Origin of the sequence: Bradyrhizobium sp. CCBAU 11434, assembly GCF_028128895.1 — a bacterium.
GTDB lineage: Bacteria > Pseudomonadota > Alphaproteobacteria > Rhizobiales > Xanthobacteraceae > Bradyrhizobium > Bradyrhizobium zhengyangense.
Genome location: NZ_LBJX01000073.1, coordinates 1 through 43395, shown reverse-complemented (window position 1 = coordinate 43395; position 43395 = coordinate 1). Strand labels below are relative to the sequence as shown.

General features: G+C 63.6%; 57 protein-coding genes. 47 read left to right on the top strand and 10 right to left on the bottom strand.

What is annotated here, in order from left to right; all coding sequences use genetic code 11:
* Positions 1-1563: 1563 nt before the first annotated feature.
* Positions 1564-1860, bottom strand: a complete 297-nt coding sequence (locus XI06_RS15770; RefSeq protein ID WP_237861328.1) for a helix-turn-helix domain-containing protein — start codon at positions 1858-1860, stop codon at positions 1564-1566.
* 53 nt (positions 1861-1913) lie between these two features.
* Here XI06_RS15770 and XI06_RS15765 point away from each other — a divergent pair, with 53 nt between their 5' ends.
* Both XI06_RS15765 and XI06_RS15760 read left to right on the top strand, forming a co-directional pair.
* Positions 1914-2105 (top strand): hypothetical protein, encoded by a 192-nt coding sequence (locus tag XI06_RS15765; protein WP_237861330.1) that lies wholly within the window; start codon positions 1914-1916, stop codon positions 2103-2105.
* On the top strand, positions 2086-3891 hold the full coding sequence (locus tag XI06_RS15760) for a recombinase family protein (RefSeq protein WP_271605826.1): 1806 nt from the start codon (positions 2086-2088) through the stop codon (positions 3889-3891). Before XI06_RS15765 ends, XI06_RS15760 begins: the two co-directional genes overlap by 20 nt.
* On the opposite strand, the gene XI06_RS15755 is transcribed toward XI06_RS15760, so the two are convergent.
* The 8 genes from XI06_RS15755 to XI06_RS15720 form a co-directional block, all read right to left on the bottom strand.
* A complete protein-coding gene (locus XI06_RS15755; RefSeq protein WP_271605825.1) occupies positions 3827-5011 on the bottom strand; it encodes a tyrosine-type recombinase/integrase in 1185 nt (394 codons plus the stop codon). The two genes, XI06_RS15760 and XI06_RS15755, sit on opposite strands and share 65 nt — an antisense overlap.
* 184 nt (positions 5012-5195) lie before the next feature.
* On the bottom strand, positions 5196-5399 hold the full coding sequence (locus tag XI06_RS15750; RefSeq protein WP_271605824.1) for a hypothetical protein: 204 nt from the start codon (positions 5397-5399) through the stop codon (positions 5196-5198).
* Positions 5396-5695, bottom strand: a complete 300-nt coding sequence (locus XI06_RS15745) for a hypothetical protein (RefSeq protein ID WP_271605823.1) — start codon at positions 5693-5695, stop codon at positions 5396-5398. The genes XI06_RS15750 and XI06_RS15745 overlap by 4 nt, the downstream gene beginning before the upstream one ends.
* Positions 5682-5897, bottom strand: a complete 216-nt coding sequence (locus XI06_RS15740) for a hypothetical protein (RefSeq protein ID WP_271605822.1) — start codon at positions 5895-5897, stop codon at positions 5682-5684. The genes XI06_RS15745 and XI06_RS15740 overlap by 14 nt, the downstream gene beginning before the upstream one ends.
* Entirely contained in the window at positions 5894-6160 is a 267-nt protein-coding gene (locus tag XI06_RS15735) for a hypothetical protein (RefSeq protein WP_271605821.1), read from the bottom strand. The genes XI06_RS15740 and XI06_RS15735 overlap by 4 nt, the downstream gene beginning before the upstream one ends.
* Positions 6157-6660 (bottom strand): phospholipase, encoded by a 504-nt coding sequence (locus tag XI06_RS15730; RefSeq protein ID WP_271605820.1) that lies wholly within the window; start codon positions 6658-6660, stop codon positions 6157-6159. Before XI06_RS15730 ends, XI06_RS15735 begins: the two co-directional genes overlap by 4 nt.
* A gap of 64 nt (positions 6661-6724) precedes the next feature.
* Complete coding sequence (locus XI06_RS15725) at positions 6725-6943, bottom strand: hypothetical protein (protein WP_271605819.1); 219 nt, start codon at positions 6941-6943, stop codon at positions 6725-6727.
* On the bottom strand, positions 6943-7614 hold the full coding sequence (locus XI06_RS15720; protein ID WP_271605818.1) for an XRE family transcriptional regulator: 672 nt from the start codon (positions 7612-7614) through the stop codon (positions 6943-6945). The genes XI06_RS15725 and XI06_RS15720 overlap by 1 nt, the downstream gene beginning before the upstream one ends.
* Before the next feature lie 73 nt (positions 7615-7687).
* Between XI06_RS15720 and XI06_RS15715 the strand changes: the two genes are divergently transcribed.
* The 39 genes from XI06_RS15715 (at position 7688) to XI06_RS15525 (ending at position 36673) form a co-directional block, all read left to right on the top strand.
* Complete coding sequence (locus XI06_RS15715; protein ID WP_271605817.1) at positions 7688-7972, top strand: hypothetical protein; 285 nt, start codon at positions 7688-7690, stop codon at positions 7970-7972.
* Positions 7969-8190: a hypothetical protein gene (locus XI06_RS15710; protein ID WP_271605816.1), complete on the top strand. Its 222-nt coding sequence runs from the start codon at positions 7969-7971 to the stop codon at positions 8188-8190. Before XI06_RS15715 ends, XI06_RS15710 begins: the two co-directional genes overlap by 4 nt.
* 82 nt (positions 8191-8272) lie before the next feature.
* Positions 8273-8593, top strand: a complete 321-nt coding sequence (locus XI06_RS15705) for a hypothetical protein (RefSeq protein ID WP_271605815.1) — start codon at positions 8273-8275, stop codon at positions 8591-8593.
* Complete coding sequence (locus XI06_RS15700; protein WP_271605814.1) at positions 8586-8936, top strand: hypothetical protein; 351 nt, start codon at positions 8586-8588, stop codon at positions 8934-8936. Before XI06_RS15705 ends, XI06_RS15700 begins: the two co-directional genes overlap by 8 nt.
* On the top strand, positions 8933-9271 hold the full coding sequence (locus tag XI06_RS15695) for a hypothetical protein (protein ID WP_271605813.1): 339 nt from the start codon (positions 8933-8935) through the stop codon (positions 9269-9271). Before XI06_RS15700 ends, XI06_RS15695 begins: the two co-directional genes overlap by 4 nt.
* Positions 9268-9696, top strand: coding sequence for a hypothetical protein (locus XI06_RS15690; RefSeq protein ID WP_271605812.1), 429 nt, complete (start codon positions 9268-9270; stop codon positions 9694-9696). Before XI06_RS15695 ends, XI06_RS15690 begins: the two co-directional genes overlap by 4 nt.
* Positions 9693-9884, top strand: a complete 192-nt coding sequence (locus XI06_RS15685) for a hypothetical protein (RefSeq protein WP_271605811.1) — start codon at positions 9693-9695, stop codon at positions 9882-9884. The genes XI06_RS15690 and XI06_RS15685 overlap by 4 nt, the downstream gene beginning before the upstream one ends.
* Positions 9881-10063, top strand: coding sequence for a hypothetical protein (locus XI06_RS15680; RefSeq protein WP_271605810.1), 183 nt, complete (start codon positions 9881-9883; stop codon positions 10061-10063). The genes XI06_RS15685 and XI06_RS15680 overlap by 4 nt, the downstream gene beginning before the upstream one ends.
* Positions 10064-10158: 95 nt before the next feature.
* Positions 10159-10887 (top strand): hypothetical protein, encoded by a 729-nt coding sequence (locus XI06_RS15675; RefSeq protein ID WP_271605809.1) that lies wholly within the window; start codon positions 10159-10161, stop codon positions 10885-10887.
* On the top strand, positions 10884-11270 hold the full coding sequence (locus XI06_RS15670; RefSeq protein WP_271605808.1) for a helix-turn-helix domain-containing protein: 387 nt from the start codon (positions 10884-10886) through the stop codon (positions 11268-11270). Before XI06_RS15675 ends, XI06_RS15670 begins: the two co-directional genes overlap by 4 nt.
* Positions 11267-12346, top strand: a complete 1080-nt coding sequence (locus XI06_RS15665; RefSeq protein WP_271605807.1) for a hypothetical protein — start codon at positions 11267-11269, stop codon at positions 12344-12346. The genes XI06_RS15670 and XI06_RS15665 overlap by 4 nt, the downstream gene beginning before the upstream one ends.
* Complete coding sequence (locus XI06_RS15660; RefSeq protein ID WP_271605806.1) at positions 12343-12867, top strand: hypothetical protein; 525 nt, start codon at positions 12343-12345, stop codon at positions 12865-12867. The genes XI06_RS15665 and XI06_RS15660 overlap by 4 nt, the downstream gene beginning before the upstream one ends.
* A complete protein-coding gene (locus XI06_RS15655; RefSeq protein WP_271605805.1) occupies positions 12864-13241 on the top strand; it encodes a hypothetical protein in 378 nt (125 codons plus the stop codon). Before XI06_RS15660 ends, XI06_RS15655 begins: the two co-directional genes overlap by 4 nt.
* Before the next feature lie 2 nt (positions 13242-13243).
* The gene (locus XI06_RS15650) at positions 13244-15049 is read left to right on the top strand and encodes a ParB/RepB/Spo0J family partition protein (protein ID WP_271605804.1); all 1806 of its coding nucleotides are present in this window, start codon (positions 13244-13246) and stop codon (positions 15047-15049) included.
* A gap of 4 nt (positions 15050-15053) precedes the next feature.
* A complete protein-coding gene (locus XI06_RS15645; RefSeq protein ID WP_271605803.1) occupies positions 15054-15323 on the top strand; it encodes a hypothetical protein in 270 nt (89 codons plus the stop codon).
* Positions 15323-15697: a hypothetical protein gene (locus XI06_RS15640; protein WP_271605802.1), complete on the top strand. Its 375-nt coding sequence runs from the start codon at positions 15323-15325 to the stop codon at positions 15695-15697. The genes XI06_RS15645 and XI06_RS15640 overlap by 1 nt, the downstream gene beginning before the upstream one ends.
* Before the next feature lie 3 nt (positions 15698-15700).
* Entirely contained in the window at positions 15701-16009 is a 309-nt protein-coding gene (locus tag XI06_RS15635) for a hypothetical protein (RefSeq protein WP_271605801.1), read from the top strand.
* Positions 16006-17181 (top strand): DUF7146 domain-containing protein, encoded by a 1176-nt coding sequence (locus XI06_RS15630; RefSeq protein ID WP_271605800.1) that lies wholly within the window; start codon positions 16006-16008, stop codon positions 17179-17181. Before XI06_RS15635 ends, XI06_RS15630 begins: the two co-directional genes overlap by 4 nt.
* A complete protein-coding gene (locus tag XI06_RS15625; RefSeq protein ID WP_271605799.1) occupies positions 17178-17582 on the top strand; it encodes a hypothetical protein in 405 nt (134 codons plus the stop codon). The genes XI06_RS15630 and XI06_RS15625 overlap by 4 nt, the downstream gene beginning before the upstream one ends.
* The gene (locus XI06_RS15620) at positions 17579-19855 is read left to right on the top strand and encodes a DNA primase family protein (RefSeq protein WP_271605798.1); all 2277 of its coding nucleotides are present in this window, start codon (positions 17579-17581) and stop codon (positions 19853-19855) included. Before XI06_RS15625 ends, XI06_RS15620 begins: the two co-directional genes overlap by 4 nt.
* Positions 19856-20360: 505 nt before the next feature.
* Positions 20361-21044, top strand: coding sequence for a transcription termination/antitermination NusG family protein (locus tag XI06_RS15615; protein WP_271605797.1), 684 nt, complete (start codon positions 20361-20363; stop codon positions 21042-21044).
* Between the two features lie 136 nt (positions 21045-21180).
* Positions 21181-21372 carry a hypothetical protein gene (locus tag XI06_RS15610; protein WP_271605796.1) on the top strand — a complete coding sequence of 64 codons (192 nt, stop codon included), beginning with the start codon at positions 21181-21183 and terminating at the stop codon, positions 21370-21372.
* The gene (locus XI06_RS15605; protein WP_271605795.1) at positions 21372-21926 is read left to right on the top strand and encodes a hypothetical protein; all 555 of its coding nucleotides are present in this window, start codon (positions 21372-21374) and stop codon (positions 21924-21926) included. The genes XI06_RS15610 and XI06_RS15605 overlap by 1 nt, the downstream gene beginning before the upstream one ends.
* Before the next feature lie 105 nt (positions 21927-22031).
* Positions 22032-22715, top strand: a complete 684-nt coding sequence (locus XI06_RS15600) for a hypothetical protein (protein ID WP_271605794.1) — start codon at positions 22032-22034, stop codon at positions 22713-22715.
* Positions 22684-24723, top strand: coding sequence for a terminase gpA endonuclease subunit (locus XI06_RS15595; protein WP_271605793.1), 2040 nt, complete (start codon positions 22684-22686; stop codon positions 24721-24723). Before XI06_RS15600 ends, XI06_RS15595 begins: the two co-directional genes overlap by 32 nt.
* Positions 24724-24924, top strand: a complete 201-nt coding sequence (locus XI06_RS15590) for a hypothetical protein (protein WP_271605792.1) — start codon at positions 24724-24726, stop codon at positions 24922-24924.
* A complete protein-coding gene (locus XI06_RS15585; protein WP_271605791.1) occupies positions 24924-25115 on the top strand; it encodes a hypothetical protein in 192 nt (63 codons plus the stop codon). Before XI06_RS15590 ends, XI06_RS15585 begins: the two co-directional genes overlap by 1 nt.
* The gene (gpW, locus tag XI06_RS15580) at positions 25112-25315 is read left to right on the top strand and encodes a gpW family head-tail joining protein (RefSeq protein ID WP_271605790.1); all 204 of its coding nucleotides are present in this window, start codon (positions 25112-25114) and stop codon (positions 25313-25315) included. Before XI06_RS15585 ends, gpW begins: the two co-directional genes overlap by 4 nt.
* A 1-nt stretch (position 25316) precedes the next feature.
* Positions 25317-26966: a phage portal protein gene (locus tag XI06_RS15575; protein WP_271605789.1), complete on the top strand. Its 1650-nt coding sequence runs from the start codon at positions 25317-25319 to the stop codon at positions 26964-26966.
* On the top strand, positions 26963-27880 hold the full coding sequence (locus tag XI06_RS15570; RefSeq protein ID WP_271605788.1) for a S49 family peptidase: 918 nt from the start codon (positions 26963-26965) through the stop codon (positions 27878-27880). The genes XI06_RS15575 and XI06_RS15570 overlap by 4 nt, the downstream gene beginning before the upstream one ends.
* 51 nt (positions 27881-27931) lie before the next feature.
* Positions 27932-28396: a hypothetical protein gene (locus XI06_RS15565; protein ID WP_271605787.1), complete on the top strand. Its 465-nt coding sequence runs from the start codon at positions 27932-27934 to the stop codon at positions 28394-28396.
* Between the two features lie 50 nt (positions 28397-28446).
* Complete coding sequence (locus XI06_RS15560) at positions 28447-29133, top strand: head decoration protein (RefSeq protein WP_271605786.1); 687 nt, start codon at positions 28447-28449, stop codon at positions 29131-29133.
* Between the two features lie 85 nt (positions 29134-29218).
* Positions 29219-30259: a major capsid protein gene (locus XI06_RS15555; protein WP_271605785.1), complete on the top strand. Its 1041-nt coding sequence runs from the start codon at positions 29219-29221 to the stop codon at positions 30257-30259.
* A gap of 103 nt (positions 30260-30362) precedes the next feature.
* On the top strand, positions 30363-30761 hold the full coding sequence (locus XI06_RS15550; RefSeq protein WP_271605784.1) for a hypothetical protein: 399 nt from the start codon (positions 30363-30365) through the stop codon (positions 30759-30761).
* A 10-nt stretch (positions 30762-30771) separates the two neighbouring features.
* On the top strand, positions 30772-31050 hold the full coding sequence (locus XI06_RS15545) for a hypothetical protein (protein WP_271605783.1): 279 nt from the start codon (positions 30772-30774) through the stop codon (positions 31048-31050).
* Positions 31043-32407, top strand: a complete 1365-nt coding sequence (locus XI06_RS15540; RefSeq protein WP_271605782.1) for a hypothetical protein — start codon at positions 31043-31045, stop codon at positions 32405-32407. Before XI06_RS15545 ends, XI06_RS15540 begins: the two co-directional genes overlap by 8 nt.
* A 12-nt stretch (positions 32408-32419) precedes the next feature.
* Complete coding sequence (locus XI06_RS15535; RefSeq protein WP_271605781.1) at positions 32420-33736, top strand: hypothetical protein; 1317 nt, start codon at positions 32420-32422, stop codon at positions 33734-33736.
* An 11-nt stretch (positions 33737-33747) separates the two neighbouring features.
* Positions 33748-34167, top strand: a complete 420-nt coding sequence (locus XI06_RS15530; RefSeq protein ID WP_271605780.1) for a hypothetical protein — start codon at positions 33748-33750, stop codon at positions 34165-34167.
* A gap of 19 nt (positions 34168-34186) precedes the next feature.
* Entirely contained in the window at positions 34187-36673 is a 2487-nt protein-coding gene (locus XI06_RS15525) for a hypothetical protein (RefSeq protein WP_271605779.1), read from the top strand.
* 161 nt (positions 36674-36834) lie between these two features.
* Here the strand turns inward: XI06_RS15525 and XI06_RS15520 are convergent, their stop codons facing one another.
* Positions 36835-37512: an FkbM family methyltransferase gene (locus XI06_RS15520; protein WP_271605778.1), complete on the bottom strand. Its 678-nt coding sequence runs from the start codon at positions 37510-37512 to the stop codon at positions 36835-36837.
* A 400-nt stretch (positions 37513-37912) separates the two neighbouring features.
* Between XI06_RS15520 and XI06_RS15515 the strand changes: the two genes are divergently transcribed.
* The 6 genes from XI06_RS15515 to XI06_RS15490 form a co-directional block, all read left to right on the top strand.
* Entirely contained in the window at positions 37913-38689 is a 777-nt protein-coding gene (locus XI06_RS15515; RefSeq protein ID WP_271605777.1) for a hypothetical protein, read from the top strand.
* 36 nt (positions 38690-38725) lie between these two features.
* A complete protein-coding gene (locus XI06_RS15510; protein ID WP_271605776.1) occupies positions 38726-39001 on the top strand; it encodes a hypothetical protein in 276 nt (91 codons plus the stop codon).
* Positions 39002-39004: 3 nt separating this feature from the next.
* On the top strand, positions 39005-40513 hold the full coding sequence (locus tag XI06_RS15505; RefSeq protein WP_271605775.1) for a phage tail sheath C-terminal domain-containing protein: 1509 nt from the start codon (positions 39005-39007) through the stop codon (positions 40511-40513).
* Between the two features lie 92 nt (positions 40514-40605).
* Entirely contained in the window at positions 40606-40995 is a 390-nt protein-coding gene (locus XI06_RS15500; protein WP_271605774.1) for a phage tail tube protein, read from the top strand.
* 10 nt (positions 40996-41005) lie between these two features.
* A complete protein-coding gene (locus tag XI06_RS15495; RefSeq protein WP_271605773.1) occupies positions 41006-41332 on the top strand; it encodes a hypothetical protein in 327 nt (108 codons plus the stop codon).
* 158 nt (positions 41333-41490) lie between these two features.
* On the top strand, positions 41491-43395 hold a 1905-nt coding region (locus XI06_RS15490), incomplete at its 3' end, for a hypothetical protein (RefSeq protein WP_442869447.1).

The window sequence follows — 43395 nt, the reverse complement described above, 5'->3', positions numbered from 1 at the left end:
TTGGCCCAAACGGTCGTTCGGTGAATAAGCCACTCTGAACCGTCTAAGGCAGTCCCGTAGATTTCGACCGTGAACGTCATTGACGTGAACGGGCCCATGCTGAACTGGTTCCCGGGCCAAGTCAGGAGCGCGCGATCTGTCTCGGCAGGGATGGCAATCGTGTCGACCCTCCGACAGGGCAAGCAGCGATACGCGTAGGGCTGCAACTCTATTTGACCCTTCGTCGAAATTGACAAGTTCATTCGGCTTCGTGCAAGCCGAGAGGGCTGGGGGTGCAGATGGGATGGATTGCGAATTGGCTTCGCCTGCCGGATGTCGGAGTGAGGCCACGGAAAGGCGCGCAGGTAGACCTGCTACGCTCTCCAAGCGCGGCGGCCGATGGCTAAAGCACAATCTTTTTCGTTTCCCAGGTGCGGTGTGGTCTCGCAAGCGCGGCTGCTTAGAATTGGCAGAGGGCGACGTGATCGCGCTTCATCTTGTCGTCGAGCGGCTGCGGGAAGCTGGGGTACGAGTGCGGTTCGACGGACGCCTGCGACGCTGGGACGGTGCGTCACCTGTTTGGACGTTGCTTGTGCGGGGAAAGCGCTAACGAAGAAGAAAGGGCCGCCTGATCGGACGACCCTTTCCGCTGGTCAAAATGATCGGTCTTAAATCCAGCCCCGGGTGAAATACGTTTAAGGATGAAATCTCGCTCCCGGACGTACGGATTGAAGCGGCAGATTGTTTCAGGATGATTTCGTCGCACATTAAATCGTTGTTCCGTCAGAGGAACACACGTCGGTGTGGCGATTTTAGCACGCCGCTGAATTACTAGCTGTACGGCATTGCTCTCGATTCCAGACTCAGACTTCTTTTGGTTGGGGTCGGAATTGGGGGGACTCGCGTGCACGGCGAAGCCGGATGCATCGTTTGCTGCCGAGCCAGAGCGCTGATTGCGCTTTTTCCGATGGCTGAAGGATGCGAGCTAAAGCTCTATGAATGTGCTGGCTGTGCTAGCAGCATGTGGCTAATCACTAGAGCATCGACGCCGAAGCGCGCGAGAGCAGAAGTGCAGTTCACGACAATCGACGCTGCGTTCGAGGCAGCGGCCTTCCAAGTACGCAGAAATCCTACCGCGCTGGTATAGGGATCGTGTCGACCCTCAGGCAGGGCAAGCAGCGGTAGGCATACACAGCCGGCAAACCTGCAATCTTTGGGAGTGTCGCAAGGTACTCCATGGGCCGCCTGCATTTGCCTGCAAATGAGAATAGGAGGATCGGCCCGCCTCATTCAAATGCCCTTAAAAAGCGGGCACCTTAAGGTTTTGGAATTCCGAGCGCACCTCCGGTCGAATACTGCCGATTATCGAAAATTGGCAGCATCTGCGGGGTCCGGGCTTTGCGCTCTGCGCATAGTAACGATGAGTTAGCTTGAACGTGGAACGTGAGAGAGTGCAGGCGCGTTCTGCTGGCCCCATCCTGCTGAACGCACCTTCTGGAAATGAAGCCCTAGCTCTGGCCGGAGCTAGGGTTTTTCCGTTTTCGGTTTGGCGTGGTGTCTCGGGACAGGCCGTCCTGCAGGCGATCACTTCTTCTTCGGGTTCTTGATACCGGCTGGCACATAAGCCTTCGGCGGCCACTTCCGAAACTCAACGCCTGTCTCTGTGAAGACGACACCCGCTGCGGCTAGCTCGCTCATTAGAACCAACAGCGTCGCTTCATGCGGCTCGCGCTTGCCAGTTTCAAGATCGGCTAGCGTGCTGCGATGTATCTTGCAGCCTTTGGATAGGTAATCCTGCGACCAACCAAGCAACCCGCGCGCGGCCCTAATCTGCGCTGCCAACAGGGAGAAATCTCGCTCAACCATTATTTCTGCGGACACATTGAAATCCGACCAATCGTCGGATAATGAATCGGACGATTATTGGAGAAAATATGCAGCCAAATCAATTGCCGACACCGGCCAATAACAATGTTTCTCCGGCCTTTTTGTTTGCCGGGAGCGCCGTCTTAGATGCTCACCTGGAAACCGCGTTGGATCAGTTCGTAATTGCGCTCGCCCGCAACCAAGCCCGTATCGACCACCTTCAGGCAATGAGCGCAGCCGATGACAACACGATCCACTAAGCGGGCCGCGATCTACTCGCGTTATTCGTCTGACTTGCAAAACGATAGGTCTATCGAAGACCAAATTGCTGTCTGCGAAAAGTTTGCAGCGAAGCAGGGCTGGAAGGTCGTAGGAAACTTCTATGATCGCGCCGCGTCGGGTGCTTCGATTTTTGGTCGGCCCCAGTTCGCAAAGATGGTCAGTGAAGCGCACGCAGGATCGTTCGATATTATCCTATCGGAAGACCTAGACAGACTGTCGCGTAGCCAGTCGGATATTGCACAGCTATTCGAAGATATGAATTTCGCGGAAGTGGAGATTCATACGATGGCTGACGGTCTGATCAATGAAATGCACATTGGTGTCAAAGGCACCATGAGCGCCTTGTTCTTGAAGGGGCTTGCTCAGAAGGTTAGGCGCGGACTCGGTGGCGTAGTTCGTCAGGGGCGTAGTGCGGGCGGCGATCTATACGGCTACACACCACGAAAGGGCGAAGCCGGCGTTCTCGATATCAATCCGGAGACCTCCGCAATCGTGCAGCGCATCTTCGAAGAATACGCTGCCGGTTCGTCGCCGCGCGCCATAGCTGCAGGGCTGAATGCGGACAACATTCCCGCGCCTCGTGGCGGTAAGTGGAACGCTTCCACGATCAACGGCAACACCGCGCGCGGGCAGGGCTTACTTCTAAACGAGCGGTACGTGGGTCGTGTGGTTTGGAACAAGAGGCGGTCGATTAAAGACCCAAAAACCGCGCGACGCGTGACCCGAACCAATCCTGAAAGCGAGTGGGTTGTTCAGGAGGTGCATGCGTTGCGCATCCTTGACGACGAACTGTTCGACGCGGTCCGAGCACGACGCCTTGAGGCTGGAACGCCTGCCTCTCGCAGGCGGCCTAAGTCTACCCGCCTTCTGTCTGGTTTGCTCTGCTGCGGTGCCTGCGGTTCCGGCATGTCGTTGATGGGCCATGACCGCTCCGGCCCGCGCGTCCAATGCACGCGCCATCGGGAAAGCGGTTCCTGCGACAACGGCACGCGGTACTATGTCGAGAAAATCGAGGGGCTTGTTCTTACCCGGCTGAAAGCGCAGATCGACAACCCCAAGCAAATGGGCAAGTTTGTCGAAGCCTATCTCGCCGAGAGGAGGGCGCTATCCGCGAGCGCGCGCCGCGATAGGACAAAGATCACGGCGCAGATTGTGGGCTGTCAGAAGGCAATCGACAACTTGATTGCCGCCGTCGAGAAGGGGCTCCTCGGAATGGAGGAAATTGCTTCTCGGCTGGAGCCTCAACGCGCTGAGAAGGCGCGGTTAGAGCGGGAGTTGGCAACGGCAGACGAGAAGATCGTTTCGGTAGACCTGCATCCCACTGCCGTGGCTCGCTTTAGGCAGAATTTGGAGCAAATCGCCGGTGCTGGGGATCGCGCAGACCCTCAAATCGCGGCCAGCTTTCGGGAGCTAGTTGAAAGCGTCGTGGTGCTGCCCAGAAAGCCCGGTGAGCCTTACACAGTGGAAACCCGTGGCCGGCTGGCAGCATTGATTGGGGCGCCCGTTGGGCGCCCTGAGGCCGTGCAGGCGGCCTTAACTATGGGGGGCAGATCGGCCCGCATAGGTAAGTCCGTTGTGTCGGCTAAACCAATGGTGCCGGCTGAGGGGATTGAACCCCCGACCTTCGGTTTACAAAACCCATCAGGCCCGTCGATCTGCAAACACAAAAGCCCCTGCAGCGCAGGGGCTTTTTGCGTTTTCAGGCCTTCGAAACCGCAGCCTCAGATCCTGAATTTGATCCTGTTTGGGTTCGGCCGAGCATGACGCGCTGCTTCTCCTCGGGCGTCAGATAGGCCAGATACATCTCGGTGGTCTTGACCGAGGTGTGGCCTAGCCGCTGCTGCAAAATGTAGATGGAGCGGCCGCTTTTCAGCCAAAGAACGGCGTGCAGGTGCCGCAGATCGTGGAAGCGGAAGGGGCGAAAATCCTGATCCTGTTTTTGGGCCTGGGCGGCGACGCGTTTGACCAGGCGATCGAAGTTCAGGTTTGAATAGCGCTCCGCCGGCCGCTGGCCGAGCCTGGAGCGTGTCTTCGCCTCGCGCCGGTGCCAGAACAGGGCCTTGGTCTCGATCGACGCCGGCAGCGTCGACAGCGTCGCCCAGCCATAGTCCTCGCCGTCGTCGACCAGGTCGATGACGCGCAGCTTGCTGCGCTTGCCGACGATCGTGAGCTGCCTGCGGTCGCGATCGAGGTGGCGCCGATCGGCTTTGACCAGCTCGTCATAGCGCGCGCCGGTCTTCATGGCGGACACGATCAGCGCGGCCTTCAGGCCCGGCGCCGCATCGATCACCATCTGCACATGCGCGAGCTCCGGCAGCACGATGGGATCGCGGCGCTCCTTCAGGCGTGACTTGCGCCGGCCGGCCGGCTTCAGCCAGGCCATCACCGGATTGTCGTTGCGCCAGCCTTCGTCGACGCACCAATCCATCACCGAGGACAGCGCGGTGAGATCCCGCTTGATGGTGGCGATCGAGGCGGTGACCGGATGCTTCCGGTTGGTCGGCACGCGCGCGACAGTCTGGCGATCGCGGACGATGTCGCCGATCAGCCTGGTGTCGATCTCGTCGACATAGAGGCCTTCCAGATGCCCCTGCAGCGTCGCCAGCGAGCTCGCATAGCGCGTCAGCGTCTTGGGGCTGATCTGGGAGGCGATGAAGGTGGCCCAGCCGTCCATGGCCTCGGCAAAGGTCCGCCGCGCGTCGCCGTAGCGGAACAGCGCTACCTGGCGGTCGCGCTCCGTGCGGCGGCGAGCTGCCGCAATTTTTGGATCGTCTGTCCGTAGTGACCATTTGAGGTCCTGGCCGCCGACCTGGACGCGGCCATAGAGGACGTCACCACGCCAGAAACAGCCCTTCGGGGCTTTAGGTCTCGTGCTCTTTGGCATGCGGCCTCCTCGCAAGCTCGCTGGTAATCCTGCAGCAGTGCGAGGTCAAACGTCCAGATGCCCCGGGGCTTGGCCGCCCCCGGGATTTCGCCGCGCTGGGCCATGTCCCGTACCGTGCGCGCCTCGAGGCCGAGCAGGGCGACGGCATAGGCGACCTTGACGCGCTCGGCGGGGGGCGGGGGCATCAGACCTCCGCCCGGGGCGTCTGGCCGAGCGGCGCCTCGATCACCTGCACGGCGATGCGGCGGCACAGCTCGCCGGTGTCGTCCATCACCCGCGCCATCACATCTTCGCACCGGCCGAGCGGCAGAGCGAGGCCTGCGCGGGCAAGCTCGACCTGGAGGATCATCGCCATGGCGGTGGTGGCGCGCGCGGGGGTGATGCTCATGCGGCGCTCCTCTGCATCGGCCGCCAGGAGCGGCGGACGCCGCCTTGCGGCCTGGCCCTCACGATCATCTCGCCCGTGTCGGATCGAACATGAGCGAATTTGTGCGTCATCAGATGGCCGCCTTCCGCGATCGACCACAGCAGCCCTTCGGCCTCGAGCAGCTGCAGCTGGGCACGCACCGCGTCGACCGACCAGCGCTCCAGCAAGCCGGCGATCTCGCGCGCCGACAGAAAACCTTCCCAGCGCAGATAGACCAGCGCCGTGCGCAGCAGCGGATAGCTGTCAGGCTGCCGCATCGGAGCCTCCTGCCATGGCCTCGGTGACCGCGGCCTGCCGGGCCGCGACCAGCGCATCGTCGGCAAGCGCGAGCACGTCGCCATAGCGAAAGCCGTGCGCCGTGAGGATGCGGATGGCCTCACGCTCGGTTTCGGGAATGCCGGCCTTGCGCAGCTGCTCGGCCATGGCGGCGACGATGTCCTTGGCGTTGGCTGGCTTCATGGCAGGCTCGAGGTAATGATTGTGTCGTCTGGGAGCTCGGCGAGACGTTCGATCAGGTTGCGAAGACGTTGGCTGAATGCTGCGCCCTCCCTGAACCATTCCTCGATCTCGGCCGCATCGAGCGTGTCCGGCATGGCAACCGTCGGCACCTCGCAACCCGCAGCTCGAATGGTGCGGATGTTGTGCTGGAAGCGCCGCACGCGTTCGTCCATTGGCAATTCGGGGCCGTGTCGCAGCAATTGGTCCTTTGGCCAGCTCGTCATGCCACCACCTCCGCCATCTGCTTGTCCTGCCGCCGCTGCGCGACGATGCGGGCGGCATCGGTGTGGGCTTTCAGCTGCGCACCGGTCCAGCCCATCCGGATCAGGTCGCCGAAGACGACGCCGTCGTTGCGGGTGGTCTGCACGATGAAATCGTCGGCGAGCTGGCTGACAGCCGCCGGCCCGTCGAGGTCGGCGCGACAGGGCGGCAGTGCGCTGGGGGCGAGGCGCTCCGCCAAATCAAGCTTCTGCCGCTCCGCCTCGGCCTGCTCGGCGAGCTCGGCTTCATAGGCGCTGCGGGCGGCGAGGCAGGAGTGAAGCGAGGCGCCGCGCAGCATGCGCCGGCCGGTTTCATCCATCACCGGCAGGACGTGGCGGCCGGCTTTCGGGTGCGCAAGATCGAGGAATCGGCGGATGTTCGGCAGCCAGGCGAGGCTGTGCAGCTTCAGCTGATACTTGAAATCGCTTTCTGAAATGTCGGTGGTGGTGGCCTGGCGCGGCATGTCCGTCTCCCGTTGGCGAAGCGGGAGGGAATGTCGATCTCTACATGAAAGATGTCAACATGAATTATGTTGAATGCCACCAAGCGCCGACCATCGCCGCGATCAGAAGCCCGGCCAGCGCCAGGATCCAGAGCTTGACGATGATGCCGCCGCCGGCCCGGACGGCACGGTCGAAGCGCTGGCCAGCGGTGGCCGGCATCGTCCAGCCGATGATGATTCGCACGGCCGCCATGATCAGCGCCAGCATGATCGAGCCGACGGCGATGACGACCAGCGCGCCCATCAGCTGGTGCCTTTCAGCGCCCGCTGCAGCAGCCGGCGCTTGCCGGCGGCATCCAGGCTCTTCCACTTGCCGCGGCGCACGACCGAATGCACCTCGGTGGCGCTCGCGATCTTGACGTTGCGCATCACCGGCGCGTTGAAGCTCTCGAGGTCGAACTGGCCCTTGCGCGCGCCATGCACGATGCGCTTCAGGAACCGGTTTCCCTCCGACGTGGTCACCAGGCTTTCGAAGTTGAGCAGCTCGAACGGCGGCTGCTCGCGCTTCAGCACGATGATGACGTCGCCGTCATCATAGCGCGGGAACATGGAATCGCCGGAAACGCGATAGGCGGCGGCGTTGTCCGGCAGCGGGAAGGGGACCTCGATCTCCTCGAGACCGTCCGGGCCGACATTCTCGGCGCTGGTGTCGATGACGCCGCCGGCGCCGACCAGGCCCTCGACGATGACGACGTTGCGCCGGGCCTGCGAACCCTCCTCGGTCAGCAGCCAGCTGGCCGTGACCTTGAAGGCGCGGGCATACTTCTCGGCGACATCCACAGAAAATTCGTTCTGCCCGTTTTCGTGCGCGGCATAGGTCGACGCCGGCCAGCCGAACTTCTTCGCCGCAGCCATCGCCGAGCTAAATCCAGCCTTTTTTCGCGCCGCGCGCAGTCGCTCGCCCATGGTGTCCATGGGGCCATAATCACAAATCGTGTTGACACAAGTCATGTTGACCGCATCAACACGAATCATGTAGGCCGTTGACATGGCACAAGCTGATTCGCGCATCATCGGTTCGGGCACCGCCGCTTCAGACAAGACGGTCGCCGACGTGTTCGCCGTGTTCGGCGGTCCGGCGGCATTCGCCCGCACCTTCGGTCTGAAGAATCCTTCGACGGCTTCCGAGATGAAGCGGCGCGAGAGCATCTCGGTTGGCCTTTGGCCGGCGATCGTGGCCGAGGGCGCGGCCCTCAACGTCGAGTGGCTGACCTATGAATGCCTCACGCTGATGCACGCCAAGACCTCGCTGCTGGCTGGAGAAATCCGATGAGCCGCACCCTATGTTCCCGCTTCGGAACCCGCGAGGCGGCAAGCGCCCCAATTCGCGGCAAATTTAGCCCTGTGGATATCTCGCTTTCCCGAATTAGACGGGCGTTGAGGGCCACTGTGGACGGCTGTGGAAAACACGTTCCCGGCCTGCATTTCAAGGGGTTTTCGAACATCGGCGCGCCGCGCCTGACCGACATTCGCGAGGGGCCGACGATCTAGCCCTTCGCCCGCCTCAGTAACCACCACGCGTTTCGCATCCACCAGCGCCGGACCTCATCCGGCGAACGAGGAGACGTGTCTCATGATCATGGCGAAGCTCCTGATCTCGCTCGCATTGGTTTTCATCGCGCTCAGTTTGGCATCCGCGATGACGCTTGGCCGACGGTCGCGACAGCCGTCGGCCAAGCACCCTTCGTTCGGCTACGCGCGCGCCGAGCTCGAGGCGCTGACATCGCGCGCCGATGCGCGGGCCGCGGCCGATCCGCTTGGTTTAAGGCGCCCTCTCTTTTTCAGCTCCGCGCGGTCGCCCTCCGCCGGTGAGGCGGACGGCGGGGGCCTGGTGCAGCCGGGGTACTCCGCCGTCCGCAGTTTCTCGGTGGTCAGGGGAGGGCGCGATGGCTGAGATCGCGTTTGCCACCCATCGTATCGCCAACATGCTGGCCGTGCGCGCCATGCGTCACGCCGCGGACTTCCGGGCGAGTAAGGACGATGCGGCCGCGCTCGCCGCCCATGCCGACAGGCTGCAGCTGGATCTGATGATCGCCGATCCCGCATCGAGCAGCCTGCTCGATCCCGTGCGGCTGCTCAACGTCGCCATGATGCGGACGGCCCGCGCCTATCTCGCCGACCCGCAGTCCGCGCTGGACAGCCGGGCGTGGCGCTGGCTGCAGGTGATGAACTCGCTGGTCGAGCTCGTCGACGATGAGCGCAGGCGTTTCGCGCGCGAGCACGAGGTCTCGGCATGAGGACCCTCTCGCGCACGCTCAATGATCTGATCCTTGTCGTCGAGGACACGCTGACCAGGCCGGCGCGGTACCAGACCATCGTGGCCGACCGGAAGTTTCCCGATCTCGCCGCCGAGATCCGCGTGTTCGACGCCAAGCCCGCCGAGCACGCCCGCTGCACCAACGCCGCGATGGCGATCGTGCATCTGCTGGAGGCCTTCTACGCCAGCGATTGCGAAGCAACCTCGCCCTGGCTCTCGGCCGTCGGCGCGGCGCTCCCTCTGCTGCGGACGGAAGCCTGGCAGGCCCTGCGCAACGAGAAGGCGCAATCGGCGCCGGAGGAGTACCGGCGATGAGGCGGATCTATGTGGCGTCGTCCTGGCGCAACTCCTATCAGCCCGATCTGGTTGCGCACCTGCGTATGGTCGGCCATCAGGTCTACGACTTTCGCAACCCCTTCAACGGTATTCCCGGCTTTGCCTGGTCGGAAATAGATCCGCAATGGCAGGCTTGGTCGGCGGAAGAATATCGCCGGCTTCTGACGACGTCGCCAATCGCCGCGCGCGGATTCGTGAACGACAAGCGCGCGATGGAATGGGCCGACACGTGCGTGCTGGTGCTTCCGTGCGGCCGCTCGGCCCACCTTGAGGCCGGCTGGTTCTGCGGCCAAGGCAAACGCTGCATCATTCTTACCCGCGACGGTGAAGAGCCCGAGCTGATGGCCCTGCTCGCGACCGACATCTGTGTCTCCGTCCAGGAAGTGCTGGAGGCGCTGAAATGAACGCGCCAGCTCCGATGTCCCAGGCCGAGTTCGACCAGTGCTGCGGCCAGTGCCTCGCTGGCGTTGCGCTCGATCATTACGGCGCGATGGAGAGCGTTGCGCTCGATCGCGTCTGTGAAAATTGCCCGTTGATCTCGGCGTCGGCGGAGTCGATCGAGAAGGCGCTGAGCGAGGCGAGGGCGCAATGACACACGACCCCGATCACCCCGACACCGTCAGGCTCGTCGAGGCGCGGCTTGAAGTCGCGCTGCATGCGGCGCGATCGAATGCACTCGGCATGCCGTCATCGGTCGAAACGCTGCGCGCCATGCTCGACCGCGCCGGCCTCGCGCTGGTGCCGAAGGACAAGACCGGAGGAGGGCGGTGATGGCGCAAGCGTCTAAACTTCGCGCTATAAAGGCAATGAGCGTGCCGGATCTGAAACCTGCGACCGAGTTTGGGCCGAAGCCCCGAGCAAAATGGGTGGCACCAACCAGCTTGATGGTCGATGGCACCTATCAGCGTGATCTCTCCGAGCGATCGATCAGGTTGATCCGCCGCACCATCGAGACTTTCCGCTGGAACCGCTACAAGCCGCCGATCGCGGTGCAGACCGGGCCTGCGACGCTGCATGTGATCGATGGACAGCACACCGCGATCATCGCAGCGACCCTGAAGATTCCGGAGATCTTGATCCTCATCGTCGGCGCCGAGAGCGTCGACGAGCGGGCGCGGGCCTTCGTCGGCCACAATCTCGACCGCATCAAGGTTACGCCATTCGACATCTATCGGGCACTCCTGGCCTCCGGTGATGAAGATGCCGTCGATGTCGACAATGTCTGCAAACGAGCCGGAGTCCGCATTCGGGTGATCTCACCGTCGTCGGCGATCGCCGAAGGCGATACGGCCGCGCTCGGCCTGGTGCGCCGGCTCGTCAAAAAGCGCGGCGTCGTTCCGGCGCGCAAGGTGCTGCAGTGCTTGGTCAAGGCCAAGCGAGCGCCGATCACTGGGGCCGAGATCCTCGCCTCCGAATACATCCTTTGCGAGGAGCGGAAGAACATTGATCTCGATGCTCTGACGGCAGCGATGCGGATTGAGGGGACTGACGGACTTCTAAGGGCGCACGCCAAGGCCAAGACCGAGGGGCAGCCGATCTTCCGTGAAGTTGCAAACCGCTGGCTCCGCAGGATCGATCGGAGCCATGACGCATGAGTACGCTGCGCGACGACCTTGTCGAAAGGCTGGAGCAGGAGAACGACGAGCTCCGCGAGCGCATCCGCGTGCTCGAGGAGATGGTCGGGATTCGGATCGAGGTGCCGCTCGTTTTCGGCCTCACCAGCCACGAGGCCATGCTATTCGGGCTGCTGTTGAAGCGCGATCTCGTCACCAAGGAAATGGCGATGGTTGGTCTCTACGGCGACCGACCGAACCTCGATCCCGAGATCAAGATCGTCGACGTCTATGTCTGCAAGGCCCGGAAGAAGCTGAAGCGTTTCGGTGTCGAGATCGAGACGGTATGGGGGCGCGGTTATCGCCTATCGGCCGAATGCAAGTCGATTGCGCAAGGCCTCCTCGACCAGGCGAGGCCAGCATGACCCTGCTTGCCGCCTACGATCGCGCCCGAGCCGCGCTGGTTGAGGCCAGAGAGGTCAGGGACGTCCTGGAGATCCGGCTGCAGCTCGAGCACGTCAAGCTGCATGCGAAGAGTGTGCAGAACCGCGAGGTGCTGATTGAGGCGACGGTGCTGCAGATGGAGGCCGAGCGCACGCTGGGCGGCATGCTGCGTCAGCTGCTCGCATCCGGCCAGATCGCGGAGGGCCGGCGGCCGAAGGGCGACACAGCGCGCGTCACGCTCGAGGAGATCGGCATCGCGCGCAAACTGTCGGCGCGGTCGCAACAGGCCGCCGCGATGCCGGCGGCGGAGTTCGCCGCGCTGTGCCAGGCGACGCGCGAAAAACTGTTCGCCGGCCGCGCCATCCTGGTCGATCCGATCGACAATGCCGGCATCATCCATGGCGCCCGGTCGATCATGTCCAGCCGGATTGAGCCCGACGACAGCCTGGACTATTTCCCGACGCCGCCATGCGCCACGCGGGCGCTGATCGAGATCGTGCTGCCGCACCTGAAGGTGACCGTGTCCGATGCCAGGGCGCGCGAGCCGGCCTGCGGCGAGGGGCACATTGCCGAGGTGCTGCGCGAGTATTTTGCCGAGGTGTTCGCCTCCGACATCTTCGACTACGGCTACGGCGACGTCGCAAACTTCCTCGACGAGCACACCAGCCAGACGGCCGACTGGTTCATCACCAACCCGCCGTTCGACGACAAGGCAGAAAGCTTCCTGACCCGCATGCTCGCGCTCGCCCGCGTCGGGGTCGCCATGTTCGTCCGGCTGCAATGGCTGGAAGGCGAGGGGCGCTATGAGCGCATCTTCGATCCCGCCATGACGCCGCCGACCTGCATCGCCTTCTTCTCGGAGCGCATCGCGCTGTGCAAGGGCCGCTGGGATCCCGAAGGCGGCACCGCCACGGCCTACATCTGGCTCGTCTGGATCAAGGGCCGCAAGCCGCAGGCGCCGTTCTGGATCCCGCCTGTCGTCGTCGCAGAGCTGACCAGGGCCGACGATGCGGAGCGGTTCACCACAAACCCAGTGACGCGGAGGGTGGCGGCATGACGGCGGCTACGATTGAGCCCCATCGCTTCCGGCCGCGGCTCTGGCGCGATCGCGATGCCTGGAGCGAGCACGAGGTGCGGCCCTGCGGCGTGCGCGGCGAGCTCGGCTGGCTCGGTGTGCCGCCGGCGCCGGATCTCAGCGACTGCCTGGTCGCACGTCCCCGGCCCCATCTTCTCGCGATCTGGGAGCCGATCCTGACCAAGGCGCCGGGCCCGCATTTGGCGCAGGCATGGTGCTGCTACATCAACACCGTGATCTTCTATCACAGGCCCTACATCGTGCGGCCATGGCGCAGGATCTACGAAAGCCACGGCCGTCTCACGCATTGCTCGCCCGGCGGCGGCTTCGAGGAGTGGGATCAACTCGAGACCCGCTTCCGATGGGACGAATGCGTGTCGTTCAAGGGCGACGTCTTCCAGGTCAGTGGCGGCCGCGTGCTCTGGGCCAACGCCCCGGGCGAGCCCCGACGCTGGTGGATGCGCCGCGGTGCACGCCGGATCCGGCAGGAGCGGGCGGCATGACCCATCGCCAGCGCCCTGCCGATCGCCGCGCCCATGAAACCATCGCCATCGAGCACGGCAACCAGCGCTACAAGATCGGCCTCGGCCGCGAGCTGCAGCCAGGACAGACGCTTGGCCCGATCGTCGAGGTGTTCCTCAACGCGCAGAAGGTGAACTCGTCGCTCGACGTGCTGGCCTCCGACGGCGCGATCCTGATGTCGCTGCTGCTGCAGCACGGCTGCCCGCCCGACGTCATTTGCCATGCCATGAAGCGCAACCCCAATGGCACGCCGGCGTCACCGCTCGGTGTGGCGGCCAGTTACCTCATTGAACAGTCCGAGCAGGCTTCGCGCAGCGATGCCGTCGCCAACGGCAATCAACCCAAGGGAGACTGACAGTGCGATCGATTTACCTGAAGGTGCCCATCAAGAACCTCCGTCCAGGTCACGAAGCGCCGAACCATCCTGGCAATGCGCGCGTCACCGGCCGCGAGGACGGCATAGCGGAGCTCGCTGCGCACATTCACGCCCGCGGCAAGATCGATGATCTCCTGGTCTATGACGACGGCGTGCCCGACATCTATTTCGTCGCCAACGGCAACCGTTCGCTGGCTGCGCTGCGGATGATCTATGGCGAGGAGTCCTCTGAGCTGGTCGATTGCAAGTTGACCACGGCCGAGCGGGCTTTCGAGGACTCGCTGGCCGTCTCGGTGACGGCGAAGAAATTCCATCCGGTCGACGAATTCGAGGCCTATGCCCGACTCAAGACCGAGCACGGCAAGAGCGAGGAGGAAATCGCCCGGCAGTACGGCATGACCACCCGCGAGGTGCAGCAAGCGCTCGCGCTCGGCGGCAGCCTTTCGCCGCATGTGCGCGATCTCTGGCGGCAAGGCAAGATCGATGCCGAGGTGGCGCATGCCCTGCCGATGGTCGGTGACCATAAGGCCCAGGACGCCTTGCTCAAGAAGCTGGAACCCGAGGGCGATTACGAGGATCTGTCGGCCTGGCGCATCAAGAACGAACTGAAGATCGATGACGCCGGCAAGCTTGTCGAATTCGTCGGCGTCGAGCAGTATGTCAAGGCCGGCGGCAAGGTCACGCTGGATCTGTTCGGCGTCGACCACAAGGTGTCCAACGCCAAGCTGGCCAAACGTCTCGCTGACGAAAAGCTGCAGGAGGAATGCAAGGCACTCATGGCGGCCGGCTGGAGCTGGGCGCTGCCGCAGGATGCGGTGAAGAATTTCCGGCAGAATCATTCACCGCTCAATATCGCGGACGCCGAACCGACCGCCCAGGAGAGGGTTGAGCTCGATCAGCTCGAGGCGATCCTGCCTGAAGATCCGCTTTACGATGATCCCATCCCTTACGGGGCGATGACTGGCAGGCAGCGCGCGGCGTACCTGCGCAAGCGCCAGATCGAGCAGGATATTCAGCAGCGGCCGTTCACTCCAGCGCTGCGGGAAAAGGCCGGGTGCTTCGTCTCGATCGACGATGACGGGTTGCTGGAGATTTCCTACGGCTGGGTCAAGGCCGCAGAGAAGGCAGCGGCCGCGCGCGCGGTCAAGCGAGCCGACGCCGACGCCGCGGCCGATCATGGAGAGGGTGTCGGCACGGCCGCGAGCCGGAAGCCGGCGCCGGAGCCGACCGATATCTCAAATGCCCTGCGCGATCGCCTCGAGGCGGTGCTGATCGACGCGACCAAGGATGCGCTGCTGGCCGCGATCGACACCGAACTGCTCAAGTCGCCGCTGTCACACATCCTGGCGCGGCTTGTGTCGAGCCAGATCAATGTCAACGGGATGTCGGTTCATATCTATAGCCACGGCACCAAGGACAAGCTGCCTGCGATCCGTGAGGCTCTGCCGGCGATCCTTGTCAATGGAGCGATCGCCAAGCGCTTCGATGCCGAGGATTACTTCAAGAACGCGCCGAAGAAGCTCGTCACCAAGGCGATCGCGGAGACCATCAATGCCGACGAGGCGCGCAAGGCCGGCGCCGGCAGCAAGGCCGACCTGGTCAAGTTCGCCATGACAAACGTCGCCAAGGCCGGCTGGCTGCCGAAGGAGCTGCGCACGGTGCACTACGTCGCGCCGGCGGCGAAGAAGGCGGCTGGTAAGGCCAAGGCACCGGCGAAGACCGCGGTGGCCAAGGTCGCGAAGAGGGTGGCTAAGAAGCCCGCCAAAAAGCCGGCGAAGAAGAAGTAGCGCCATGGCGGGCGAGGCGCATGACGGCGTGGTGGAGTTTCGGCCCGAGACGATCGGGCGCGAGGTGATCCTGCTCGGGCGCGTCCAGGTCGGCGAGATCATGCGCAACGATGGCGCGCGCCACCAGGCCTGCTTTCGCCTGATGCTGCCTGAGGCCTCGGCGTCGACGACCTGGCGCCCGGCGCGCGACGTCGTCGAGGCGCGGCGCCTGGCGCTGATCAAGATCAACGATTGGCTCAACGCGGCCGGGCTGGTGCCGGCGGGAGGGGCGTGATGGCGGAAGATAGGTTAGTCGCTCACTCATCTGCCGAAACCGTGCAGGCGCGAGGCTTGGAACCTATCCTCAGCAGCTTAATGCTTGCCACCCTTGACCGCGCCACGACATCCCGTCCAGCGCTTCGCGCGAAGTTCGCTGAAATCCTTCGGGGCCAGTTACGCGGTGAACCGCAGTCACCGCGCGTGTCGCTTCTCGACGACGAGTTGCTGATTGAATGGGGCCGTCCGGACGTCGCCATCTCCATTGACGACGACGGTTTCGGCTACGCGGTCCGACGCGGCGATCAGTTTGAACCCGGCGTTTCCGATAAATGGTCAGGTGCCGTCAGCGAAATCCGCGCGGCACTCGCGCTCTCGCGCCCAAATGGGTGATCGATGAAGCCGCCAGGCCCCGCCACGCTGTTCAAGATGCAGTATCACGCCCAGCTCGAGGTCGAGCGGATCGAGATCGGCCAGGACGCGCTGGTCGCGGAAGGCCTGCTGAAGGAGCCAGACGCCAGCATCGTCGAGCGCCGCGATGCCTTTGCCGGCATCGTGCGGCTGCTCGACATGATCCAGAGCGATCCGGTCATCCTGGAGCAGCTCGACTACCGCAAGAAGTTTGCCGCGAAGTTCAGTGCAGAGAAGGCGGCCGCTGCGATCGAGGCCGGCGCCGGCGCGATCGAAATCGAGGCCGACGAATGAGCCGCCTCACCACCGCCGAGCTCGACGACATCAAGGCGCGCAACCCGATCGCCGAGATCGCGGCCGGCTACACAAAACTGCGGCGCATGGCGGGGCGGCTGGTCGGGCCGTGCCCGATCTGCGGCGGCCGAGTCACGTCCAGTCGCTTCGAGGTGTTCGAGAAGGATGCGAGCTGGGCCTGCGCGGTGTGTCCTGACGGCGGCGACGTCATCCGCCTGGTCGAAAAGGTCGAGGGTTGCGACTTCAGGGGCGCGATCGAGCGGTTAGGCGGCCGGCGCGAGATCGATGCCGCGCAGGCCAGGCGCCTATTCGAGGCGCGCGAGAAGAAACGCATGGCGCGCGATGCGGCGAGCGAGAAGTATCGCGAGGCCGAGCGCAAGCGGCTGTGGCAGGCATGGTCGAAGGCGGAGCCGATTCACGGCAGCGTGGCCGAAGTTTATCTCGCCGCGCGCGGCCTGCAGCTGCCGATCGCCTGCTCGGGGCTGCGCTTCAATCCGCATGCGCCCTATTTCCACGGCGAGGAGGTCGACGGACACGGCCGCAAATCGCCCGTTGTGCTGCACAAAGGTCCGGCGATGCTGGCCGCCTTCATCCGGCCGGACGGCAAGTTCGGCGGGCTGCATACCACCTATCTCTCCTCCGAGGATTCGCCGAGGAAGATCGAGCTCAATGATCCTGAGACGGGCGAGCTGCTCAACGCCAAGAAGATGCGCGGCTCCAAGGCCGGCGCCCATATCGCGATCGTAATGCGCGATGCGCCGGCGCGATTGATCGTCGGCGAGGGGATCGAGACGGTGCTGGCGGTCTATACCGCATGGGCGGAAGCGGGCCGCTCGATCGAGGACACCGCCTTTTGGGCCGCCGGCGACCTCGGCAACATGGCCGGCCGCGCGATCAAGTCGGTGCCGCATCCGACCCTGACGCACCCCAACGGCCGCACCATGAGCGTGCCGAACGACATGCCGGATCCCGATGATCCGGGCCTGTCGATTCCGGACAGCGTCACCGAGCTGATCCTGCTCGGTGATGGCGACAGCGAGCCGGTGCTGACCAGGTTCGCCATGCTGCGCGCGGCCAGGCGGTACAGCCGGCCGGGCCGGGTCATCCGGATTGCGATGGCGCCGGCGGAGATGGATTTCAACAACGTGCTTCAGGCGCGGGAGGTTGCGTGACCAAGCGTGCGCTTTACTTCGGCTGCCGCAATGAGTGCGGTCACTACCTTCACGAAGGCACCCGCGTCATCTGGGATCCTCCGCGGGAGTGCGATTGGTGGACGTTGGCGTTGATGGATGGCGGGCTTCTCAAGAACGGCAAGCATCGCGACGTCTATGACGGCAGGGTGTTCTGGACCTGCGGCGGCCGCGACGATCTCTGGTATGCGTTCTTTTGGTGGGACAATAGCGTCGATTGCCGTGGCGCCTCCAACTCCGGCTTTTACGTCGGCGGATTCGGTCCGGAGGTGCTGACGCCTGAGACGGCGCGCGAGAACGCGAAACTGGCGTTTGCCTATGCCTGCGAGCAATACCCATGGGTGGTCAAGCGCCAGCATCATCCCTTGGTGCTGCAAGCATGACCACAGAAGCCGTCCTCGAACTGATCGACGCTGCGCCTGAATTCGCCGAGCCAGAACCATTGTCGGCCGAAGATCTGCGCCGCGCCGGCCTGGCCGAACTCACCAGCGCGCTGGCACAGCTGCGCGCGGCCGAGAGCGAGGCGCGCGAGCCGACCCTGCGCGCGATCGCCGAGCAGCTCGGCCAGCTGGTCGGCGCCGGCGCGATCGTCGAGGCCTTCGCCAAGGCTTCGCTCGAGGAGGCGGCCGCCGGCGCCGGCCTGATCCGCGATCTCGGCGCCAGGCCCGTCAAGGCGGCGATCGCGGCCGGGCTGAAGGTCGGCAAGAGGGCGCCGCGAGATCTCATCGCACTCGCTGCCGCGGCCGCGGGGGATTCTTTTCAAAGCCAGCTGCGCCCGGGCGAAGCCCGGAATAGCGCAGCTGACCGCCTGTCTTCCTTCTCCGGCGACGAGGCGCCGCCAGGCACAACCCTCGCATCTTCCTTTTCGTCCTCTTCGTCCCCCCGGTCCCCCCTTGGGGGCGAGAGCGAAGAAAGCAAAACCCTCGCAAACGAGGATGATGACGGCGAGGATCTGCCGCCGGCGGACGAGATCAGCGCGGAGACGTTCCGGGAGTGTGCGGCGCTGGATCAGTCCGATGTCGATAACGGCAAGCGGCTGATCGCCTATTTCGGGCGCGACCTCCTGGTGCGGCAGGAAGACGATGTCGCCGCCGGGCAAATGCTGGCCTGGACCGGCACGCATTGGGATCTCGCCGGCGGCGAGGCGCTGGCGCATCTGATCGGCCAGCGCGTCGGCGACATGATCAAGCTCGAGGCCGATTATCTCGAGCTCACGCCATCGGAAGCGCGCGCCGTGGCCGCGGCCGATGCGGCGGCCAAGGAGCTGAAGCAGCTCGGGCCGCCCGATGCGCCGGAAGCGTTTGCACGCATCGAGCAGCTCGAGGACATCATCGCCGCCGGCAAGAAGGCCCGCACGGCGCTGTCGACGCGCAAGACCAACCGCCGCAAATGGGGTGTCTCCACCAAGAACGCGGGGCGGATCGCAGCGATGTTGAAATGCGCCGCGCCGCATCTGCGCCGGCATCCCGACGCCTTCAACGCCGATCCCTTGAAAGTGGCGACGCTGTCGCACACGCTGACCTTCGTGCCCGTCATCGATGAGGAGGATCCGGAGGAGGGCGGCGGCCGTCTCCTGGTTGACCGCGAGAATGGCCGGGTGCAATACCGCCTGCGCGCCACGCGCGGCCACGATCGCGCCGACATGCTGACCGCCGTCGTTCCCTACAAATACGATCCGAAGGCCAAGCGGCCGCACTTCGATGCGTTCCTGGATCTGTTCCAGCCGGAGCCGCAGAAGCGGCGCACCGTGCAGCAATATTCGGGGATGAGCCTGACGGCGCAGCCTGTGCAGCGCGTGATGTACCACACCGGCACCGGCGGCAACGGCAAGAGCGTCTATCTCGAGGTGCTCAGCCGCGTGCTCGGCGACGGGCTGTCGGTCGGCGTGCCGGCGGAAACCGTCTCCGGCCAGGCGCAGAACAATCCGAGCGCGCCGACGCCCGACATCGCGCGCTGCTACGCCAAGCGATATCTGCGCATCGCCGAGCTGCCGAAGGATGCGCCGCTGAAGATGGAGACCATCAAGAAGCTGACCGGCGGCGAGCGATGGCCGGTGCGCACCATGTACAAGGGTTATTTCGAGTTCAAGCCGACCGCCAAGCCGCATATGAGCGGCAATGGCGAGCCGAAGTTCGACGGCTCGGACGGCGGCATGCAGCGGCGCCTGATCATCGTGCCCTGGAGCGTGACGCTGCCGACCGAGAAGCACCGCGACTTCGAAGATGTGGTGGCGGAGATCGCCGCGGAAGGATCCGGCATTCTCAACTGGCTGATCCAGGGCGCCGAGGATTTCCTCAACAGCGGGCTGATCATCTCCGAGGATGTGCTTCAGACCACGGCCGAGCATTTCGCCGAGATGGATCCGGTCGGGCAATTCGCCGAGGCGCATGTGCGCGCCGATCCCGGCGGGCTAGGGGTGCCGGCGCGCGCGATGTTCCACGCCTACAAGGCCTGGTGCGAGGTCAACGGCAAGGCGCACATGCACGAGACCCGCTTCGGCCGCACCATGAAGAAGAAGATCCGGCGCGACGACAGCAAGCGCGTGCACGTCTATGTCGACGTGATGCTGCACGACGTGCCGGAAAGCAGCAGCGGACCGCCGGCGCACGACCAGGTGCCGCCGCATCGCGATGACCCCGGAGAGCAGGAGTTTTGAGGTGAGTGTTGCAGAACGGACACCGAGGGTTCGCGTGTGCGCGAGGGTTTGGCGAGGGTTGGTCAAAAACCCTCGCGCGCCGAATTGTTGTTGGCGTTCAACGGCATGCGTTTGTGTTGCGAGGGTTGCGAGGGTCTCGCGCGCGCATACACGTGCGAGGAGGGAGCGGACGCGCAGCATGCAGGGCGGAGGGGCGCTGAAAACAGCCAGACAAAATTCAGGCTTCATACGAGGCAAACCCTCGCAACCCTCGCATCTTCCTTCCAACCATCGGAGATCATTTCAGAAACTCAAATATTAAACCCTCTCCAGACTCTCGCAAAACCCTCGCAAACCCTCGCAAGAGATAACTGGATAGGTTTTGGGATCGTTATTGAGGCCTTAGGCAAGCTTTCGATATCGGTCCTGAGAAACTGTTCCCGCCGGGTACAGTTTTTCGAAGCCCCGCTGACCAGCGGGGGACGGCCAACAAATCGGCTGCAAAACGAGATGTTGGAGCATCACGATGAACGAACCGAAAGAGCCAGTGCTGCTCGCCATCGGCGATTTTGCGGGCTTTGTGGAGTATGTCGGCAAGCGTCGGACCAAGGATCAGAAACAGCGCTGGCGCCTGATGCAGGTACCGGATCGGCTCTACAAGAGCGACATGCGGCTGCTCGAAAAGATGCAGGTCGAGATCTATCAGCCGTTGGTGCGCAGCCTCGTTTTCGTGCCGCGCAACAAGCTGTCGCATTCGCAGCGCCGCAACGCGCTGCGGCCGACGCGCGAAAAGGTCGAGCCGTTCTTCCCCGGCTACATCTTCCTGACGTTTCCGGAGGATGACGATCGCTGGCGCGAAGTGTTCAAGATGGTGCGCATCACCGGGCTCGTCTGCGCCGGCGGCCGTCCGGTCGAGGTGAAGACGGAGATGATCGAAAGCATTCGCGCGCGTGAAATCGATGGCGCCGTGCCGTCGACCGAGAAGCTCGCCGACTTCGCCTTCGAGATCGGGGAGACCGTGCGCATCGCGGACGGGCCGTTTGCAGGGTTTAGCGCGGTCGTCGAGGATCTGTCGGGCCTGTCCGAAGCGAAGCTTGGTGATCTTACGCTCGACCAGCTTGACGAATCGGTGAGGGTGGGACTTCTAATGAGCCTGTTCGGTCGGTCGTCGCGGATCAATCTTCCGGCGGCCCAGATCGAAAAGGTATAGGCCTCGGAGCCAAGGCTAAGCCGGCGGAACCGGTAAGCAGCCCCGATCAAGCCCCGGCATCAGCCACGCTCTCAGCCACGGCGGCGTGCTACTGCATAGGAAAAGCCCTTCGCGTCCTCGCGGAGGGCTTTCGCATTTGCAGGGTATGGGCTGCCGCTGCAACGAACGACGGATCGCCATCGTGCACGGCGTGCGCGCTGTCGTGCGCGGCGATGCCGAGCAGGCTGCTGAGCAGGCGCGCTTCGTGGTGACGTCGACGGTCGAGGATGCCTCGAGCCTGTTTCGGGCCAAGGTGGCCGCGGCTGCGGCGCGGATGACGAGGCGCTGATGCTGTCGATCAACTACGATCTGTCGAGCCTGAAGAACATCAGCAACGCGCTGCATGCCGCCGGCGACAAGATGCCGTTTGTGCTCAACCGCGCCATCAACCACACCGGCGACAAGGCGTTGACGCAGATGCGGAGCGTCCTGGTCGGTCAGACCGGGCTGAAGCGCCGCACGCTGGTGCGCGCGCTCAAGAGCACGAGGGCCTTCGGCGCCGGCGCCTATGTGATCCGCAGCAAGGGCGGCGATATCAGGCTGAAGTTCTTCGCGGCGCGCGAGACACGCAAGGGTGTGTCGGCTGCGCCCTGGAACAGCCGCCGTATCTATCCGGGGACGTTCATGAAGGGCGGCCGTTTCCCCAATCGCAAGCCGCTCAATCTCGGCGGCGCCGTGCTCAAGCGCGTCGGCAAGAGCCGCCATCCGCTCGAGACCATCCGCTCCGGCCTGTTCATCCCCGAGGAGATGGTGAAGGGGCAGTCCGAAGCCGCCTTCTTCGCGGTCATCGACCGGGATCTCCCGGGACGTATTGCCCATGAGCTCTATCGCGTCCTCGGCTAGCGGGTCCTTCCCAGCCACCCCTCCACCGCGGCCCGAAATGGGCCCGGGGGTTCGCCAGTTGGACGGGGTTTGAAACTGACCTGACACGCCTGACACGGCTGACACATGACCCCTGACACACGCCCTGACGCGCCGGACACGGGGCTCTGGGTCAGCATCTCGGAGCTGGCGGGGCTGAAGGGCGTCAAGAAGCAGTCGATTTCCGAGAAAGTTAGCCGGCTGGTTGATGCTGGGCGGCTGACGGTGAGGGCGGGGAAGGGCAGGACCAAGCTCGTTAACCTGGCGCAGTACGATCTTGCGGTCGGGGAGGTTGGGGACGGCGCGCGGGAGCTCGGCGCTGCGACCAAAGCCGCCATTGCGGGGCGCTCTCCGGCCGCAACGACTGCGCCGAACGCAGATAGCGGCCGGTACCGCGACGAGCAGGCCCGCGACAAGGCCTATTCGGCCGACCTGAAGTTCATCGAGCTGGAACGCGCCCGCGGCAATCTGCTGCCGGTCGCCGAATTCGATGCGGTCGCCGAGGATGCCGCCGGTCGCATCGCCGACGTCGTCGACGGCCTGATGGCGCGGGACTCGGAATTGACCGCGATCGCGGTGAAGGAGGGCGAGAACGGCATGCGCGCGGCGCTGAAGCGCATCTGCCGCGCCAATCGGGAAGCGATCGTGCGCGCGATGAAGGACATGGCGATGACCGCCCGGGCCCGCGCGCAAGCCGCCGCCGGCGCCGTCCCGATCCAGGCCGAGATGATACTGGCCGATGACGATCCAGTTCCTGCAGACGGCGTATGATCGGCTGGCGTCGGTGTTTGACGGGGCGTTGTCGCCCCGCGAAGAGATCTCCTTCGCCGACTGGCTGCCGAAGAACGTCAAGCTGGTCGACGGGCCCAATGCCGGCGAGCTGTGGAGTGCCGCCGGCGCGCCGTACCTGGTCGAGATTGCGCGTTGCCTGAGCGATGATCACCCCTGCACGGAGGTGAGCATCCGCAAGAGCGAGCAGTCGGGTGCCTCGATCCTCGGTTTGGCCTGGTGCCTCTACATCGCCGACTGCGAGCCGGCCAACACGCTCTACGCCACGCCCGGCATCGAGTTTTTGCGTGACCTGAACAACGCAAAACTGCAGCCGATGATCGAGGCCTGGCAGAAGCACACCAGGCGCGATGGCATCGGCAGCAACAAGCCGCCGGTGATTTATCCCTTGGCGCGCAACGTCGCGGGCTCGACGACCTTCGAGAAGGTGTTTGCCGGCGGCCGGCTGTGGCTCGCCAACGCGCATTCCGTGATGGACATGAGCGGCAAGACCGCGAAGAAGGGCGTGCGCGACGAGTTTTCGAAGTGGCAGAACATTCCGGGCTTCGGCGATCCGGACACGCTGTTCAAGGGGCGCTTCACCGCGTTCCGCCGGCGCAAGAACTTCAAGATCCTGAACATCTCGACGCCCGAGGTCGACACCGGCGATTCCTCAGGCGATACCGAGGGCCATTGCCGCATCACGCTGAAATTCGAGCGCGGCGACCAGCGCTACTGGAATTGCCTCTGTCCGGAGTGCCGAAAATTCTTCGTGCACCGGTTCGAGCGCTTCCAGATCGACGAAAAGCACCCGCAACGCTCGGTCTATCTGTGCGATTGCGGCCACAGCGTCAGCGAGAGCGAGCGCCTTGATGCGGTTCGGTCCGGCCTCTGGGTGCCGGAGATCGCCGACGAGTTCGCGCGGCAGCCGAGCTTCCACATCGACGCCTTCATCTCGCTGATGATGAGCTACGAGGCGATCGCGGAAGACTATCTCGGCTCGCGCAAAAGCGAGACCGCGAAAAAGGATTTCTCGACCCTGAAGATGGGCCGGGCCTACCGCTTCCGCGGCGACGCGCCGGACCACATGCGGCTGTTCGAGCGCCGCGAGGATTACCGCCGCGGCCACGTGCCGCCGCCGGCGCTGCTGCTGGCGATCGCGGCCGACGTGCAGAAGACCGGGATCTATTACGAGGTGCTCGCGGTCGCGCCGAACCGCGAAAGCTGGGTGATCGACGCGGACTTCCTGCCGGGAACGACGACCGATCACGATGATGGCGCGTTCCTGGAGCTGACCAAGCTCTATCATCGCTCCTGGCCGGACGCGTACGACAACATGCGCCGCCCCGACACCTTCGTGATCGACGCCAACTACAACACCGGCGCGGTCAAGACCTGGACGCGGATGCATCCGGGCACGCAAGCCGTGATCGGCCGCGACGGCTGGGGGCGCCCGCCGCTGTCGGCGGCGACGCCGCAGGACATCGACTACCGCGGCAAGACCATCAAGGGCGGCGCCACCGTGCGCTTCGTCGGCACCTGGCCGCTGAAGAGCACGTTCTATGCCTATGTGAGCCTGACCGCGAAGGCCGACGGCTCGGCGCTGGTTTATCCGGTCGGCTATTGCCATTTCGGCCAGTTCCAGGACGAGGCCTACTTCAAGCAGATCACCAGCGAGCACCTGGTCGAGCAGAAGAAGGGCGGCAAGTCGGCGAAGATCCGCAAGCAACAGGTGTGGGACGTGCGGGCCAAAGGCCTCGACAACCACTACCTCGATTGCCGGATCTACAACATGGCGGCGCTGGACGCGTATTTCGCCAGCTTCACTGCCGACGATTGGGCGCTGCTCGCCTCTGAGCGTGGCATCCCGGAAGATCTGCGCAAGCCGGATCTGTTCTCACCACGCGCCTTCCAGCGCGGCGCCGACATGGTGACGGGCGAGATGCCGATCGAGACGCCGAAGGCCGATGATCCGTGGGCGCGGCTCGCCGAGATGAACCGAGGCATTTGAATGTCGATCGACGCAATCAGGACCAGGTTGGATCTCCTTCAAGAATATCGGGAGGTCGAACTGTACGGCGACGCTCTTATGCGACAGCTCGCTCGGGCCGGAGGGATGACGTTTGGGAAGGTCGTCGATGATCTCGACGCAGCGTTGCTGTCGCGTGATCGCCAGACGATCCGCGATTTCTTTGCGAGCAGATCCAACTGATGACCGACCTCGAGTTCATGCTTGCCATGTTGGAACGCGCCAAGATTGCGTTCGAACGGAGCATTGTCGACGCCGATTTGCAGCACGCGGGCTGCACCGAGCTCGTGATCGAACGTGGTTATGTCGGCTTCGTGTCCTGCCTGTACTTTGACGCCGCCGGCGCACTTGTCTCGATCGAGGCCTATGAATGACCGACCAGGAGATGCTCGACCAGGCCAAGGCGGCGCTGCATCAGCTGATGATGGGCGTCGCTGTCGTCGAGTGCGAATGGCAAGGCCAGCGCACCAAGTTCTCGGTCGCCAATGCCGACCGGCTGCGCGCCTACATCGCCGAGCTCGAGGCGCGCATCGCCGGCCAGCCGTTCCGCGGCGCCATGGGATTTGTGTTCTGAGATGACCCTCGCCATCTACGACGATGCCGGTCGGCCAGTCTCGGCGGAGCGCATTGCTGCGATCCGGTCGGGCTCTGGCGACGTGCCCGAGCCGGCCTATCGCGCCGGCAGTTACCGCGGGCAGGAGTTCGCGGCCTGGGCGCCGCCGCCGACCTCGGCCGATTCCGCGGTGCTGCCCTATCGCAACCTGTCGGTGGCGCGCACCCGCGACGTGGTGCGGAACGATCCGACCGCGGCCTCGGGCGTCGCGCGCCTGGTCGAGATGCTGGTCGGCGCCAAGCTGACGCTGTCGAGCAAGCCGGATGCCCGCGCGCTCGGCCTGGACGCCACCGACAAGGGCCATCGCAAGATCCTGCGCGATCTCTCCGGCGCGATCGAGTCCGAATGGTACCAGTTCGGCAACGATCCGCAGCGGCGCTGCGACGCGCAGCAGCGGCTGTCGATCAACGGCATCTTCCGCCTTTTGGCGCGCACCTTCGCGACGCTGAACGAGACCACGGCGGTGATGAAGTGGAAGCCGGCGCGCGGTGGCCGCTATGCCACCTGCGTTCGCGCCGTCGATCCCGACCGGCTGTCGAACCCCTACAGCCAGCCGACCACGCAACATTTGCGCGGCGGCATCGAGTTCGACGACGACGGCGTGCCGCTCGGTTATCATTTGCGCAACGGTCATCCCGCCGACTGGTACATCGTGCCGCCGCCGCTGACCTGGACCCGGATTCCGGCGCGCACGGCAAGCGGCCGGCCCGTGTTCGTCCACGGCTTCGAGCCCGAGCGCGAGGATCAGGCCCGCGCCATGACGCCGTTCGCGGCGCTGGTGAAGCGGCTGCACATGGTCGGCAAGTTCTCCGACACCGAGCTCGCATCGGCGACTGTGAACGCCCTGTTCGCCGCCTTCGTGAAGTCGTCGCTTCCGGTCGGCGAGGCCACCGCCGCGTTCACGCCGCAGACGGTGTCGACGCTGGAGGGCAAGCGGCTGAACTACTGGGCCGAGAATCCGGCTCGGATTGGCGGCGTGCGCATCCCGGTGATGCCGATCGGCGACGAGATCCAGATCAATTCCTCGCCGCGGCAGACCACGGCGTTCCCCGACTTCCAGAAGGCGTTCCTGCAGTCGATCGCGGCGGCGCTCGGCATCTCCTACCAGCAGCTCTCCGGCGATTGGGAGAGCATCAACTATTCCAGCGCGCGCGCCGCGCTCAACGAGGTGTGGCGGCACATCCAGATGCTGTTTGCCGCCTTCGTCGACCAGGTCGTGCTGCCGATTCACTATTGCCAGCTCGAGGAGGCGTTCGACCGCGGCTATATCAAGCCGCCGGCGGGCTGCCCCGATTTCTGGGACGTGCCGGGCGCCTATTTGCGCGCGCGCTGGATTGGCCCTGGCCGCGGCTATGTCGACCCGGTCAAGGAAGCGCAAGGCGCGAGCCTGCGCATGGGCGCGATGATCTCGACGCTGGAAGACGAATGCGCCGACCTCGGCCGCGATCTTGAGGACACCCTCGACCAGATCGCGAACGAGGAGGAGATGCTGAAGGAGCGCAGCCTGACGCGCACCATCTCCGCCGGCAGCGGCATCCAGCCGGATCCGTCCGACGTGGGCAATGACGAAGATCCCAACGAGCAGAAGCAGGACAGGAAGGCGAACGCATGACCTTGCTGATGCCGCATATCGCCTCGCGCATGTTCAACACGCCGCTGATGATCGACGCCGGCAAGCTGGCGGCGATTCTGGCCGGCCTCGGCGGCCGCATCGTCGAGGGCGGTGTCGAGCTCGGCGACATCGCGGCAATCGAGCACAGCGCGTTCGCGGCGGGCCGGCCCTCCGAGCAGCTCGGCCGGCTCGGCGATCGCCTGGGCCGGGCGCGGGCGCGCGACGGTGGCCGCATGTTTGATCAGGTCGGCGGCACCGCGATCATCCCGATCGAAGGCACGCTGATTCACAAGGGCGCCTTCCTCGGGCAGTCCTCGGGCGAGACCTCATATGAGGGACTGCAGGCCCAGATCAGTGCGGCGCGCCGCGATGCCTCGGTGCGCGGCGCTTTGTTTGAGGTCGACACCTTCGGCGGCGAGGGCGCCGGCCTGTTCGACACAGCGCACATGATCGCCGAACTCAGCCGCGAGAAGCCGACGCTCGCGATCGTCAATGACTTCGCCTATTCGGCCGGCTACGCGCTGGCCTCGGCTGCGCGCCAAATCGTGCTTGGCAGTGCCGGTGGCGTCGGCTCGATCGGCGTCGTCACCATGCACCTCGATCATTCCAAGCGGCTCGAACGCGCCGGCACCAAGGTGACGGTGATCCATTCCGGCAAGCACAAGGCCGATGGTCATCCCTTCGGCGAGCTTCCGCCTGACGTCGCGGCGAAGATTCAGAACCGTGTCGATGCCATGCGTGACGAGTTCGCGGCCATGGTCGGCCAGTTCCGCGGGCCGCGCCTGTCCAAGGCCGCCGCGCTCGCGACCGAGGCGGACGTTTTCTACGGCGAGGCCGCGGTCAAGGCGGGTCTCGCCGATGGCGTCGCGCGGCCTTCGGAAGCCTTCAGCCAGTTCGTCTCGCTGATCGGCTGATCGTCATCACCAACGGTCTCGCGACGGCGAGCCACAACAAGGAGCCTGAAGATGTCAGGACTTTCTGGAATTGCCGCCGTGCTTGCGGCGATCGGTCTGAGTGCGGAATCGAAGGATGCAGTGCCGCGGGCCGCCCTCGACAGCGCGATCAATGCGGCGCTCGCCGAGGGCGAGAAGGCCGGCGTGATCAAGGCCGGCAATGATGCCGGCAAGATTGCGCTGGACGCGATCGGCAAGGAGCGCAGCCGCGCCAAGTTGATCCTCGGCCATGCCGACGCCAAGGGCCGCGAGGACCTCGCGCACCATCTCGCCTTCGAGACCGACATGAGCGCGGAGGCCGCGACCGCGATGCTGGCCAAGGCGCCGAAAGCGGCCGAGGTCAAGACATCGCGCCTCGACGGCCAGGTGCCGGATCCGAAGGTCGAGTCCGCCAGCGCGGAAACCCAGAAGCCTGGCGAGGGGCTCGCCAGCGCGGTCGACCGGCTGATCGCCGATCGCGCCAAGCGCGTCGCCTGAAGATTTCTGCCGGCTTCACCTCAACCCTCTGATCCACAAGGAATCCATCCATGGTCCTCAAGACCCTCTCGCTGACCGAGCCGCGCATTGAAACCAATGTGCTCAAGTACGTCGTCGACGATTTCATCTCCAAGGCGCAGGAGATCCTGCAGGCCGGCTCCGGCTCAGACAACGTCGCCGATGTCGGCACGGTGCTCGGCGCCATCACGGTCGGCGCGCTCAGCGCGGCCTATGCCGCGCGCGCCGGCAACACCGGCAACTTCACCAACGCCTTCGCCAACCCGGCGGTGGCGCCTGGCTCACCGACCGGCGTCTACACCGTCACCTTCCTGACCGCGACCCGGTTCCGGGTCGAGGATCCCAACGGCACCGAGCTCGGCGAAGGCACGACGGGCGTCGCCTTCACCAACCAGCTCAAGTTCACCATCACCGCCGGCGGCACGGCCGCCGTGGCCGGCGACGCCGCCGACATCACGGTGACGGCTGCGGCCGTCTCGACCGTCAAGGTGGTGCCGATCAACTTCGCCGCGACCGATGGCAGCCAGAACTTCTTCGGCATCGCGCTGCAGAAGAAGATCGCTGCGAACGGCGGTTCCGACCAGAATATCCTCGTGCTCCGCCGCCTGGCCTGCATCGATCCGAACTACCTGATCTGGCCAGCCGGCGCGACCGCGGGCCAGCAGGCCGCAGCGCTCGCCCAGGCGCTCACCAACATGATCGTGCAGCGACCGAGCTGACGCTCGGTTTCGCGGAAATTCGCTTCTTCCCGTCAACCTAAGCCCCGGCATTGCCGGCGGCATTCTCTCATGAGGATCACCGGCAATGTCCGAACTTGACACCGTCAATTTTCCGTTCACCGCGATTCAGCTCTCGAACGCGGTGAACCGCATTCCCAACAATTACGGACTGCTCAACGCGCTCGGCCTGTTCCCGACCTCGGGCTCGATCTCGACTATTGTCGAGGTCACGATTGAGGACGGCACCATCCGCGTGCTCGCCGCCAAGGAGCGGGGCGCGCCCGGCACCTCGAACGATCGCCTGCCGCGCAAGTCGTTCTGGGTCGAGGTGCCTCACTTCCCGATGGAGGACCTGATCACGCCGCGCGACCTGCAGAACATGCTGACCATCGTCGCGCAGTCGAAGACGCCGCGCACGCTTGACGATGAGATGGCCAAGCGCCTCTTCACCATCCGCAACAAGCATTCCATCACCCTGGAATGGATCCGGATGGGCGCGCTGAAGGGCCTGATCACCGACGGCAACGGCGACACGCTGCTCGATCTCTACGCTTTCTTCGGCATCACCAAGAACACCATCGACTTCACGCTCGGCACAACCACCACGGACATCATCTCGCTGTGCCAGCAGCTGCGCCAGTCGATCGCCACCAACCTGAAGGGCGAGACCATGACCCGGCCGGAGGTCATCGTCGACACCAACTTCTTCAACAAGTTCGTGCAGCATCCCAAGGTCGAGAAATTCTGGCTCAACTGGAACGCGGCGAGCGAGCTCGCACGCGCCAAATATGACCTGGCGGGCGGACAGCTCGGCCGCGTGTTCGAGTTTCAGCAGATCCTCTGGCGCGAATATTACGGCGTCGCACCGGTCGGCAAGCCGCCGGTTTCGACGCCGTTCGTGCCGGCCAACTACGGCTATGCCTATCCGGCCGGCACCCAGAACATGTTCGAGACCTGGAACGCGCCGGCCGACGATATCCGCGTCGTCAACCAGCCCGGCCAGGACATCTGGGTGAGCCCGAAGATCCTCGACCACGGCGAGGGCGTCGAGCTGAAGTCGCAGTCGAACTGCCTTGCGCTGTGCAAGCGGCCCGAGGCGCTGGTCGAGGTCAAGACGAGCAACTGAGCTGTCACCCTCTCGCTGACCCGGACAGGAGAGGGGATTCGGCCGGTACTCGCGCGGCGCCGGTGGCATGAAGGCCGCGCATGTCTTTTGAGGCTCCCGATCGATGTCTACTCCCTTCGAGCTTGCCGCCGCGCAGACCTCCGCGGCGGTCGACAGCGTGTTCGGCGAGCCATTCACCTTCGTCGGCATGAAGACCGGCGACGACGTCGACGCCGCGCGCATCGCGGATCCCGATCGGCCGGCGTTCGATGCGATCGGAGCCTATGTCGCCGTGACGTCGGCGCTCTATCCGCATGCCCGCGGGTCGATCGCCGACGACCACGTGCAGAAGACAGTGGCCTCGCAGCCGCTGGTCTCGATCGACAACGCCAATCTGCAATGGGCTGTTGTCACCGGCGACCGCTGCACGCGCCAGAAGACCGGCGAAGTGTTCGAAATCTCGCGCCCGATGCCCGACGGCGTCAAGCGCACGATCTTTCATCTGACCGCGCGCAAGCGCTGAGGAGCTCGAGATGCCGAGTGAAATCCTTGCGATCGGGACTGGCGCGGCCAATTCTGCGGACCAGGTCGTTGCGGCGGGGGCACCTCTGACCGTGTGTTTGAAGGTATCGGCAGGTCAAGTGTTGGGCAGTGCGGCGCAGGTCAACATCCTCCTGAAGGATGACGCCGGACAATATCGGCAAGTCGACGGCCTGACCTATCGTACGCCGGCGCTGATGATCGTTGCGGCTGGCACCTATCGCTTCAGCCGCACGGCCGGCAGCGATTCCTGCGGTGTATTCAGTGGCTAGCGTCGGCCAGCCGATCACATTGCCGCTGACGCAGCCGTTGATGCTGGCGCTGCCGGCTGCCACCCTTGAAACGACAGGCAGCGGTGGTCCGGCTGCGCCTGTGCTTGCGATGGATCCATCCTGGAATTCATCTCAAGCCCGTCCGATCTTCGATATCGATGCTGCGTTCGCAGTCGGCGGCGGGGATGATCTCCAGTTTGAATATCAGACTCCCGGGGCTGGGTGGTCGTCTCCAACGGTCGTGCATCATACTGTTCTGAGCGGCGAAATCAGCGGCATTCAGGTCTCTTTAGGCATTGGTGCACTGGCGAGCGGCAATTGGGAGGCGCGTTGCAAGTTCGCGCATTCACCTCCGAACTATAGTGGCTATTCGAATGTGCAGCCGTTCACCATCGCGGCGGCTCAGAATCTGACTCTGCAAGCAGGTACTGGAGCCTTTGTGATAACTGGCACGCCGATGGTGACGGGGGTCGATCGCGTTTTGGCCGTCGCGCCTGGCATATTCAACGTCACAGGATTCCCGGCCACGCTGTCAAAGGTCGCAGCCGCTTACAACGGTCCGGGTGACGTGTTCAGTTCGGCGTGGGCTTGGTACAGCCCGGCGCGAGCGTACAGCTCTGCTTATGCGGCGGGGCTTGGCCCCGTGATGGACGTGGTCGACCAAGCGGGCGCCAACCAGATTACGATCAACATTCTATCGACCGGATTCGTTGACGTGGCATCGCTCAATGCGTGGATCTCCGCGCATTCGGTCACATCGGTTTGCGTCAAAAAGCTCTATGACCAATCCGGCAATGGCCGTGATGTGGTGCAAGCGACGCTCGCCAATATGCCGCGCCTCGTGCTGAGCGCGACGCCGCTCGGGACGCTACCAGTGCTCGACGGCACATCCGGCACTACCTGCTACTTGCAGACGGCTTCGACGTTCAGCATTTCGCAGCCGATGACCTATTCGGCTGTCCAGAAGCGCACGTCCGGAACGGCAAATGGCGGCTCCATCGGTGCGGCAAACGGCGCGACGTTCGCTGGCTGCGGCACCGGTGCAAACCTTGCTATGGCGTCAGCCGGCGCGCAGGTTACGAAGGCGGCTACTGACAACGCTTGGTACGCGCTTCAAGCGCTGGTCAATACGACATCTTCAGCACTTAACGTCGGCGGCTCGGACACGGCCGGGCTCAGCATGGGTACGCAAACATGGGCTAGCACCAATATGCGCCTGCTGCGCGCCGGTTCACTTCAGTTCATGGGGCACGTGGCGGAAGTCGGGATGTGGACGGTGACCTCGACAGCGACCGATCGCAACAACCTCTACGCCAACCAGCACGGCCCTTACGGCTACGGCAGCAGTGGGTGGTAAATGACTGGATCGATGCGTTTCGCCCCCAACAGCGCCCATAACCTTCAGACCGTCTCGGCAATCAACTATGGTCCATCGACCGTCGCCAGCGCCGCCATCGGCTCGGCAACCACGACTAAGCTGCTATTCCGCCATCCGTTTTTGATCGGGGGTGGCGACGTCAGCTCGATAACGCTCAGCAATCTCGCCTGGTATTTGCAGAAGAATGTCGGCGTCACGGCGCTCGGCAATGGCTTCGTCATCGATTCGTGCGCGATAGAATACAACGGCGCCCACCAGAACGTGACTTTCGGCGGCTTGCGCAACAAGGCGATCAATGCTGGCGACACCGACATTCAGGCCGATCCACTTTCAGCATCTGCGTTTGGCCTTAGCGCGTTTACGCAGGGGTCGATAGGCTACATTCGCTGCCAGCTTAGCTTTAGCACCCCGGCCACCGATCAGTTTCCGCAGAATTCTTACAGGCATTCATCGGACACCATACCAGCAGTCCTGTTCGACCCAAACAAGGTCAGCGTGACGAATGGCGTGGATGCTACGGGTCCGATCACATACAGCATGATCAACAGCGGTGTTGACGGCACCGACGCTGTGCATCAGACCAACTTCTATACGCCTATCGTCCTCGGAAATTTCGTGCAGCCCGGTCGCTTCGCCACCTTCTTTATGGCCGGGGACAGCATCATGGCCGGTTTTCAGGACAACACCGGCAACAGCATGGCGGCCTCCGGCTATACGCGAGCCATGTTCCCTCGGGGCATTGGATCGTCGGTCAACGTACTCGCATGCCTCAACTTTGCGTGCCCGGGCGGCATCGGATCGGATTGGGCCAATGGCACACCAGCCAAGATCCTCGCCTATTTGAAGTACGCGAAGTACGGGATTGAAGCGTATGGCGCCAACAATCCAACGGTGAGCTTTTCGACGGCTATCCATGCTCAGATGCGAGCGGGTGGCATCGTCGGTATTTATCGCATCAGCATCACGCCATCAGATACGTCATCGGACTCCTTCACAACGGCGGGCGGTCAGACCTATGCATCAGGCTATGGACCGGGCGGCGGGATGGCGACATTCAACACGGCAATGCAGGCGCTGGTTGCGTCGGACTTCACGTGGGTCGATCCCCTGGGGATGCGCGACGGTGGTGGCTCTGGTGACTACTGGAAGTGGTTTACCAACGGAACGGCGCTTTATGCCGTCGGCAGCGATGGCCTCCACCCATCCTCGAATGGCTATGAGTTGGAAGTAGGTGGCAGTGCCACTGTGATCTCAAACTCAGGCACAGCCACCAACAATATGCGACAGCTGTTCGCTTCTCTCACCTAGAGGACTGACGCATGACAGCGCCATTCAACAAATTCAACTCGACGGTCGACGCGCTGAGCAAAAAATTGCTCAACCTCAGCTCCGACACAATGAAAGTCGTGTTCACCAATGCCGCTCCGGTTGCGACAAACGTCGCCTACACCGATCTGACGAGCGAGGTCGCGAACGGAAACGGCTACACGACAGGAGGCTTGGCGACTACGCCGACATTATCGAACTCATCCGGCACCGAAAAGCTAGTTTGCGTCAACGTGACGCTGACGGCAACGGGTGCGGTAGGACCGTTCCGCTACGTTGTCTTGATTGACGCGACGGCAACCGGCCACGAGCTGATCGGTTGGTGGGACTACGGCAGCAGCATTTCATTAGCAAACGGCGATACGTTCACCGTTAGCTTTGACGCGACGAACGGCGTTCTTACGATCGCATAATCCGATTTCGGTATCCGCGATGCCCTTCGCAACTCAACATAACGGCGGCAAGACGCAACTCGGCCTCAACACGACGGCCGCGCAGTTTCCTTTTATCGACTATATGAGGGCTTGCTCTACTGACTGGTCAAATCGCACTGGCACGAAGGCGAACTGGATCGTCGATCCCACGCTTCGTGATGCTAACGGACAGCCGACTGGTGTGACTGGCGGTTCAGCGGGCTACTATACGTCTATCAAAATACCTTCCTCGGCTTCGCGCTCCAACCACTACGTCATGAAGTGGGACGGCGCAGGTACGTTTATCGCGCCGGGGGGAACCGTCACGGGAGGTAGCCTAACTTCCGGTACCGGGGGTGGTCGTATCACTTTCGACCCGACCCCTGATGCGAACTTTACGCGGACACTGTTTGTGACGATCTCGTCCTTAAGCGCGTCGCCAGACCACATTAGAAATATTCGTGTTTGCCACGCAGACGACGAAGCGGACCTTGATGCTGGGAAGATCTTCCAGACGCAATTCAAGAACAGGATTGCCGACCTCGGGGTCGGCGTTATCCGCTTCATGGATTGGACATACACCAATATATGTCGCATCACGAAGTGGTCGGATCGCAAACCTACTTCGTACTGGTCGTGGGTGTTGCCTGAGTGGCGAGCGGCGTTCCAATCACCCTCGGGGCTAACGACTGGAGGAACCGGAACGGCGTTCACGCTGGCGTTTCCCGGCTTCACGCTCGTCGACAAAGCAATCGTCCAAGTCTATTTCGACCGCAGCCAAGCCGGCGCCTGCACTCTCAATGTCAATTCCACCGGCGACATCAACATAATCTCTCACAACAGCGTTCCGCTATCGAGCGGCGGCAACTCGCTGATTGTAGGCAATGCCTCCAATAGTTGGGCGACGCTCGTTTACGATGCAGGTCTTAATGCTTGGATCAAGTACGGAGGCGACGCAGCTTTCGGGAACAACTATCCTGGTTTCGTCAATGGTGCACCGTTTGACGTAATGCTGCGACTGTGTGCTGAGACGGGCACGCATCCCTGGTTAAACATTCCGTTCTTGTCGGATGACCTGAACGACTTCTGCCCGAACCTCGCAGCTTATGCTCGCGATTGGATCAGCACGAACAACGTGCCTTGGATGAAGCCCTTTTTTGAGGGGCAGAACGAAATATTCAACGGCTTTGCTAGCTTCCACGCGAACGGATACGCCAGCGCAAAGCAGGGCATCATCAATGGCGCGCCGTGGCCTTCGGGGGTGCAGAGCGCGACGACCTATAACGTCACCGCTGTTGCGGTGAATGGAAGTGATGCCGCCAAGACGGATATAATCTTCTCTGCCGCTCCTGCAGTTCAGGTTGGTGGCCTCGTCAACGGCAACAACTTTGGCGGCATGGGCTCCGGGTGGGGAAGCTCCGGAACGCTATTCACGGCGTACGTCACGGCTGTTAACGTCGGAGGCAATCCGAACAAGATCACCGTGAATAAGCAGTATGCCGGCGCGTACACTTCGGGTGGCACCATTGTTGCCAATCTCGTGGATTTCGAGGATTGGTACGGCACGCATATCTCAAAGATCGGACAAGCTGTCAGTGCGGCGTTCGGCAACGATCGAACGAAGTACGAAGTAGTATGCGGCGTGCAGACGGCAAACGGATCGACCAGCGGTGGCTGCAATAGTAGCAACACGCGCCTTGCTTCTTATTCCAGCGTGTGGGCTGGCGGATCGGCCGCCTACAATTGGGTCACTGCGATCTGCACGGCTCAATATTTCACCCCTTCGGACTACAACACAGCCAACGAAACAACCGACATTGCAAATTGGGCATCTGTTCAGGGGACCGGGTACATCTCCGGGACCGCGCTCCATATGAGCACTTATTCTATCGGGAGTGGCTTTTCCGCGGGACAGGAGATCAACGGTTACGGCATCGTAGTAGGCACGAAGATCGTCAGCGGATCGGGGGCCGATTACGTCGTGGATACGTCGCAGACCTACGCGAGCGCTGGCGCTCCAGCGGCGATTTATGGTGGAGACACTGCAACGCGACGCAGCACTGAGAAAGCATACATCGCCACCAACCTCACCGGCGCCGGCTCTTTCAATATTCCGAAGGCATACACGTTCTTCCAAAATTGGGCGAATTGGGCGAACGGATTTGGCGTCAAAAAGATGTTTGGCTATGAGGGCGGATACTCTCCTGACTTCCCCTCCGCTTCCGGGTCAACATTGACGGCGCAGTTTCGGCAGGCTACCAAATACTGCCCCGACCTCGTGATACAATTATCAAACGTCTATCGGGAGTTTTGCGGACAAGGGACGACGATCAGTTATCCTTCCGGCTTCGTCGCGTCGTTCCCGTCTTGCTATTTCTTCGTCGGAAACCAGCCATCGGATTATGCGTGGGCTGTCCTTGAGACGATCTATCAGGCGAACACACCGCAGTACGACGCGATCCGGCTGTTCAATGCGGGCAAGAGCCGTTTGGTTGTTAGCACCTAAAGTCTATGAGGATGCGATGTCGGTTCTTCCATCCTCAATCTCTCGATCTCGGCTCGTCGTGCTGCAGAAAGACGCCCGTCGTCTGACCTGATGGCGAAGCACCAAGCGAGACAGAAACACAATAAGATCGCGAACACGATTACTGACATCAAAGAGCTCCTTCAGGTCCAATCAAGCCTGATCTTGCTGGCAAGACCGGCTCCCTCAATTCTCGCTCGCAGGTTATCTGTTGCCTCGGTCAGTTCCGGATGTTGTTTCTCGTGAGTCTCCGCGACTGCAAGCCCAACACGGCTGATCGCTCCTGTGTCGATTAGCCTGTTGAGTACTTCGATCTCTGAGCCTTCGATATCGAGCTTGAGCAGGCGAACGTCTTTGTTCAGTGAGAGGATGAATTGGCTCAGGTCGATGCAGGCCACGTCTGTCGTTTCCGCCTCAACCGGCGTTCCATGGTGGAAGGACCCGGACACCGTTGCATCCACATCGTCCCACTTCGCGTGGGCTTTTGGCGCCGTAAGCGTCAAGGTGCAGTTGCGGTCCATGACGCCCTGATGAAATAGTTCGACGTTTGGAGTCCTTGCAAACCGGCTCCTGAGAACTGAGAAGCAGAGCGGGTTCGGCTCAAATGAGTAGACTTGAGCGCCTGTTCTCGCAAATGCGGAGGTCACACCACCTATGTTCGCCCCGCAATCAATGAGGACGTCTCCTCTCTCTATATTGATAGAGAGGCCGATTTCGGGGAGGTCAAGGCGGCTGTTCAAACGCACAATCTGCTGGGCGCGCTCGACGAAGCTGTTAAATCTAATCGCGCGGTGCAGTCTCTTCTTCGAAAGGGCTGACATAGATTGCAAATCCAGGTGGTGGAACTTCTTCTGTGACAAAAAAGTAATTGGAGTTGAGCGTTACCGTCGTGCTGCGGCCATCTGCCAATTCGATTACGAGAGGGCCAGGCCTAATGCCCGTCCTGTTGTTGAGCAGCCATACAGAGCGTTTCATGAATTTTGAACATTACCCCCAGTAGCCACCACCGCCAATCCCCTTGGAAAAAAGCGGCGTCGAATACTACCGTGCGTTGTTCTTCGCGCCCAGCCCCTTGACAACATGAAGTTAACGGCCGCAGCCGCGCCCCATGCTCATCCGCATCCTCTTCGCCGCCTGGGCGATCTTCCTGCTGGCCGGCCAGCTCGTCTGCGGCTGCGCCAGCCTATGGCAGATGCTGTTTCATCACTGAGGCCTTGATCCGTGACCCTTGCCCGTACCGCGCTGCGCCTGGTCGTGTCGGCTGCCCTGAAGGGGGCGGGCGGGGCGCGGCCGACCATTGCGGAGGGGCGGTTCTATGATTCCAGGATCTCGGACCTCGCGCCCGAGAGCGTGGTCGACGATGCCAAGCCGGTCGGGATCCTGCTGACCGACGGCGACGAGGGCGAGGCGCTGTCCGAGCAGAATGGCGGCTCGCCGTTCCACCGGCTGATCGAGCTCGTCATCGAGCTCGGCATGGTGCAGGCGATCGCCGCGACGGCGGACGAGGGGGGCGGCTACATTGTCGGCTATCCCGACACCGACCGCCGGCTCGAGGCCTCGCTCGATCTGCTGGAATTCCAGGTGATGCGGCGGCTGTCCTATGACCCGGCGCCGCTGCCGGTGCTGTTCCGAAAATTCGTGCGGATCCGCAAGCACGACTGCCATCGCCAGGTCACCGACGACACCGGCGTCAAGCTGGCCTGCCGGCTCCTGACGCTGACCTGCGAGGTCACTGACGACCGCGTCGAGATCTATAACAGCAGCAAGACCCAGCCCACCGGGCTCGACCTGCTGCCGGAGCCGTTGAAGAGCGTCGCCAAGGCGCTTGCCGACGGCTCCAGTGAGCTCGAGGTCTGCAACGCCATTGCGGCTGCGCTCAATCCGCCGCTTTCCGCCGGGCCCCTGGAGGGCTTTGACGCGGTGTTCGACAACAAGACTCCGACAGGCGTGGATGATCCATCGCACAAGGTCGGGGCGAATATCGATCTGCCGCAGTAGCGCGCCCACCGGCGCAAAACCCAGAGGCCTTTTCCCATGACCGAGTACGTCTATGTCCGGCCGCAGCCGGGCGGCCGGGTGCGCATGCCCGATCGCAACTTCATGCCGATGGATGCCAAGGGCGCGACGGTGCCGCGCATCGACTATTACGAGCGGCTCATCATCACCAAAGATCTCGAAGTTTGTGATCCTCCCGCCGAGGAGCCCGAGCCCGTGATCGAGGAGGCATCGCCCGTTGCCGACAGCGGCCCCATGCCGGTCGAAGAATCCCAGCTCACCCCGCGCGCGCCGCGGTCAACCAAGGAGAAATAACCCATGACCGTGGCTTTCAACCAGATCCCGTCGAACCTGCGCGTGCCGCTGTTCTATGCGGAGGTCAACGCCGGACAGTCGCCTTATTCGGGCCCGTCGCGCACGCTGCTGATCGGGCAGAAGACCGCCGCCGGCTCGGCGGCCGCGAACACGCCCGTCATCCTCTCCGGCGATCCGCAGCCCCTGATGGGCACCGGCGCGATGCTGTCGGAGATGGCGATCTGGGCCCGGCAAAACAATCCGTTCGGCGAGATCTGGATGCTGCCGCTGGCCGATCCCGGCGGCGCCACCCAGACCAACACTATCACCATCGCCAGCGGCATCCTCGGCTCCAGCGGCACCGTCTCGGTCTATGTCGCCGGCGAGAAGGTCTCGATCGCGGTGGCGCCGACCGACACCAACGCCAATGTCGCCACCAACCTCGCGGCCGCCATCAACGCCGGCTATGTTAAGTTCGGCCGGGTGCTGGCCTTCCCGGTGATCGCCGCAGCCACCACCAACGTCGTGACGCTGACCGCGCGCAACGCCGGCGCTCTTGCCGCAAAGCTATCGATCCTCACCAACCTGGTTGGCGACGAAGGGCCGCTGCAAACGTACCTCACGGTTGCCGCCGGCACAGCCGGCACCGGCACGCCGACGCTTGGCACGGCGCTCGCCGCGCTCGGCGACATGGAGTTCGACTACATCTGCTCGCCCTATGCCGACACCACCTCGCTCGACGTCATCAAGGACTTCCTCGGGGGTACCTCGGGCCGCTGGTCGCCGATCCAGCAGATCTACGGCCACTACCTCACCGTGATGTTCGACACCTTCTCGAACCTCGCCGCGTTCGGCACCGGCCGCAACGATCCGAACGTGTCGATCCTCGGCGTCGCCGAAAGTCCGTCGCCGCCCTGGCGCTGGGCCGCGGCCTACGGCGCGCGCATCGCCGGCGACAAGAATCTCGGCGGCGAGGTCGACCAGGCCTACCGCATCAGCGTGCCGGTGCAGACGCTGGATCTGGTCGGCATCAAGCCACCGGCGAGCCGCGTCAACTGGTTCAACATCACCCAGCGCCAGACGCTGTACCAGGATGGCATCGCCGGCTTCAAGGTTGCGCCCGACGGCACGGTGATGCTCGACCGCGTCGTCACCACCTACCAGCTCAACAGTTACGCGCAGCCGGACATCACCTGGCTCGACATCGAGACCCGGCTGCAGATGGTCTACTTCATCCGCTACATGCGCCAGCGCATCACCCAGAAATACGGCCGCTGTGCGCTCGCCGACGACAACCCGAGCGCCAACCCGGCGATCGTCACGGCCAAGATCCTCAAGGCCGAATGCGTGCACGTCTACAACGAGCTCGAGTTCGGCGGCCTGGTCGAGAACTCCAACCTGTTCGCCAAGTCGCTGGTGGTGGAGCGCTCGAGCGATCCGGACCGCGTCAACGCCTATCTGCCGGTCGACGTCGTCAACCAGTTCCGCGTGTTCGCCGCCAACGCGACGACGTTCCTGCAATTCCCCGCGTAAGGCCGAAGGCCCTATCGCGATCGCGACCGCGCGAGCCAGTTGGCTCGTCGCGGCGCGCACCCCACGCTCAAACCTCCTGAGGAGTTTCATCCATGTCCCACACTTCCGGCGGCCGCGTCTCCACGGTGATCGGCGGCATTGCCTATTCGGCGCGCGGCGTCATCACGCTCGACCCGTCCAACATCTCGGTGACATCAGGCGTCAACCAGGACGGCACGGTCTATCGTAACGTGGCGCCCAAGGCGCGCACGGCGGAGATCACCTTCGACAGCTTCGTCACCGTCAATGACGAACCGCTGCGCTGGGATGAAAGCATCATGCTTCTCACCAATCTCGGCATCACCTTCGTCGAGGACGACACCAACATCACCCACATCCTGTCCGGCGGCTTCTTCACCGGCAGCCCGCAGCACGACACTTCGAGCGGCGAGGTCTCCGGCCTTGGCCTTGCCGCCGACAGCTACAAGACGCTGAACGGGTAGGGATTGGATTATGGGCGAGACCATCACGATTCCGCTGAAGAAGCCGTTGATCGCGCCGGAAGGGCCGGTCAACCAGGTGGTGCTGCGCGAGCCGACCTTCGACGAGTTTCTCGTGCACGGCGATCCCTACACCGTGGCGCGCTCGGTTGGCGGCGTGCCATTCGCCGCCGAGAACCCGGAGGTGATCGCGCAGTACATGAAGCTCTGCCTGGTCGAACCGAAGGATCCGCAAGTGTTGCGCCAGGGCAAGGCGCGCCTCGCCAAGGAGATGAAGGAGGCGCTGCTCAGTTTTTTCCACCCCGACGCGGCGGCAAGCGAGGACTCGAGCGAGGCCTGAGAGACCTCGCCGACGAGCTCGCCTTCGGCGGCGTCGGGCGCAACTCCTTTCACGATCTGCAGCAGCTCACGATCTCCGAGCTGCAATATTGGCATAGCCGCGCGGTCGCCTGGACTAAGCGGCCGAAACCGAAACCCACGACACGGCGATAAAGCTCTATGGCCAAGATCATCGAGGCGAAGGCGGTCATCAGTGCGGAGGACCGCACCGGCGCCGTGTTCGACAAAATCGCCAAGAAGATCGACGGCATCGCCAAATCGGCGCGGTCCTCGGTCGCGGTCGAGCGGCTCGCCAAGTCGATGGACTCGGTGCAGAAGCAGATGGCCGCGATCGACCGCTTCTCCGGCACGCGCACCCGCTATGACGCCGCGCTGAAGCAGATGCGCTACCTCGAGGCCGAGGCCAAACGCGTTGACAGCATGGTCAAGGGCCTCGGTGCCTCGGTCGACCAGAAGGCGGCCGCCGCCGAGATGAAGCGGATCGCGGCCGCGACCGATGCGGCCTCGAAGGCGCTCGATCGCGAGCGCAATGCCGCGCTCAATGCCCGGCGGGCGCTGTCCGAGCTCGGCGTTCCCATCAGCGGCGCGATCGCGCACCAGGACCGGCTGCGCGCCGCGGTCGACCGCGCCAATTCCGCGCTGGAGCGCCAGCCTGGCCGGGTCTCCCGCGCGGCCCGGGCCGCCGCCCGCGGCATCGGTTCGACCCTGCCGTTTGCCGGGCCGGCGATCCTGCACGGCACCAAGGAGGCGGCGCGGTCGGGTGCGGAGATCCAGTCCGAGATCGTGAAGATGCGCGCCGCCGGCATTCCGGAGGCCGACATCCAGCGCGCGATCGGCGAGAGCGCCGAGCTGATGCCGAAATACACCAACGTCAAGCAGGCGACCTCGCTGGAGCGGTTCAAGGAGCTGCGCTCGGTGCTGCTGCATCCGGAGGAGGCGCACCAGCTGCTCGAGCCGACGGTGAAGGCCAACGCTGCCATGAACGCGCTCGATCGCTCCGGCCAGCTCGCCGAGGGACTCGGCTTCGCGGTCAAGGGCGCCGAGGTGCTCGGTCGCGCCCAGGATCCCAAGAAGTTCGAGCATTATCTCGACAGCTTCATCAAGGCCCAGCAGGTGATGGGCAAGACCATCACGCCGGAGCAGATGTACGAGCTCGCCAAGTACACCAAGGCCTCCGGCTCGACGCTGTCCGACCGCTTCCTCAACACCACGGCGATGTCGCTGTCGCAGGAATTGGGCGGCGCCACCACCGGCGTCTCGCTCGACCAGTTCGTCAAGCAGATCACCGGCGGCTTCCAGGGCAACCAGCATTCGGCGGCCAAGGAGTTCGTCGCGCTCGGCCTTGCCAACAAGGACGATTTCGAGACCACCAAGACCGGCGAGATCAAGGGCATGAAGCCGGGCCGCAAGATCCCGGGCGCCGATCTCGCCCAGACCGATCCCGACCGCTACGTTTATGAGCGGCTGCTGCCGGCGCTGGAGAAGGCCGGCATCACCGACCAGAATGCGCAGATCGCCCAGGTCCGGCGCATGTTCCCGTCGGGCCGCGCCGCCGACGTCGTCTCCAAGTTGATCACCCAGCGCGAGAGCTTCGCCAATCACGCCAAGCTCTACGGCGAGGCGCAGGGCCTCAACGCCATCGGCAACAATCAGCAGGATCCGTTCGTGGCGATGAATTCGCTGACGACGTCGATCTCAAATTTCGCCGGCGTGCTGACCAGCCCGGTGATGCAGAACGCCGCCGGCGTGATGTCGGGCCTCGCCACCGCGATCGGCAGCTTCAGCGAGAGTCTCGCCGGCTTCAACAAGGAGCATCCCGATCTCGCCAAATGGGCCGGCGGTACCGCGCTCGCCGGCGGCGCGGCGGTCGGAGGCGTTGCGACCTATAGCCTGATCTCGGGCCTGATGACCGGCTTTGGCCTGCCAGCCTCGGCTGTCGCACTGGACACCTCCGCGGCGGCGCTGTCGACCGCCGCCGCCGAGCTGTCGGCCGCCGCGCTCAGCGGCAAGGTCGGTGCTGTCGCCACGGGCGGTGCGGCCGCCACGGGCGCCGGTGCGGCCGCT

What these genes read in the sequence shown, in the direction of transcription:
- XI06_RS15765 (WP_237861330.1), top strand. Translation starts at nt 1,914, where the DNA reads ATGCAGCCAAATCAATTGCCGACACCGGCCAATAACAATGTTTCTCCG.
- XI06_RS15760 (WP_271605826.1), top strand. Translation starts at nt 2,086, where the DNA reads ATGACAACACGATCCACTAAGCGGGCCGCGATCTACTCGCGTTATTCG.
- XI06_RS15755 (WP_271605825.1), bottom strand. Translation starts at nt 5,011, where the DNA reads ATGCCAAAGAGCACGAGACCTAAAGCCCCGAAGGGCTGTTTCTGGCGT.
- XI06_RS15750 (WP_271605824.1), bottom strand. Translation starts at nt 5,399, where the DNA reads ATGAGCATCACCCCCGCGCGCGCCACCACCGCCATGGCGATGATCCTC.
- XI06_RS15745 (WP_271605823.1), bottom strand. Translation starts at nt 5,695, where the DNA reads ATGCGGCAGCCTGACAGCTATCCGCTGCTGCGCACGGCGCTGGTCTAT.
- XI06_RS15740 (WP_271605822.1), bottom strand. Translation starts at nt 5,897, where the DNA reads ATGAAGCCAGCCAACGCCAAGGACATCGTCGCCGCCATGGCCGAGCAG.
- XI06_RS15735 (WP_271605821.1), bottom strand. Translation starts at nt 6,160, where the DNA reads ATGACGAGCTGGCCAAAGGACCAATTGCTGCGACACGGCCCCGAATTG.
- XI06_RS15730 (WP_271605820.1), bottom strand. Translation starts at nt 6,660, where the DNA reads ATGCCGCGCCAGGCCACCACCACCGACATTTCAGAAAGCGATTTCAAG.
- XI06_RS15725 (WP_271605819.1), bottom strand. Translation starts at nt 6,943, where the DNA reads ATGGGCGCGCTGGTCGTCATCGCCGTCGGCTCGATCATGCTGGCGCTG.
- XI06_RS15720 (WP_271605818.1), bottom strand. Translation starts at nt 7,614, where the DNA reads ATGGACACCATGGGCGAGCGACTGCGCGCGGCGCGAAAAAAGGCTGGA.
- XI06_RS15715 (WP_271605817.1), top strand. Translation starts at nt 7,688, where the DNA reads ATGGCACAAGCTGATTCGCGCATCATCGGTTCGGGCACCGCCGCTTCA.
- XI06_RS15710 (WP_271605816.1), top strand. Translation starts at nt 7,969, where the DNA reads ATGAGCCGCACCCTATGTTCCCGCTTCGGAACCCGCGAGGCGGCAAGC.
- XI06_RS15705 (WP_271605815.1), top strand. Translation starts at nt 8,273, where the DNA reads ATGATCATGGCGAAGCTCCTGATCTCGCTCGCATTGGTTTTCATCGCG.
- XI06_RS15700 (WP_271605814.1), top strand. Translation starts at nt 8,586, where the DNA reads ATGGCTGAGATCGCGTTTGCCACCCATCGTATCGCCAACATGCTGGCC.
- XI06_RS15695 (WP_271605813.1), top strand. Translation starts at nt 8,933, where the DNA reads ATGAGGACCCTCTCGCGCACGCTCAATGATCTGATCCTTGTCGTCGAG.
- XI06_RS15690 (WP_271605812.1), top strand. Translation starts at nt 9,268, where the DNA reads ATGAGGCGGATCTATGTGGCGTCGTCCTGGCGCAACTCCTATCAGCCC.
- XI06_RS15685 (WP_271605811.1), top strand. Translation starts at nt 9,693, where the DNA reads ATGAACGCGCCAGCTCCGATGTCCCAGGCCGAGTTCGACCAGTGCTGC.
- XI06_RS15680 (WP_271605810.1), top strand. Translation starts at nt 9,881, where the DNA reads ATGACACACGACCCCGATCACCCCGACACCGTCAGGCTCGTCGAGGCG.
- XI06_RS15670 (WP_271605808.1), top strand. Translation starts at nt 10,884, where the DNA reads ATGAGTACGCTGCGCGACGACCTTGTCGAAAGGCTGGAGCAGGAGAAC.
- XI06_RS15665 (WP_271605807.1), top strand. Translation starts at nt 11,267, where the DNA reads ATGACCCTGCTTGCCGCCTACGATCGCGCCCGAGCCGCGCTGGTTGAG.
- XI06_RS15660 (WP_271605806.1), top strand. Translation starts at nt 12,343, where the DNA reads ATGACGGCGGCTACGATTGAGCCCCATCGCTTCCGGCCGCGGCTCTGG.
- XI06_RS15655 (WP_271605805.1), top strand. Translation starts at nt 12,864, where the DNA reads ATGACCCATCGCCAGCGCCCTGCCGATCGCCGCGCCCATGAAACCATC.
- XI06_RS15645 (WP_271605803.1), top strand. Translation starts at nt 15,054, where the DNA reads ATGGCGGGCGAGGCGCATGACGGCGTGGTGGAGTTTCGGCCCGAGACG.
- XI06_RS15640 (WP_271605802.1), top strand. Translation starts at nt 15,323, where the DNA reads ATGGCGGAAGATAGGTTAGTCGCTCACTCATCTGCCGAAACCGTGCAG.
- XI06_RS15635 (WP_271605801.1), top strand. Translation starts at nt 15,701, where the DNA reads ATGAAGCCGCCAGGCCCCGCCACGCTGTTCAAGATGCAGTATCACGCC.
- XI06_RS15630 (WP_271605800.1), top strand. Translation starts at nt 16,006, where the DNA reads ATGAGCCGCCTCACCACCGCCGAGCTCGACGACATCAAGGCGCGCAAC.
- XI06_RS15620 (WP_271605798.1), top strand. Translation starts at nt 17,579, where the DNA reads ATGACCACAGAAGCCGTCCTCGAACTGATCGACGCTGCGCCTGAATTC.
- XI06_RS15615 (WP_271605797.1), top strand. Translation starts at nt 20,361, where the DNA reads ATGAACGAACCGAAAGAGCCAGTGCTGCTCGCCATCGGCGATTTTGCG.
- XI06_RS15605 (WP_271605795.1), top strand. Translation starts at nt 21,372, where the DNA reads ATGCTGTCGATCAACTACGATCTGTCGAGCCTGAAGAACATCAGCAAC.
- XI06_RS15600 (WP_271605794.1), top strand. Translation starts at nt 22,032, where the DNA reads ATGACCCCTGACACACGCCCTGACGCGCCGGACACGGGGCTCTGGGTC.
- XI06_RS15595 (WP_271605793.1), top strand. Translation starts at nt 22,684, where the DNA reads ATGACGATCCAGTTCCTGCAGACGGCGTATGATCGGCTGGCGTCGGTG.
- XI06_RS15590 (WP_271605792.1), top strand. Translation starts at nt 24,724, where the DNA reads ATGTCGATCGACGCAATCAGGACCAGGTTGGATCTCCTTCAAGAATAT.
- XI06_RS15585 (WP_271605791.1), top strand. Translation starts at nt 24,924, where the DNA reads ATGACCGACCTCGAGTTCATGCTTGCCATGTTGGAACGCGCCAAGATT.
- gpW (WP_271605790.1), top strand. Translation starts at nt 25,112, where the DNA reads ATGACCGACCAGGAGATGCTCGACCAGGCCAAGGCGGCGCTGCATCAG.
- XI06_RS15575 (WP_271605789.1), top strand. Translation starts at nt 25,317, where the DNA reads ATGACCCTCGCCATCTACGACGATGCCGGTCGGCCAGTCTCGGCGGAG.
- XI06_RS15570 (WP_271605788.1), top strand. Translation starts at nt 26,963, where the DNA reads ATGACCTTGCTGATGCCGCATATCGCCTCGCGCATGTTCAACACGCCG.
- XI06_RS15565 (WP_271605787.1), top strand. Translation starts at nt 27,932, where the DNA reads ATGTCAGGACTTTCTGGAATTGCCGCCGTGCTTGCGGCGATCGGTCTG.
- XI06_RS15560 (WP_271605786.1), top strand. Translation starts at nt 28,447, where the DNA reads ATGGTCCTCAAGACCCTCTCGCTGACCGAGCCGCGCATTGAAACCAAT.
- XI06_RS15555 (WP_271605785.1), top strand. Translation starts at nt 29,219, where the DNA reads ATGTCCGAACTTGACACCGTCAATTTTCCGTTCACCGCGATTCAGCTC.
- XI06_RS15550 (WP_271605784.1), top strand. Translation starts at nt 30,363, where the DNA reads ATGTCTACTCCCTTCGAGCTTGCCGCCGCGCAGACCTCCGCGGCGGTC.
- XI06_RS15545 (WP_271605783.1), top strand. Translation starts at nt 30,772, where the DNA reads ATGCCGAGTGAAATCCTTGCGATCGGGACTGGCGCGGCCAATTCTGCG.
- XI06_RS15535 (WP_271605781.1), top strand. Translation starts at nt 32,420, where the DNA reads ATGCGTTTCGCCCCCAACAGCGCCCATAACCTTCAGACCGTCTCGGCA.
- XI06_RS15530 (WP_271605780.1), top strand. Translation starts at nt 33,748, where the DNA reads ATGACAGCGCCATTCAACAAATTCAACTCGACGGTCGACGCGCTGAGC.
- XI06_RS15525 (WP_271605779.1), top strand. Translation starts at nt 34,187, where the DNA reads ATGCCCTTCGCAACTCAACATAACGGCGGCAAGACGCAACTCGGCCTC.
- XI06_RS15520 (WP_271605778.1), bottom strand. Translation starts at nt 37,512, where the DNA reads ATGTCAGCCCTTTCGAAGAAGAGACTGCACCGCGCGATTAGATTTAAC.
- XI06_RS15510 (WP_271605776.1), top strand. Translation starts at nt 38,726, where the DNA reads ATGACCGAGTACGTCTATGTCCGGCCGCAGCCGGGCGGCCGGGTGCGC.
- XI06_RS15505 (WP_271605775.1), top strand. Translation starts at nt 39,005, where the DNA reads ATGACCGTGGCTTTCAACCAGATCCCGTCGAACCTGCGCGTGCCGCTG.
- XI06_RS15500 (WP_271605774.1), top strand. Translation starts at nt 40,606, where the DNA reads ATGTCCCACACTTCCGGCGGCCGCGTCTCCACGGTGATCGGCGGCATT.
- XI06_RS15495 (WP_271605773.1), top strand. Translation starts at nt 41,006, where the DNA reads ATGGGCGAGACCATCACGATTCCGCTGAAGAAGCCGTTGATCGCGCCG.